We start from the raw sequence: 57,671 nt of genomic DNA on the forward strand, positions 1-57,671 counted from the left end.
GCCGCCGGTGCCGGCCAGAACGGCGGCGCCCTCGCTGCCGGCGGTGCCTTCGGCGGCGGTGCCCCGGGCGGCGGCCGGCTCGGTGCCGGCCAGGGCCCCCGGGCCGCGCTGCCCGGGCGCGACGGCGACGGTGGCCGTCCGGCAGGTCAGGGCGGAGCGCGCGGACCGCAGGGTCCGGGCAACTCGATGTTCGAGCAGGGTCCGCCCGCGCAGGGCCGTCCCGCTCCCGCCGGTTCCGCGTTCGGCCAGGCGCCTGCCCCGCAGGGGCTGCAGGCCGCGGGCTCCGGCGCAGGGCAGGACGCCTTCGGTGGCGGCCGGGGCCGGCCGCAGCAGGGCGGCAACGCAGAGCAGGGCAAGGGCCGTCGGCCGCAGCTGCCGCCGCGCGGCGGTGGCCCGCGGGCCGAACTGCCCGGCGGCGACCCGCAGCCGCGCGTGCCGAGCTGGAGCGACGAGAACGCCCAGCCGCAGGTGCCGCGCGCTTCCCTGGACACCCCCCGCGGTCACGAGGAGCCGGACGTCTCCCGCACGTCGGCCCTGCCGCGCGTCGACGACCGCCAGGGCCCCGGCTCGACGGCGGAGATGCCGGCCGTGCCGCGCGGTGAGGACCGCCAGGGTCCGGCCGACTTCGGCAACCCGCAGCACCAGAACCAGAACCAGTACGACCAGAGCTCGGGCCAGTTCGTCCGGCCGGACGTCTTCGGCTCCGCCGGCGGCCGCCGTGACGCGTCCGCCGCGACGGGCCAGTTCCCGGCACCGCAGCAGGCCCCGCAGTCGTACGACAACGGCTCGACGGGTCAGTACCCGGCGCCGCAGGCTCCGCAGTCCTACGACAACGGCTCGACCGGGCAGTACCCGGCGCCCCGCCAGGACACGACCGGCCAGTATCCCGCGCAGCGGCAGAACAACGGCTCCGGCCGTCCGCCGCTGCCCGGTCCGGCCACCCCGGCCGACCCGGCGGGCACGGGCCAGTACGAGCGTCCGCAGGTCAACGGCGGCCGGGGCGGCTCCGACTTCGGTGCCCCGCGTCCGCCGGCCCCGCAGCAGCGGCCCGCGCGGCAGGAGCCCGAGGCGCTGCCGCCGGCGACCGGCCCGGGCGACGGGCGTACGCCGCTGTACGACACGCTCGAGACCAACTGGTTCCACGGGCAGCAGGAACAGCAGCAGCCGCAGGGCAACGGGTCGGCTCCGGCCGCTCCGCAGCAGCCGCAGAGCCCGGCCGGGCCGCAGCGGTCCGCCCCCGCCGGCTGGCGCACCTCGCCCAACGACGACCTCGTCCGCCAGGCCGAGCGCGTCCGTCAGCCCGCCGCAGGCGGGGTCACCACCTCCGGCCTGCCTCGCCGGGTGCCCCGGGCGAACCTCGTCCCGGGCACGGCTCAGCAGCAACCGCACCAGAGCGGTCCGCAGGTCTCGCGCGCCCCCGATGACGTGCGCGGCCGGCTGACCAATCTCCGTCGAGGTATCGCACAGGGTCGTCAGGCCGGTTCCACCCAGACCGGCAGCTTCCCACGGCCCACTCACCAGCAGGAGCGTTAGTTGAGTCCGATGAGCCAGGCGGCACAGAATCTCAACTGGTTGATCACCAACTTCGTGGACAACACCCCCGGGGTGTCCCACACCGTCGTCGTGTCCGCCGACGGCCTCCTCCTGGCGATGTCGGAGGGCTTCCCGCGCGACCGCGCGGACCAGCTCGCGGCCGTCGCCTCGGGGCTGACGTCCCTGACGGCGGGCGCCTCGCGCATCTTCGAGGGCGGCGACGTGGCACAGACGGTCGTGGAGATGGAGCGGGGATTCCTCTTCCTCATGTCCGTCTCCGACGGCTCGTCCCTCGCCGTGCTCGCACACCCGGAGTGCGACATCGGCCTCGTGGGCTACGAGATGGCGCTCCTGGTCGACCGCGCGGGCGCGGTGCTGACCCCCGACCTGCGAGCCGAGCTCCAAGGCAGTCTGCTCCACTGATCGGCCCCGGCACCACCCGTCTCACCACATCACCGTCCGGCCGCCACACACCCCACACAGGCCTCGTCAGACGGCTTGATCTGACCGACTTGCTGTCCCGCCCGGAGGACCCATGACCCCGCCCACCGCCTCTCATGATCCGTACGCGGAGCCGTACGAGGACGAGGGCGACCAGCCGCTGGTACGGCCGTACGCCATGACCGGCGGCCGGACCCGGCCGCGCTATCAGCTCGCCATCGAGGCACTGATCAGTACGACCGCGGACCCCGCCGCGCTCATGGGTCTGCTCCCGGAGCACCAGCGGATCTGCCACCTGTGCCGTGAGGTCAAGTCGGTGGCAGAGGTCTCCGCCCTGCTCAACATGCCGCTGGGTGTGGCGCGCATCCTGGTCGCGGACCTCGCCGAGGCCGGTCTCGTCGCGATCCACCAGCCGGGCGGCGACGAGGCCACCGGTGCGCCGGACGTGACACTGCTCGAAAGGGTGCTCAGTGGACTTCGCAAGCTCTGACGCGGGTCGTTCCACCACCTCCGCGAAGATCGTGGTGGCGGGCGGCTTCGGCGTGGGCAAGACCACGTTTGTCGGCGCCGTCTCGGAGATCAACCCGCTGCGCACCGAGGCCGTCATGACCTCGGCCAGCGCGGGGATCGACGACCTGACCCACACCGGGGACAAGACCACCACCACGGTGGCCATGGACTTCGGCCGTATCACCCTGGACCAGGACCTGATCCTGTACCTGTTCGGTACGCCAGGTCAGGACCGCTTCTGGTTCATGTGGGACGACCTGGTGCGCGGCGCCATCGGCGCGGTGGTGCTCGTGGACACCCGGCGCCTGGCGGACTGCTTCCCGGCGGTCGACTACTTCGAGAACAGCGGCCTGCCGTTCGTCATCGCCCTCAACGGCTTCGACGGCCAGCAGCCCTACACCCCGGACGAGGTGCGCGAGGCGCTCCAGATCGGTCCGGACACTCCGATCATCACCACCGACGCCCGGCATCGGGCCGATGCGAAGAGTGCCCTGATCACGCTGGTGGAGCACGCGCTGATGGCCCGGCTGAGGTAGCACCAATTCTGAGGCGTTGTACGGCAGTTGTCGTAGATACACCGGTGCCGACTGTGTCCTTTGACACGGTCGGCCAAGGTGTTCATAACGTTTCGGCAGAGAACTGGGGTGGTACGGCCACGCGTCGCGCACATCCGGTCTCGCTGTGCGCACAATCGCCCCGCCTTTTGGCGGGGCTCGCTCTTTATGACCGTTTTATCTGGGGCTTACACCCCCCTGAATCCCTGCCCTCGACTGTTTGGAAGAGCGCAGGTCGTCGTGCTGGAATGCCTGAACTGCCCAATAGTCAATGACGTACTCGTCCGTCGAGGACGTGATTGGGCTCTGAGACACTGCGGCACATGGTTGGTGCCGACCGCCGAGAGGTTGTTGGTCGAGTGAGGCGAAGCAAGAACAGTCCCGAGCCGTCGGCCCGGGGCAACTTCACCCCGCCGCCGCGCACAGCGGCGCCCGCCCCCGTGCCCGGTCCGGAGCCGACGGCCACGTCCGAGCGCAGCGGCGGACGTCTCTCCCCGCGCAACTGGCGCGTGGCGACCAGGCTGAACGCGATCCTGCTCATACCCGTGCTGGTCGGCCTCGTCATGGGCGGCTTCCAGGTCAAGAGCTCGATCGACACCTGGCAGGAGGCCGAGGACGCCGAGAACACCGCGCGTCTGGTCCGCGCCTCGCTGCTGTACGCCAACGCCCTCTACAACGAGCGTGACGCCTCGGCGGCGCCCCTGCTGAAGGGCAGCGCCCAGACCGCCCAGGACAAGGCGACGGTCACCCAGGTCCGCAAGGCCACCGACCAGGCCGCCGACGCCTTCGACGCCGCCGCCCAGAACATGCCGGCCAAGCCCGGCCTGGAGCGCCGGCTGAAGCTGTTCCGCGAGGCCGAGCCGAAGCTGCAGACGCTGCGCCAGGTCGCCTACACCTCCAAGCTCAAGGGCGTCCAGACCGAAGAGGGCTACGTCGAGGTGGCCCACCCGCTGACCGAGTTCGCCAACGAGCTCGGCCTCGGCACCGGCAACATCACCAGCTACGGCCGGACCGTGTACGCCATCGAGCTCACCAAGGCGGCCCTGTCGCTGCAGCGCTCGATCGGCATGCACATCCTGGTCAAGCCGGGCCCCGACGACGGCAACCTGGCCAGCCAGCGCATCGCCCTGTCGTCGTACGCCTACCTCGAGCGCATCGCCATGCAGGAGTACATCGGCGGTGGCACCGAGCAGGACGCGGCCAAGCTGGAGGAGGCCGAGGCCAAGCTCAAGACCGACGGCGCCGCGATGGCCCGCGAGGCCAAGGCCAAGAACCCGGACTACGTGGCCCCGCCGGCCAACCCGACGACGATGGTCTCCGCCGTCGCGACGCTGCAGAGCACGGACCCGAGCGCCCGCGCCGCCCTCGCCGAGAAGGGCGTCACCGCCGAGAACTGGTGGGCGGTCAACACGCTCAAGTTCAACGCGTACGAGAAGATCGAGACCGACATGGCCGACAAGGCCGTGAGCGAGGCCTCGGACATCGCCGACGGCGCCCAGCGCGACGCCTACATCACCGGTGCCGCGGTCGTGGTCGCCCTGCTCCTGGCCTTCATCCTGGCCGGCGCGGTCGCCCGCCAGATGAGCCGCTCGATGCGCCAGCTGCGCAACGCCGCCTTCGGCATCGCCGAGCAGCGCCTGCCGATGCTGGTCGACCAGCTCTCGCGCACCGACCCGGGCCGCGTCGACACCCGTGTCCAGGCCATCCCGATCACCACCACGGACGAGATCGGCGAAGTCGCCCGCGCCTTCGACCAGGTCCACCGCGAGGCGGTGCGGCTCGCCGCCGAGCAGGCCCTGCTGCGGGGCAACATCAACGCGATCTTCACCAACCTGTCGCGCCGCAACCAGTCGCTGATCGAGGGCCAGCTGACCCTGATCACCGACCTGGAGAACAACGAGGCCGACCCGGACCAGCTGGAGAACCTCTTCCGGCTGGACCACCTCGCGACCCGTATGCGCCGCAACGGCGAGAACCTCCTCGTCCTCGCCGGTGAGGAGCCCGGCCGCCGCTGGGACCAGCCGGTGCCGCTCATCGACGTGCTGCGCGCCGCCTCCTCCGAGGTGGAGCAGTACGAGCGCATCGAGCTGTCGGGCGTGCCGGAGGCCGAGATCCACGGCCGGGCCGTGACCGACCTCGTGCACCTGCTCGCCGAGCTGCTGGAGAACGCCACCACGTTCTCCTCGCCGCAGACCAAGGTCCGCGTCACCGCGACCCGTCTGCCCGACGGCCGCGTGATGATCGAGATCCACGACAAGGGCATCGGCCTGACCGCCGAGGACTTCGCGGACATCAACCACAAGCTGGCCAACCCGCCGACCGTGGACGCCGCGATCTCGCAGCGCATGGGCCTGTTCGTGGTCGGCCGGCTGTCCGACCGGCACGGCATCCGCGTCCAGCTGCGCCCCTCGGGCGAGCAGGCCGGCACCACCTCGCTGGTCATGCTGCCCGACGCCATCACGCACGGCGGTGGCGGCGAGCAGCACGTGGACCGCGACGAGTTCACCGTCTCGCAGATCATCCCGGAGCAGAACTTCGGCGGCGGCGAGAACTTCGGCCAGCCGATGCGCACGGCCGCGGAGCTCGGCTTCGACGACAGCCGCTACTCCGACGTCCCCGACGACATACGCGAGCTGGACCCCGTCGGCCGCTCCCTGATGCGCGAGGAGCGCAGGGCGGCCCTGGAGGCCCAGTCGCACGGCGAGCAGCCCGCGCTGCCCGAGCGGAACGCCCAGGAGCAGGCCGAGACGCCCGCCTACCAGGACGAGTTCAACGGGCAGCAGGGTTACGGCCAGAACTACGACACCGGCCAGACCGGCTACCCGGAGCAGCCCTCCTCCTACGACGGCCGGCAGGCCTACGAGGAGCAGCAGGCGGCGTACGAGGAGCAGCGGCAGACGGCGTACGAGGAACAGCAGCGGCCGGCGTACGACGAGCAGTACTACGCGCCGAACGGCGGCCTGCCGCAGAACGACACCTTCTCGCCGAACGGCGGCTACCCGGACCCCGCCTATGCGGAGCCGGCCCAGGAGGAGTCCGCGGGGCAGGGCGCGGGAGTGCCCGACAGCTTCCCGGCGTTCGAGCAGCGGCGCTACCAGGACGACTGGCCGCAGCAGGACGGCTACCAGAACGGCTACCCGAACCAGTACCCTGCTGAGGCCCGGGAAACGGAATCCGCGCAGGCCGCTGACGCGAGTGAGCAGGACCGCGTAGGCTTCGACCGTCCGGGACCGGCCCCCTCCGCCGCCCACGCGCTGACCGACGCCGGCCTTCCCCGCCGCGGAGCCACCGCCGGCGGTGCGAACGGCACGGGCGGCGCACGGCACGTGAGCCAGGAGCCGCCGGCCTCCACGCAGGAGAGCAACGGCGACGGCGACTGGCGCTCGGCCAACGACGAGCGGTGGCAGCAGGCCTCGCAGCTCCGGAAGCCCAAGGCGGGCGGGGTCACCTCCTCCGGCCTGCCGAGGCGGGTCCCCAAGGCCAACCTGATCGAGGGGTCCGCCGAGAGCACTCCCCAGGGAGGCCCACAGGTCTCCCGCGCCCCGGAGGACGTCCGGGGCAGGCTGAGCAACCTGCGCCGGGGCGTCCAACGCGGACGCAGCGCAGGCAGTGAAACGAACGGCCAGGGCTTCGGTCCTGACAGCACCTACAACCAGGAGCGTTAGTGTGAGCCCGATGAGCCAGGCGGCACAGAACCTGAACTGGTTGATCACCAACTTCGTGGACAACACCCCGGGGGTGTCCCACACGGTGGTGGTCTCCGCCGACGGACTCCTTCTGGCGATGTCCGAAGGCTTCCCCCGCGACCGCGCCGACCAGCTCGCGGCCGTCGCCTCCGGTCTGACGTCTCTGACGGCAGGCGCGTCCCGGATCTTCGAGGGCGGCAGCGTCAATCAGACGGTTGTGGAGATGGAGCGGGGATTCCTCTTCATCATGTCCATCTCCGACGGATCGTCCCTCGCGGTTCTCGCACACCCCGAGGCGGACATCGGCCTCATCGGGTACGAGATGGCCCTGCTGGTGGACCGAGCCGGTACGGTCCTGACCCCGGACCTTCGTGCGGAGCTCCAGGGGAGCCTGCTCAACTAATCGACGGACGGTGCGTTTTGGCGTCCCGTGGCCGTAAGGTTTCGGGACGCGGCTCCACAGCGATGGTGCCAGGCACAGTCGGAGGAGGAGAAAGTGGCAACACCCCCAGGCGGTTCGTCGGGCAACTGGTCGTACGGCCCTGCCCAGGGTCAGGGCGACGGTGGTCAGAACCCGAACCGTTACAACTTTCCCTCCGCACCGAGCCACCGGCAGCCGTACGCGCCACAGGGCCCCGGCCCGTCGCCGTACGACCAGCCTCCGGCCCCGCGCATCCAGCCCGTGCAGCCGCAGCGCCGCACCCCCGAGCCGGCGCCCGCCGGGGCGTCGAACAATCCGTTGGTGCGTCCGTACGCCATGACCGGTGGCCGGACCCGCCCGCGTTACCAGCTCGCCATCGAGGCGCTGGTGCACACCACCGCGCAGCCGCACCAGATGCAGGGCCAGCTGCCCGAGCATCAGCGGATCTGCAACCTCTGCCGGGAGATCAAGTCGGTCGCCGAGATCTCGGCGCTCCTCACGATCCCTCTCGGCGTGGCCAGGATCCTCGTCGCCGACTTGGCGGAGGCGGGACTGGTCGCCATCCATCAGCCCGGCGGCGACGAGAACGCCGGCGGCCAGCCAGACGTGACACTGCTCGAAAGGGTGCTCAGTGGACTTCGCAAGCTCTAGCGGAGGGCCTTCCCGCTCCACCACGTCCGCGAAGATCGTGGTGGCTGGCGGCTTCGGCGTGGGCAAGACCACGTTCGTCGGCGCCGTCTCGGAGATCAATCCGCTGCGCACAGAGGCCGTCATGACGTCCGCTTCGGCGGGGATCGACGACCTGACCCACACCGGGGACAAGACCACCACCACGGTGGCCATGGACTTCGGCCGTATCACGCTGGACCAGGACCTGATCCTGTACCTGTTCGGTACGCCCGGTCAGGACCGCTTCTGGTTCATGTGGGACGACCTGGTGCGCGGCGCCATCGGCGCGATCGTGCTGGTCGACACGAGGAGGCTCGCCGACTGCTTCCCCGCCGTCGACTACTTCGAGAACAGCGGCCTGCCGTTCGTCATCGCCCTCAACGGCTTCGACGGCCAGCAGCCCTACACCCCGGACGAGGTGCGCGAGGCGCTCCAGATCGGTCCGGACACCCCGATCATCACGACGGACGCGCGGCACCGGGCCGATGCGAAGTCGGCGTTGATCACGCTGGTGGAGCATGCGCTGATGGCGCGTCTGCGCTGATACGGACTGTGGGACAGCCCCTGGCGGCCTCTGGGCTGCCGGGGGCTGTCGCGTTGCCGGGTGCGGTTCGGTGGGGGCTTGCCGCGCAGTTCCCCGCGCCCCCAAAAAAGCAGGCCCCTCTGTGAGGGACCTGCTTTTGGTTCTGTGCTCAGCGCCAGCTGTGGGGGGCGCGGAAGCCGGGCTCGCGTTCCAGGCGGCGCCAGCCTGCCTTGACGCGGCCTCGGTGGGTCGGGGTCGGGTCCGTGGGGCGGGCGGCGGCGCGGGCCAGGAGGAGGGCCGTGATGGCGGCCACTTCCTCGGGCTCGGCGTGGCCCTTCTCGACGCGGATGTCAGGCGTGTCCATGGGTGTCAGTCTCCGTGAGAGAGAGGTCCGCGGGGTTGCCGCGGCGGGTCCGCCGGGTTACTGCGGCGGGTTGCCGTGCTTGCGGGACGGCAGGTCCGCGTGCTTGGTCTGGAGCATGGCGAGGGACTTGACGAGGACCTCGCGGGTCTCGGCGGGGTCGATGACGTCGTCGACCAGGCCGCGCTCGGCCGCGTAGTAGGGGTGCATGAGCTCGGACTTGTACTCCTTGACCATGCGCGAGCGCATGGCCTCGGGGTCCTCGGCGTCGGCGATCTGGCGGCGGAAGATGACGTTGGCGGCGCCTTCCGCGCCCATGACCGCGATCTCGTTGGTCGGCCAGGCGTACGTGAGGTCGGCACCGATGGACTGGCTGTCCATGACGATGTACGCACCTCCGTAGGCCTTGCGCAGGATCAGCGAGATCCTCGGCACGGTCGCGTTGCAGTAGGCGTACAGCAGCTTCGCGCCGTGGCGGATGATGCCACCGTGCTCCTGGTCGACGCCCGGGAGGAAGCCGGGGACGTCCAGAAGGGTGATGATCGGGATGTTGAAGGCGTCGCACATCTGGACGAAGCGGGCCGCCTTCTCGGAGGCCTCGATGTCCAGGACGCCCGCCAGGACCTGCGGCTGGTTGGCGATGATGCCGACGACCTGGCCGTCCATCCGGCCCAGGGCGCAGATGATGTTGCGGGCCCAGCGCTCGTGGACCTCCAGGTAGTCGCCGTCGTCGACGATCTCCTCGATGACCTTGGTCATGTCGTAGGGCCGGTTGCCGTCCGCCGGGACCAGGTCCAGCAGGACGTCCGAGCGGCGGTCGACCGGGTCGGAGGCCTCGGCGCGGGGCGGGTTCTCGCGGTTGTTCTGCGGGAGCAGCGAGAGCAGGTAGCGGACCTCGGCGATGCAGGTCTCTTCGTCGTCGTAGGCGAAGTGGCACACGCCGGAGGTCTCGGCGTGGACGTCGGCGCCGCCCAGGCCGTTCTGGGTGATCTCCTCGCCGGTGACGGCCTTGACCACGTCCGGGCCGGTGATGAACATCTGCGAGGTCTCGCGGACCATGAACACGAAGTCCGTCAGGGCCGGGCTGTAGGCGGCGCCGCCCGCGCACGGGCCGAGCATGACCGAGATCTGCGGGATCACGCCCGAGGCCTTGGTGTTGCGCTGGAAGATGCCGCCGTAGCCCGCCAGGGCCGAGACGCCTTCCTGGATGCGGGCGCCGGCGCCGTCGTTGAGGGAGACCAGCGGGGCACCGGCCGCGATGGCCATGTCCATGATCTTGTGGATCTTCGTGGCGTGGGCCTCGCCCAGCGCGCCGCCGAAGATGCGGAAGTCGTGGGCGTAGACGAAGACCGTGCGGCCTTCCACCGTGCCCCAGCCGGTGATCACACCGTCGGTGTACGGCTTCTTGGTCTCCAGGCCGAAGCCCGTGGCCCGGTGCCGGCGCAGCTGCTCGACCTCGCGGAAGGAGTCCGGGTCGAGGAGAAGTTCGATGCGCTCGCGCGCGGTCAGCTTGCCCTTGGCGTGCTGCGCCTCGGTCGCCTTCTCGCTCGGTCCGGCCACCGCCTGCGCACGGATCTCGTGCAGTTCGGCCACGCGTCCACGCGCGTCGGTCGGCTCACCCGGCGCCTCATCCAAAACGGTCATGTAGTGACCTTACGAAGCCAACCAAGAAAAGCGGGCCGTCGACTCCTCACAGTCTCCGGCGTGTTTTCCTGGTAGCACTGAACAGAACCATGCCGGGGTGCAGCCCTTTCGACTGCTCAGGGGGCGTTCGCCTTGTAGGGGTCACACAAGCGGCTCAGTCGAGGATCACGTCACATCGATGGCTTGCGCAGGCCGTCCCGGGGGTGACGCGCAGCCGCAGCCGGCGGCCCGTGGCGAGGATGTCGACGGTCTCGTCCGTGTGGACGACCCCGCGCACGGGGCGGTCCCAGGTGATCTCCAGCGGTTCACCCGTGCGGGGCGGTTCGCTCACGCAGAGGGTAGCGGTACGGCCCCGGCGGACGGTCAGCACGCTCGCGCCGGCGGAGGCGGTGAGGGGGCCTACTGTGCCCGCTTGCCAGAAGTTCGCGGCCGTCAGACCGAGGGAGGGCACGTCGACCGCCTGCCGGCCGGGGTCGTTGGCGAGGACCGTCAGCCACCGGCGGTCGGCGGCGCGGCGCGCGACCGCGTGCGGGGAGGCGCCGGGCATCAGGACGTAGGCGTAGCGGGCATCGGCCGGGTCGGTGCCGTGGTCGAGCCAGAGGGTCTGCCAGCGGCGGGTGCGGCGCTCGGTGGTGGAGCCGGTGTTGATGTCGGACCAGGCGCCGGTGCGGTCCTCGCGCAGCGTCCGCGGCTCGCCGCCGTCGAGCAGCACCCAGCCTCCGTGGTCCTCCAGGTGGGCCCAGCCCGGGCCACGGACGAAGCGCTGGGTGCCGTGGGCACCGAGGTTGCGGTTGTCGACGACCGTCTCGACCGGGACCCCGTCGGTGCAGGTGATGCCGGCGCCCAGGCAGATCACCGCGTCCGCGGCGCAGAACCAGGACTTGCGGGCCTCGAGGGTGGAGCCGAGGCCCTTGAGGTGCTGGCCGAGCGCCGCGTAGGTGCCGTCGGTGGTGCCGCCGACCCAGCGGGCGTCCGGGCGGGCCGTGCCCCACTCGCCGCCCTCCCGGTCGGCCAGCCGCCGGGTGGAGACGGTGGTGCCGGGCAGCCGGTACCAGTCGACGGTCGGCCAGTACCAGTCCGTGTACTGGTCGCTCGCGCCGGACCACCAGCTGACCATGCCCGCGCCGGTGTGCCAGCCGCGCGGGTTCTCGCCGTTGCCGCACTCGTAGTGGGCGATGCGGTCGCTGGCCATGGCGATGTTCACGGTGAAGCCGGGGCGGCGGTGGACGGCGCGGTCCATGGCGGCGAAGAGGTGGTGGCCGGTCGGTTCGGGGGCGGCGGGTACGGGCGCGGCGGCGATGGCGTGCAGCCGGGCGAGGGTGGCGACGCCGAACTGGGGCGCCGTCAGGAGTGGTGTCACCGTGTCGCGTTCGATCCAGCCCTTGATGCGTGCGTGCCAGCAGTCCCGTTCCGCCGGGCTCGCGGCGTCCGCGAGGAGGGCGATGGCCGCGATGAGCTGGTGGCCGTGGAAGTGGTCGCTGCGCAGGATGCGTCGGTCGTCGCCGGTGAGGTGGCCGCGGCTGATGGCACGGCCGTTGACGCTGTCCATGACGAGTCCGTCGTGGATGAGCGGTGCGTAGGCCCGTTCGACGCTGTCGAGGACGGTCTGCCGGTTCGGGTCGGTGACCTCCCAGTCGGAGCCGGCGAGCAGGGCGAAGAGTCTGGCCAGGCCGTCGAGCATGACCTGCCCGTAGGTGCCCGAGTAGGCGACCCATGTGTGCTGCACGAAGGACCCGTCGGCGTGGAGGCCGTCGCCCGTCGTGACGTACGGGAAGACCGGGGAGAGCGCGTCGCGGGCGAGGGCGATCCGGTCCGGGGCGCGGCCGAGGATGCCGCGCAGGGCGACGGAGCGGCACAGGTCGACACGGTTGGCGCCGGTGGAGGTGCCGGAGTAGTCGCCGAGGGCGGAATCGGGGACGAAGTGGTCGACGGCGGCGCAGGCGGCCGCGATCCGGGCGTCGCCCAGCCGGTCGTGGAGGGCGGCCGTGATGTCCATGAGCAGGCGGGGGCTGCCGATCTGCCACTCCCACCAGTTGCCGTAGCGGGTGGTGCCGGGGTGGTAGACGGTGACGGAGAGGTGGTCGAGGCCGCGCAGGATGCCGGCGAGGAGGTCCGGGTCGCCGGTCGAGCCGGTGCCCTGCTGGACGTAGGCCTGGGTCATGGTCCACAGGCGGTTGTAGCTGCGGGTGATGCCGGCTGGCGGGTCGAAGGGGTGCCCGGGCCAGAGGGAGTCAACCGCAGGGGCCAGCTGGGCGAGCAGTTCCCGGGCGAGGGCGCCGGTGGACGCGAGCCGGGAGGCGTACGGCTCCGCCTGCGGGTCGTAGCCCGTGCCGAGGGCGATGCCGAGCCAGCGCCCGCGCAGGGTGTCGTACGGGTCGCCGGGAGCTTCCGCGACCCGGGCCGTGGGCGTGGCGCCCCCGGTCGCCGCGAGTGCCACGGCGGCCAGCAGCAGGGCACGGCGCCGGCTCGGGCCGGCGGCCGTGCCGGTACGACGGAGGGACACACGCCGCTGTGCAGTCATGCCCCTGCCCTACCACGGGAGGCCGCTCACCTGAACGGAGGATCCGGCCGCAGTGCCCGGGATGGCGGAACGAGGAGACGGCTCCGGTCCGGTGGGGTGCTCGGGCTCGTACCGCAGGGTGACCGGAACGCCTCCCAGCTCGTCGATCAGTGGACCGCCGCGTCCGTGCGCCACGGGCGCGGGACCCTCAGCCGAAGCGGTCCCGCAGGCGGCGGTAGAGACCCGGGCCCAGCGCGCGGGCGCGGGACTCGGCCGGCGGCGCCACGTGCGCCTCGTCCCGGTGGCGGCGGACCGCGTCGAAGATCGTGGCGGCGACCTCGCCGGGGGTGAGGAGGCCGGCCCGGTGGGTGCGGGACGCCGTGTCGACGGGTCCGGGGACGACGAAGGTCACGCCGACGCCCGTGCCGCGCAGTTCCTCGCGGAGCGCCCCGGCGAAGGCGGCGAGGCCGGCCTGGGCGGCGCGGTACACCGCTTCCTCCCCGGCGCCCGCGCGCGCGCCGAGCAGCACCACCCGGCCCCGACCGGCCGCGATCATCGTCGGCAGGACCTCGCGCACGAGGTGGAGCGTGGCGTTGAGGTCCAGGGTCAGCACGCGGTCGATGTCGGTGTGCGGCATGGCGGCGAAGGGGCCCGTCCAGCGGATCCCCGCCCCGGCGACCAGGACGTCGACCCGGCCGGTCGTGTGCAGCGCGGACCGGGCCAGCAGGCGCGGACCGTCCGGGGCGGCGAGGTCGGCGGGCAGCACGACGGCCGACGTGCCGGCGGCGGTCCGCTCCAGGCGGTACCGGTCGCGTCCGTTGAGCAGGAGCTGCCAGCCGTCCATGGCGAAGCGCCGGGCCGTGGCCGCCCCGATGCCCGAGGAGGCGCCGGTGACCAGGGCCACGCGCCGGTCGAGACGCCGTTCCGGCCCGTAGACGCGCGTGCGGGCGGGCACGGGGGCGCCGGCACGGCGTGGGGTGTGGGCCGGTGGGTCGTGGGCCGGGCCGGAGCCGGTGAGTGTCACGAGTCGTCTCCCCTGCGCTGTGCCTCGTCTGTCTCCCTACCGTCCTTTGCTACGGAACCTCCTCCCGCGGTGCACCGCCACCGCACCCCCTCGCCCCGGTGGTCCCGCTCAACGGCCGGCGGGCCCCACCGCCCAGGTGAACCGCGGGTCGCGGCGTCGTGCACCCGATCGGCGCGGAACCACCCGTCCGGGGACGGCCGGTGCCGCCAGGCGGCGGTACGGACACCCCGGGCAGCGGGCCGCGGAAACCCGATGCCGACACACCCGCCGAAGATGTTGAAGATTGAACGGAATAGGCCTACGGTGGATCCCGTTGAGTAGTTCAACATTCAACATCAGGCCCAGGAGGCACCCCATGAGCATCTTCAGCCGCACCGACACCGAGACCGCGACCTTCACGGGCACCGCCGTGACCCCGGAGCTCGCCGCCCTGACCGGCGACTACACGATCGACCCCGCGCACTCGACGATCGGGTTCGTCGCCCGCCACGCCATGGTCACGAACGTCAAGGGCAGCTTCCAGGACTTCACCGGCACGCTCCACCTCGACGGCGCGGACCCCTCGCGCTCCACGGCCTCGCTGGACGTCGTGATGGACAGCATCGAGACGGGCAACGCCGACCGCGACAGGCACCTCAAGAGCGCGGACTTCTTCAAGGCGGACGAGTTCCCGACCATGACGTTCCGCTCCACCAAGGCTGAGGCGCTCGGCGGTGACGACTACCGGATCACCGGCGATCTGACGATCCTCGGCACCACCCGCCCCCTGACGATCGACCTGGAGTTCAACGGCGCCGCGAAGGACCCCTTCGGCAACGAGCGCGTCGGCTTCGAGGGCAAGGCGCAGATCCTGCGCTCCGAGTGGGGCCTGACCTGGAACGCCGCGCTGGAGACCGGTGGCGTGCTGGTCTCCGACAAGATCAAGCTCAGCTTCGACATCTCGGCGATCCGCAACGCGTGAACCGGCGGCACCGGCCCGGCGAACCCCCGCCGGGCCGGCCTGGCCGGATCTCGCCCCTTGTGCGAGAACCGTCGGCGTTCCCATAATCCAGCAGCAGAATTTTGACCAGTCCATGCCAGCACATGGACGTTCTTTTTTGCTGTGGCGCTGTCATGTACTCGTCAAATGATGCTTCGGTTGCACGTCTCCCCGGTCAACCCCCCACGGAAGGCATCACGTTGAAGAGACTCCTCATGGCTCTCAAGAGATGCGCGGCCCTCGGGGCCGCCGCCCTCGCGATCGCCAGCCTCCAGCCCGTCTCCGCCGCGCAGGCCGCCCCCTCGCCCGTCGTGGGCGGAACCCGGGCCGCGCAGGGCGAGTTCCCGTTCATGGTCCGGCTCTCGATGGGCTGCGGCGGCGCGCTCTACACCCAGCAGATCGTGCTCACGGCCGCGCACTGCGTGGGCAGCTCCGGCAACAACACGAGCATCACCGCCACGGCGGGCGTCGTCGACCTGCAGTCCACCAGCGGCCGCGTCCAGGTCCGCTCCACCAAGGTGCTGCGCGCCCCCGGCTACAACGGCACGGGCAAGGACTGGGCGCTCATCAAGCTCGCCCAGCCCATCAACCTGCCGACCCTGAAGATCGCCACCACCACGCAGTACAACACCGGTGACTTCACCGTCGCCGGCTGGGGCGCGAACCGCGAGGGCGGCGCCCAGCAGCGCTACCTGCTGAAGGCGACCGTGCCGTTCGTCAGCGACGCCGCCTGCAAGGCCTACGGCGGTCTGTACAGCGGCCTCGTCGCGAACGAGGAGATCTGCGCCGGCTTCGACGCGGGCGGCGTCGACACCTGTCAGGGCGACTCCGGCGGCCCGATGTTCCGCAAGGACAACGCCGGCTCCTGGATCCAGGTCGGCATCGTCAGCTGGGGCGAGGGCTGCGCCCGGCCCGAGGCGCCCGGCGTCTACACGGAGGTCTCGACCTTCGCCTCCGCCATCGCCTCGGCGGCGTCCACGCTCTGACCAGCAGTTCACGAGGCCCGGCGCCGGGGCGGCGCCGGGCCGTCGGTGTGTGTGGGAGGCGCCGGGGAGTCCGGTGTGCGAAGAGGGCTGGGGCGCGGCGTCCCGGCGCGGAGGTGGTGCGGGGCCGAGCGACGGATCGGTCGGGATACGGCGTGGCCGGAAGGGGTCGGGCGACGGCATGGCCGGACCGCGGTGGGCGACGGCGTAGCCGGACCGTGGCGGGCGGCGTAGCCGGACCGTGGCGGGCGGCGGCGCGGCCGGACGACTGCACGTGGCGGCGTAGCCGGACCACCGCGCGCGGCGGCGTAGCCGGACGACTGCGCGTGGCGGCATAGCCGGACCACCGCGCGTGGCGGCGTAGCCGGACCACCGCGGCGGGCGACGGCGTGGCCGGACCGCCGGCGCCGACGGCGTGGCCGGACCGGCGCCGGTGGCGGAGCTGCGGCGGGGTGTCGGCGACGTTGCGGAGGGGGCTCAGGGGGGCGGCTCGGCCCGGGACTCCAAGTCTGCCATGGCCGCCGCCACTCTGGCCTGCCGGAGGCTCGCCGTCCTGGCGCGGAGCACGCCGAGCATCGTCAGGTAGCGGTCCGTGCGGCCGAGCGCCTGGAAGGCCGCCGCGGCCCGGGGGTTGCGCTCCAGTGCCGCCGCCAGGTCGTCGGGGACCCCGGCCTCCTTCTGCGACGCGTACGCCGCGTCCCACCGTCCGTCCGCCCGCGCGGCCGCCACCTCCGCGAGCCCGCCCGGACGCATCCGGCCCTCGGCGGTCAGTTCGCCGACCCGGCGGACGTTGACCATGGACCAGAGGCTGCCGGGCCGCCGCGGGGTGATCCGCTGGAGGTAGCGCGAGGCGTCGAGTGCCTTGCGCTGCCCGGTGATCCAGCCGTGGCACAGCGCCACGTCGTTGACGTCGGCGGCGCTGACGGAGGGGATGCCCGATCCCTTCTTCGCGACCTCCACCCACAACCCGGGGTGCGGAGCCGGATGGGCGGTCAGCCAGGAGTCCAGCTCGGCCACGGTCGCGAAGGCGAGGGGGCCGGTGTCGTCGGAGGCGTTCATGGCACCACCGTAGGCAGGCAGTAGGACGGGTGCCGGCCGCTACGCGAGCAGGGCGCGGGCCTGTTCGCGGGCGGAGGCGGCGGCGTCGGGGAAGATGCCGAGGCCGTGCGCGACCAGGGCGCCCTCGTGGAGCAGCATCAGCGTCCGGGCCAGTGCGCCGGCCCGGTCCGGGGCGATGTCCTCGGCGAGCCGGGTGAACAGGTCGAGCATCCACCGCTTCTGGCCTGTGATGACCGGGTGGGCCGGATGGGCCGGGTCGCTGATCTCCGCGTGGGCGTTGACCATGCTGCACCCCTTGGGGCTGAGGTCCGCGGCCCAGGCGCCCGTGGCGTCGAAGACGGCCAGGACCCGTGCGCGGGGATCGGGTCCGGCCGCGTCCAGGTGCCGGGCGAGGAACTCACGCCAGCGCTCGTCCCGGTCGGCCAGGTACTCCACGACGATCTGCTCCTTGGAGCCGAACCGGTCGTAGAGGGTCTTCTTCGTCACCCCGGCCTCGGCGGCGATGAGGTCGACCCCGACGGCATGGATGCCGCGCTCGTAGAACAGCCGGGCGGCGGCGTCGAGGGCGCGGCGGGCGGCGGGGGTCATCACGATCCGGTGCGGGGTCTCGGCAGGGGTACCCATGGCAGTCGAGTATACCGATCTGTATAGTGGACTGGGAACGGGTATACCGATCTGTATAGTGGTTGTGATGTCGTGAACATCCTCCTGTCCCTCGCCTTCGTCCTGTGCTGGAGTTCCGGCTTCATCGGCGCCAAGCTCGGCGCGGGCAGCGCGTCCGCGCCGACCATCCTGATGTGGCGCTTCCTGCCGCTGGCCGTCGTCCTCGTGGCCGTCGCCGTCCTGCTGCGCCCGGCCTGGCGGGGGCTCACCGCCCGGGACGTCACCCGGCAGGCCGTGATCGGCGTGCTGTCGCAGAGCGGCTACCTGCTCAGCGTCTACTACGCGATCCAGCTCGGCGTCTCCAGCGGCACCACCGCCCTGATCGACGGGGTGCAGCCGCTGGTCGCCGGAGCCCTGGCGGGGCCACTGCTCGGGCAGTACGTCTCGGGCCGGCAGTGGGCGGGCCTCGCCCTGGGGCTGAGCGGTGTCGCCGTGGTCACCCTGGCCGACGCGGCCTCCGGCACCGGCGTGGCCTGGTGGGCGTACGCCATCCCGCTGCTCGGCATGCTGTCCCTGGTCGCGGCGACGTTCCTGGAGAGCCGGTCCCGCTCGCGGGTCGCGCCCTCGGTGTCGCTGACCGTCCACTGCGCCACCAGCGCCGTCCTCTTCAGCGTGCTCGCGCTGGGCGCCGGGGCCGCCACGCCGCCCGCCGAGCCCGGGTTCTGGATCGCGGTGGCCTGGCTGGTGGGACTGTCCACATTCGGCGGGTACGGGCTGTACTGGCTCATCCTCAAGCGCTCCGGGGTCACCAAGGTCAACACCCTGATGTTCCTCATGGCGCCGGTGACGGCCGTCTGGGGGGCGCTGATGTTCGGGGAGCCGTTCGGCGTCCAGACCACACTCGGGCTGGCCGTCTGCCTCACGGCCGTCGTCGTGGTGCACCGCGGCGGCGGACGCGGGGACCAGGCCGTGACCGCGAGCGGGGGCGAACCGTCGGAGCACCGGCCGGCCCGCTCCCCCGGCCGCGCCTAGCCCGCCGCGCCTTCCGGCCCCGGGATCGACGCGGTGTCAGAAGCCGCCGCCGAAGTCCCCTCCCCCGCCGAAGTCGCCGCCCCCGAAGCCTCCTCCGAAGTCACCGCCGAAGTCGCCGGAGCTGAAGTCGGCACCCGAGACGTCGCCGCCCTCGTAGCCGCCGAAGTCGCCGTAGCCGGAGCCGTAGTCGGCCCCGTAGGCCGGGGCGGCCATCATGCTGCCGAGCATGGTGCCCACCAGCAGGCCGGGCAGCAGCCCGCCGCCGAAGTAGCCACCGGCCCAGGGGCCGTAGGCCGGGCCGGCCTCCCAGTAGGGGCGGCGGCCGTCAGCGGTGTCGACCTCGCGGATCACCGGGTCGCGGCCCTCGGCGAGCCGCGTCCGGTCGGCCGCGCAGACCGGCACCTCACGCGCGGCGCCACCCGGCGGCGTCCAGCTCGCGTCGGTGACCGACGGGCCGTGCCGCGGGTCGAAGAAGCAGGGCGGGCGGCGCTCCGGCAGCGGCTCGCCCGCACGGCGCGCGGCGAGTCGCGCCAGGGAGAACCGGCCGTCCTCCACGGCCTCGGTGACGGCCTTCACGTCCTCCGGCCGCACCGCCGCGGCCATCAGGGACTTGGCCTGCTCGTAGGCGTCCAGCGCGCGTTCGTAGTCGCCGCGCATGGCGTCGTCGGCGCCGGGTTCCCCGGGGTGGAAGTCGAGGCGGTCGAGCTCCTCGCCGAACGCGGTGATGTCCTCGTCGACGACCACCCGCAGCTTCTCCAGCGCGGCCCGCTGCTCCTCCTCGTGGCGGCGCCGGTTGCGCCGCACCACGGCGTAGGCGCCCGCACCGCCGGCCGCGACCAGGGCACCGACCGTGATCAGCCCGCCGACCGGCACGTCGCCGCGCGAGCCGTCGCTCCAGCTGCTCGGGGCGGTGCCGCCCACGTTGCGCAGGGCGTCGTCGACGAAGTCGTTCAGCTGGGCCTTGGCGTCGCCCGCGCCGCGCACGGCCGTGACCAGGTTGGACACCGACTGGCGGCTCATCACGGAGCTGTCCGCGCGGGCGTCGAACCGGTCACCGAGGCGGATGCCGTACAGGCCGGTCACGCCGGTCTCGGTGCGCAGGTTCCGGAAGAGGTCCTGGGTGGGGTACCCGGCGGGGAGGACGGCCACGAAGACGGGCTTGTCCGCGTCCCGGATCTTGTCGGCGAGCGCCTGCGCGTCCGACTCCGCCAGCTGGCCGGCGGCGGCCGGATCGACGTACACGGGGTTCTCGCGCAGTTCCCGGGCGACCTCCGTCAGGTCGGTGGCCGCGTGCGCACCGGGCGCACCGGCCAGCAGTACCGCCAGTACGGCGGCGACCGGCACGATCAGCAGGCGTACGACAGTGCGCACCAGTGCGGCCCTCATATGTTCGAAGCTACCTGAACCGGTACAGAAACGGATATCCGTGAGGGCAGGGATTTCGGGAGGCGGCTGCGCCTACGATGCCTCCTGGCCCACCGCCGTGGGCCGGTCCGGCCGGTCCGGCCGAGCGGTCGCAGCAGAAGGGGCGGGAAGAGGGGCATGTTCGGAAGACGCAGAGCCGCGGACATGACGGTGTCCGCACTCGCCGAGCTGGACCGGTCGCGGACGCGGGCCGACCTGTTGTGGGAGCTGTTCCGGCACGCCGAGGCCGAGGTGACGTCGGCGATCGACTGGTACCTGGCCCGGCGCCAGGGCCCGGCGATGTGGTCGCGGTCGCTGCGGGCGCTGGCCGCGCTGCTCGGCGTCGCCGGCACGATCACGCCGCTGGTGCACGCCGCCGCGCCCACGGCCGTGCAGCCCGAGTGGGGCTTCGTGTTCCTGGCCGGCGGGGCGGGCTGCGTCCTGTTCGACCGGATCTTCGGCTTCTCCGCGTCCTGGACCCGCTACATCCGCACCCAGCTGGCGCTGCAGCAGCTTCTGAAGAGGGCGCAGTCCGACTGGGCGCAGGCGTACCTGCGCACCACCGACTCCCCCAGCGACAAGGAGCAGGCCGCGCTGCTCGCGGTGATCGAGCGGCTGCGCACGGACGCGCAGCGGATCATCGAGGACGAGGGCACGGCGTGGGTCGGCTACCTGGCCGACGGCGTCGAGGAACTCACCCGCTCCACGTCCCACGCCGAAGGCCGGCGTCCGCACGCGGCGGGCCTCTTCCGCCTCGACCGCACCCCGGGCCGGGACAGGAACGGCGACCTCCCCGGCCCCCGCTCCCGCGACACGGCGATGTGAGGTCCGCGGGTCCCGGCCCGGGCAGCCGGGACCCGCGGCCCGCCCGCGGCTACTGCGCCGGCTCGACTCCCGCGCGCAGCAGGCCGTACGTGTACGCGTCCTCCAGGGCCTGCCAGCTCGCGGCGATGACGTTGTCGGCGACGCCCACCGTCGACCACTCGCCCGAGCCGTCGGAGGTGGAGATCAGCACCCGGGTCGTCGAGTTGGTGCCGTGCTTGCCTTCGAGGATGCGGACCTTGTAGTCCACCAGCTCCAGCTTGGCGAGCTGCGGGTAGATCTTCTCCAGCCCGACGCGCAGGGCCCGGTCCAGTGCGTTGACCGGGCCGTTGCCCTCGGCCGTGGCGACGATGCGCTCGCCCTTGGCCCACAGCTTGACGGTCGCCTCGTTCGCGTGGGACCCGTCGGGCCGGTCCTCGACGATGGCCCGCCAGGACTCGACCTCGAAGTAGCGCGGCGGCTTGCCCTGCACCTCGGTGCGCAGCAGGATCTCGAAGCTCGCGTCGGCGGCCTCGTAGGTGTAGCCCCTGAGTTCGCGCTCCTTGACCCGCTCGACGACCCGGCCGACCAGCTCGCGGTCGTCGCCGAGGTCGATGCCGAGTTCCTTGCCCTTGAGCTCGATGGAGGCGCGCCCGGCCATGTCGGAGACCAGCATCCGCATGGTGTTGCCGACCTGCTCGGGGTCGATGTGCTGGTACAGGTCCGGGTCGACCTTGATGGCCGAGGCGTGCAGTCCCGCCTTGTGGGCGAAGGCGGACAGGCCCACGTACGGCTGGTGCGTGGAGGGCGTGAGGTTGACGACCTCGGCGATGGCGTGCGAGATGCGGGTCATCTCGCACAGGTGCCCCTCGGGCAGGACCCGCTTGCCGTACTTCAGTTCCAGGGCCGCCACGACCGGGAAGAGGTTGGCGTTGCCGACGCGCTCGCCGTAGCCGTTGGCCGTGCACTGCACGTGCGTGGCGCCCGCGTCGACCGCCGCGAGGGTGTTGGCCACCGCGCAGCCCGTGTCGTCCTGGGCGTGGATGCCGAGCCGGGCGCCGGTGTCGGCCAGGACCGTGGCGACGACCGCCTGGATCTGCGCCGGGAGCATGCCGCCGTTGGTGTCGCACAGGACCACGACGTCCGCGCCGGCCTCGGAGGCCGTGCGGACGACCGACTTCGCGTACTCCGGGTTGGCGCGGTAGCCGTCGAAGAAGTGCTCGCAGTCCACGAAGACCCGGCGGCCCTGCTCCTTCAGGAAGGAGACCGTGTCGCGGACCATCTCCAGGTTCTCGTCGAGGGTCGTGCGCAGGGCGAGTTCGACATGGCGGTCGTGCGACTTGGCGACCAGGGTGATCACCGGGGCGCCGGACTCCAGCAGGGCCCTGACCTGAGGGTCCTCCGCGGCCCTTGCGCCGGCGCGGCGGGTGGAGCCGAACGCGACCAGCTGAGCGTGACGGAAGCGGATCTCCTCCCGGGCGCGGGCGAAGAACTCGGTGTCCCGGGGGTTCGCGCCGGGCCAGCCGCCCTCGATGAAGCCCACGCCGAAGTCGTCCAGGTGCCGTGCGATGGCGAGCTTGTCCGCGACGGTGAGGTTGATGCCCTCCCGCTGCGCGCCGTCGCGCAGGGTGGTGTCGAAGACGTGGAACGAATCGTCGAGCTCGCTGGTAGCGGTCATGGTGTCAAGGCTCCTGAGGATGGGATCTCGGTCGTACCGGAATGACCGGCTCCACCGCCCTCACATACTCCCTCGCGCTCTCGCCTCCGGCTGCGGGTGGGCCAGAAATGCGAAAAACCTCTCGCGGGTGCGAGAGGTCTGCGCGCGGGTCGAGGACGACGGTGTCCGCCCGTACCTGGTCGTACGTGACGGTCACTGCGGACCGGCGCGCCTGCTGCCAATAATCATGGCGAACGAGAGCACGGGGGCAGTCTGGCACAACCCCCGCGCCCCGCTCACGGTTGTCTCAGGATGCGGTCGGTCACTTCAGGTGACGGACGTAGACGTGCGAGGTGTCGTACGTGTCGCCGGGCACGAGGTCGGGTGAGGCACTGGCGAAGGCGACCGTGCGTCCGTGCCGGTCGAGGACGGGCGGGGACACGCTCTGGTCGTTGGGACCGCCCCGGGCGTCCGCGCTGACGAGGGTCGTGCGCCCGGTGCGCAGGTCGCGGACGTAGGCGCGGTGGGTGTGGCCGGTGTCGCCCGGGTCGGCCGAGACGAAGGCCAGGTACCGGTTGTGGGCGCTGAGCTGCCCGAAGGCGGTGAAGGCGGCCGGGCCGGCGTCGATCCGGCGCAGCTCGCCGGTCCGCAGCTCGCGGACGAAGACGTTGTGGCCCTGGTTGGTGTCCCCGGGCGTGAGCTGCGTGTCGAGGGAGCCGAAGACGGCGTACCGTCCGTCGGCGCTGATCCGCGGGAACTCGGTCTGCCCGTCGGAGGTCCGGCCGTCCGGGGCCCGGTCGGCCTGGATCAGCTCGCCGCTCGGCACGTCCCGGACCCAGGCGTCGCTCCAGTCGCCCGAGGCGGGGTGCGGCACGAGGAACCGGTAGGCGACGCGCCGGCCGTCGGCGCTGATGGACGGGTTCGTGGCGGCGGTCTTGCGGTCCCCCGCGGCGGGGACCTGGCTGACGCGGACGGCCTCGCCGCTGGTGCGGTCGACGCGGTAGACGCGGCCCCAGCGGTCCTCGCCCTCCGGGAGTCCGGACTGCTGGGCGACGAACGCGACGTAGCGGCCGTCGGCGCTGAGGGCCGGCTGCCGGCCGGTGTCGTAGCCGGGGGCGACGGTGTCCTCGATGCGCTGCAGGGCGCCGGCCTGCAGGTCCTCGACCCAGACGTGACTGCGGCCGTCGGCGGGATCGGTGGCGCTGAAGGCCAGGTGCCGGCCGTCGCCGCTGAGCGCGACGTCGTCGACGGAGCCCTCGACCGCGCGGCCGGCCATCCTGGTCGTGCCGGTCCGCAGGTCGCGGACGAAGGCGTCGGCGGTGCCGTCGGTGTCGCCGGCGACGAGGTTGCCGGCGCTGGAGACGAAGGCCAGATGACGGCCGTCGGCGCTCAGACCGGGGCCGCCGGAGGGGCCGTTGCCCTCGGTGCCGTCCGGGGCGAGGCTCGCCTTCTCGGTCCGCGGCGGCGCGGGTGCGGCGGTCGCGGGCAGTGCGGCGGCGCCGAGCGTGACGGCCAGGGCCACGCCGAGCGCGACGGACGTGGCCCTCCTGGTGCTGGTCATGTGCTGTTCCCCCTGTGTTCCCCGTGGACGCTGCTCCCCCGGCCCCGCGCCGAGGGCTCCCCAGAGCCAACAGCACACTCGGTCACGGGTCAATCCGTCGTAATGAGTACGACCCGGGCGTGCGTTCAGGCGTCCGCGAGGAGGCCGTCGGCGAGGAACTCGCGCACGTGGCCGAGGACTTGGGCCCGGTCAGTGCCGCGCAGGCCGATCGCCACATGGATGGACAGGCCGTCCAGCAGGGCGCGCAGCCGGGCGGCGAAGCGGTCCGGGTCGACGCGGCGGAACTCGCCGCGCGAGATGCCCTCGGCAAGCAGGGCGACCAGGTCGCGGTGCCAGGCGCCCTCGATGGCGGCCTGCCGGTCACGGGCGTTCTCGTCGGCGCCCTGCGAGCGGTTCCAGACCTCCAGCCACAGGGTCCAGTGCGGGTCGCGGTGGCCGTCGGGGACGTACAGGTCGACGTAGGCGTCGAGCCGCTCGCGTGCCGGGGCGGCCCGGGTCAGCAGCAGGGCACGCTCGGCCCCGAGCCGGCCCTCGCTCCACTCCAGGGTGCGCAGCAGCAGTTCGTCCTTGGAGCCGAAGTAGTAGAGCAGATGACCGCTGCTCATCCCGACCTCGCGGCCGAGCGCGGCCATGGTGAGCTTCTCCAGCCCACGCTCGGCGATCATCGCCATGGCGGCGGCGAGCACGTCCTCACGGGGCGGAGCCGGGGTACGACGACGGGGCGCGGCAGCGGAACTCACGGGTTCGCCACCGCGCAGGGCACCGCCGGGGTCCTTCCCACCGGGTGGGGCACCACCAGGATCGCGTGAACCGCACAGGGCGCCGCCGGGATCGCGCCCGCACGGGGACCCGGGCCCTGCGTCGCGTGGTGCCCGGATCGCGGTTTGTGCGTCGCGGGCCGGCCCGCGCGGGTGGGTCGCGCGGGGGCCGGGTGTTCGTGCGGGGCCGCGTCGGGGGCTGTCCGGGGGCCCGGCGGCTTGGTGCGGTCGTGGTCGCGGGACGCGCGGCGCAGCGTTTCGTTCACCCGTACGTTCTACCTGACGGCCGTCCTCGGCTGCTGCTGCGTGATGCAGTGGATGCCCCCGCCGCCGGCGAAGATCGTCCGGGCGTCGACCAGGGTCACGGTCCGCTCGGGGAAGAGGCGGCGGAAGATGCCCGCGGCGATCTCGTCGCGCGGGTCGTCGAAGCCGCACAGCACCACGCCGCCGTTGCAGAGGTAGTGGTTGATGTACGAGTAGTCGGCCCAGTGGCCGTCGGCCTCCAGCACGGTCGGGGCGGGGACCTCCACGACCTCCAGACGCCGGCCGCGCGCGTCCGTCTGCGCCTTCAGCAGACCGATGACCTCCCGGGTCACCTCGTGGTCGGGGTGGGCGGGGTCCGGCTGGGAGTGCGCCACCACGACGCCCGGGCGGGCGAACGCCGCGACGATGTCGACGTGGCCGAGGGTGCCGAAGCCGTGGGGAGGGTAGTCGCCGGTCAGGCCGCGCGGCAGCCAGATCGCCTTGCGCGTGCCGAGCTGCGCGTGGATCTCGGCCTCGGCCTGCTCCCGGGTCCACCCGGGGTTGCGCTCGGGGCCGAGCTGGACCGTCTCGGTGAGCAGGACCGTGCCCTCGCCGTCGACGTGGATCGCCCCGCCCTCGTTGACCAGCGCAGAGGCGTACGTCCGGGCACCGGCGAGGTCCGCGACGTACCCGGCGATCTTCGCGTCGTGGTCCCAGCGGGCCCACTCCTGGGCGCCCCAGCCGTTGAACGTCCAGTCGACGGCGGCCAGTTCACCGCGTCCGTCGATGAGGAAGGTCGGGCCGATGTCACGCATCCAGGCGTCGTCGAGGTCCCGTTCGACGGTGTCGACGTCCGGCCCGAGCAGGGCCGCGGCCTCGGCGGCCTGTCCCGGACCGCACACCACCGTCACCGGCTCGAAGCGGCGCACCGCGCGGGCGACCGACGCCCAGGCCGCGCGGGCGGCGGCGAGTTCGCCGGGGTCGTCGAAGGTGGGGTTGGGGGACGGCCAGGCCATCCAGGTGCGCTCGTGCGGAGCCCATTCGGCGGGCATGCGGAAGCCGTCGGCGGCTGCGGGCATCGTTGACCTCAGAGGAAGTAGAGACGGTTGAGGGAGACGGACTCGGCCGGCCGGGAGCGCAGCGGCTCGCCGTCGAGGGTGACCAGACCGGTGCGCTGGTCGACGTCCACGGACCCGGTGCGGGAGTTGAGGCGCAGGTCGGCGGGGCCGATGCCGCGCGTGCCGCGCACCGCGACCCTGCGCCGGCGGGTGGGCAGCAGGTCGTGCCCCTGGTCGACGGCGGCCTGCGCGACGAAGGCCACCGAGATCTCGGCCGGCGTCGCCCCGTGCGCACCGAACTGCGGTCCCAGCACGAGGGGTTCGCAGGTGTCGGTCGCCGCGTTCGGGTCGCCGGTCACGCCGTAGGCCGGGAAGCCGGCCTTGAGCACGAGCTGCGGCTTGGCGCCGAAGTACTCCGGGCGCCACAGCACGATGTCGGCGAGCTTGCCCACCTCCAGCGACCCGACCTCGTGCGCCAGGCCGTGGGCGATGGCCGGGTTGATGGTCAGCTTGGCGATGTAGCGCAGGACGCGCTCGTTGTCGTGGCCGACGCCGGGGTCGCCGAGCTCGGCCTTCATCTTCCCGGCCATGGCGAAGGTGCGGCGGACCGTCTCGCCGGCGCGGCCCATGCCCTGCGCGTCCGAGGAGGTGATGCCGATGGCGCCCAGGTCGTGCAGGACGTCCTCGGCGCCCATGGTCCCGGCGCGGATGCGGTCGCGGGCCATGGCGGCGTCGCCGGGCAGGTCGGTCTTGAGGTCGTGGACGGAGACGATCATGCCGTAGTGCTCGGCGACGGCGTCCCGGCCGAAGGGCAGGGTCGGGTTGGTGGAGGAGCCGATGACGTTCGGGACGCCCGCCATCTTCAGGACGTTGGGGACGTGCCCGCCGCCGCAGCCCTCGATGTGGAAGGCGTGGATGGTCCGGCCCTCCAGCACGCACAGGGTGTCCTCCACGGAGAGGCACTCGTTCAGGCCGTCGCTGTGCAGGGCGACCTGGACGTCGTGCTCCTCGGCGACGCGCAGGGCGGTGTCCAGGGCGCGGGTGTGGGCGCCCATGTCCTCGTGCACCTTGAAGCCCGAGGCGCCGCCCTCGGCGAGGGCCTCCACCAGGGGTGCCTCGTGCGAGGAGGAACCCCGGCCGAGGAAGCCGATGTTGACGGGCCAGGCGTCGAAGGCGCCGAACGCGTGCCGCAGCGCCCAGGGGGAGTTGACGCCCACACCCCACACGGGCCCGAACTCCTGCCCGATGATCGTGGTCACGCCGGAGGCGAGCGAGGCCTCCATGATGCGCGGCGACAGCAGGTGGACGTGGGTGTCGACGGCTCCGGCGGTGGCGATGAGCCCCTCACCGGAGACGATCGAGGTGCCCGTGCCGACGACGACGTCGACCCCGTCGAGCGTGTCGGGGTTCCCGGCCCGCCCGATCGCGTGGATGCGGCCCTCACGGATGCCGAGGGAGACCTTGCGGATGCCCTGTGCGGCGTCGATCACCACGACGTTGCTGATCACGACGTCACAGGTGTCCCGGACGGCGGCGGCCTTGAGGTGCAGTCCGTCGCGGGCGGTCTTGCCGAACCCGGCGAGGAACTCGTCCCCGTGCCGCTGGGAGTCCGACTCGACGCGGACGGTCAGCCCGGAGTCGCCGAGGCGGACGCGGTCCCCGGCGCGGGGGCCGTGGGTGGCGGCGTACTCGTACGGGGTGAGCCGGCGGGCCTGTGCCGGGTGTCCTCCTGGGCGGCTCATCGCCCGACCTCCTGCTCGGGTGTGTCCGGTACGCCGAGATAGCCGCAGGCGGCGGCGCGGCGCAGTGCCTCCTCGCGGGCGCCCGGGGCGTCCAGCGGTCCGTCGACCAGCCCGGCGAAGCCGATCGCGATCCGGTCGCCGCCGATCGGCACCAGCCCGACCTCGGCGCTCTGTCCCGGTCCGAACCGCACCGAGGACCCGGCGGGCACGGCGAGCCGCATGCCGTAGGCCCGCTCGCGGGCGAAGTCCAGGCGCGGGTTGGCCTCGAAGAAGTGGAAGTGGGAGGTGACGGAGACCGGCACAGTGGCGGTGTTCAGCACCGTCAGCCGCACCTGCGGCTCCGGCTCGGCGTGCTCCGGCCCGGGCAGCAGCGCGCCCGGCGCCTCGGGTCCGCTGCCGCCGCCGATGGGGTCGGAGACGACCGCGAGCCGCGAGCCGTCGTCGAAGACCGCCTCGACGTGGACCTCGGTGACGACGTCGGCCACACCGGGCAGCACGTCGTCGGGCCCCAGGACGGACCGGGCGGCCTCGACGGCCTCCGCGAGCCGTCGGCCGTCCCGGGCGGCCTCGCACACCGTGTCGGCGATGAGCGCGGTCGCCTCGGGGACGTTCAGCCTGAGCCCTCTGGCCCTGCGGGCGCGGGCCAGCTCGGCGGCGCCGAAGAGCAGCAGCCGGTCGCGTTCGGTCGGGGTCAGCCGCATGTCACTCCCTCCGTTTAGAGCATCACTCTAAACATGAAATTCCTGTCACCGGAAGGTTGACGGAGGACCATCGTGCACATCACATTGAACGTCGTTCTAACCGAGGGAGACCAGCATGCCGATCGAACAGCGCGGAGTCGACACCATCCCCGAGGAGGAACGCACCAGCGGGCCACGCGACCTCGTCTCGATCCTGCTGGGCTCCAACCTCTGCCTGGGCGTGATCGTCTTCGGCTGGCTGCCGCCGTCCTTCGGTCTCGACTGGTGGTCGTCGGTCGGCGCCGTGCTGGCGGGCACGGTGGTGGGCGTGGTGTTCACCGCCCCGCTGGCGCTGGTCTCCCTGCGCACCGGCACCAACCTCTCGACGTCCTCCGGCGCCCAGTTCGGGGTCCGGGGCCGCCTGGTCGGTTCGGTGGTCGGGCTGCTGCTGGCCCTCGGCTACACCGCGCTGACCGTGTGGATCGGCGGGGACGTGATGGTGGGCGTACTGGGCCGGCTGGCCGGGCTGCCGCAGGGCGACACGGCCTACGCGCTCGTCTACGGGCTGCTCGCCGCGGCCACCGTCGCGGGCGCGGTCCACGGCTACCGGGTGCTGCTCGCGATGTCCCGCGCCCTGGCGTTCGGCATGACGGCCCTGCTGGCGCTCGGGGTGATCGCCTACGCCCCCGGCTTCACGACGGCCGCGCTGCCGGAGGCCGGCGGCTACCTGCTGGGCGGGTTCTGGCCGACGTGGCTGCTCGCGGCCGTGGCGGCCGGACTGTCCGGCCCGGTCGCCTTCATCACCCTGCTCGGCGACTACACCCGCTACATCTCACCGGCCCGCCACTCCTCGCGCCGGGTGCTGCACGCGACCTGGCTGGGGCTGATGCTGGGGCTGCTGGTGCCGCAGCTGTTCGGCACGTTCACGGCCTACGCGGCCCGGGCCGCCCTCGACTACGCGGGCCCGCTGGTCGACGCGGCCCCCGGCTGGTACCTGGTCCCGCTGCTGCTCGCGGCCTCGGCGGGCTCGGTCGGCAACGCGGGTCTGATGCTGTACTCGATGGGCCTGGACCTGGACGCGATCCTGCCGCGCGCCTCCCGGGCGCGGGCGACGTACACGGTCGCGGTGGTGGCCACGGCCGCCGTCTTCGCCGGGCACTACCACTCGACCGCGCAGGACGCGATGACGTCGTTCGTGCTGCTCCTGACGGCGATCGGCACGCCGTGGGCGGTCATCACCCTCATCGGCTTCGCCCGCTGCGGCGGGGTCTACGACGCGGACGCCCTCCAGGTCTTCAACCGCCGCGCGCGGGGCGGCGTCTACTGGTACCGCGGCGGCTGGCACGTCCCGGCGACCCTCTCCTGGGCGGCCGGCGCGACGGTGGGCGTCCTGGCGGTGTCCCTGCCGACGTACCAGGGCCCGCTGCTGGCCCTGACGGGCGGGGTGGACGTGAGCTTCCTGCTGTCGGGCCTGGTGGGAGGGGCGGCGTACCTGCTGTCGACCCCGGGGTCCGGGTCGGCGGGAAGGGACCGTCGGGTGGACGGAACGCCCGCACACGGGGCCGACACGGAGGACGCGCCGCACGCGACGCGGTGATGCATCGCGAGGGCGGCGGCCGGGGCCGAAGGCCAAAGGACCCGGTCGGAGGCCGAGAGCCGGGTGTCCGCGAGGCGGGTCCGGCTTCCTGTCCGGCCGATTCGGGTGGTGGGTGGGTGAAGACCGGGAGGCCGGCGGTCCGGGGGCGGAGCCCCCGGGGCCAGGAGGGCGCCTAGCCCAGCTGGTGCATCCAGCCGTGCTTGTCCTCGGCCGTGCCCCGCTGGATGTCCAGCAGCGCCTGCCGCAGCCTCAGCGTGACCTCGCCCGGCTCTCCCCCGCTCTGCTTCCACTCGGCCCCGGCCCGCTTCACCGTCCCGACCGGCGTGATGACCGCGGCCGTACCGCAGGCGAACACCTCGGTCAGCGACCCGTTCTCCGAGTCCCGCTGCCACTGGTCGGCCGAGATCCGGCCCTCCTCGGCCTCGTACCCGAGGTCACGGGCGACGGTGAGCAGGGAGTCGCGCGTGACACCTTCCAGGATCGAACCGGTCAGGGACGGCGTGACGATCTTGTTCCCGTACACGAAGTACAGGTTCATGCCGCCGAGCTCCTCGACCCAGGTGTGCTCCACCGCGTCGAGGTAGCAGACCTGGTCGCAGCCCTTCGTCGCGGCCTCGGCCTGCGCCAGCAGGGACGCCGCGTAGTTGCCGCCGGTCTTCGCGTCGCCCATGCCGCCGGGGACCGCGCGGACCCGGTCCTCGGAGACCCAGATGGAGACCGGCTTCACCCCGCCCGGGAAGTAGGCGCCGGCCGGCGAGGCGATCACCAGGAACAGGTACTCGTTGGCCGGCTTCACGCCCAGCCCGACCTCGGTCGCGATCATGAACGGGCGCAGGTACAGGGACTCCTCGCCGCCGTGGGCCGGCACCCACGCCTTGTCCTGCGCGACCAGCGCGTCGCACGCCTCGATGAACGTCTCCACGGGCAGCTCGGGCATCGCGAGGCGGCGCGCGGAGCGCTGGAACCGCTCGGCGTTCTTCTCCGGACGGAACGTGGCGACCGAGCCGTCGGGGCGGCGGTAGGCCTTCAGGCCCTCGAAGATCTCCTGCGCGTAGTGCAGGACCGTGGTGGCCGGGTCGAGGGAGATCGGCGCGTACGGCACGAGCTGGCCGTCGTGCCAGCCGCGGCCCTCCGTCCACTTGATCGTCACCATGTGGTCGGTGAAGTGGCGGCCGAACCCGGGGTTGGCCAGGATCGCCTCCCGCTCGGCGGCGGAGAGCGGGTTGGCGGAGGGCTTGAGCTCGATCGTGGGCGTCGTCATGGGTTGATGTCCTTCACCGGTTGTAGTGACGGGCCGCGCTCGGTACCGCGCTGATGGTGACCAGTGCTAGGACGTCCGAGCATTCCCTCATTCCGCGGCCTTGCGTTCGATTATCGCCCGGGGGCGGCGGCGGAAGGAACGGGGTGAATCCGGCCCGGTGGTCGATGGTGGCACCCGGCGGGAACACACGGAAGCCGCCGGACGCGGATGCGACCCGGCGGCTTGCGGAAAGCGGCGGCGGGTCAGCCGGCTACGCGTACGGCGAGGGCGTCGCCGATCTCCGAGGTGGAACGCGCGGGCTTGCCGGCCCGCTCGCCGAGGTCGGCGGCGACCGCCTCGTCGATGCGGGCGGCCTCGGCCTCCAGGCCGAGGTGGCGCAGCAGCAGGGCGACGGACAGCACGGTGGCGGTCGGGTCGGCCTTGCCCTGGCCGGCGATGTCCGGGGCCGAGCCGTGCACGGGCTCGAACATCGAGGGGAACTCGCCGGACGGGTTGATGTTGCCGCTGGCGGCGACGCCGATGCCGCCGGAGACGGCCGCGGCGAGGTCGGTGACGATGTCGCCGAAGAGGTTGTCCGTGACGATCACGTCGAAGCGCTCGGGCTGCGTGACCAGGAAGATGGTCGCCGCGTCCACGTGCATGTACTCGGTGGTGACCTCGGGGTACTCCTCGGCCACCTTGTTGAAGATGTTCGTCCACAGGTGGCCGGCGAAGGTCAGCACGTTGTTCTTGTGGATCAGCGCCAGCTTCTTGCGGGGGCGGGCCTGGGCGCGGGCGAAGGCGTCCCGGACCACGCGCTCGACACCGAAGGCCGTGTTCACGGAGACCTCGGTGGCGACCTCGTGCTCGGTGCCCTTGCGGATCGTGCCGCCGTTGCCGGTGTACGGGCCCTCGGTGCCCTCGCGGACCACGACGAAGTCGATGGCCGGCTCACCCTTGAGGGGCGTCTCCACGCCCGGCAGGAGCTTGGACGGGCGCAGGTTGACGTGGTGGTCGAAGGCGAAGCGGAGCTTGAGCAGGAAGCCGCGCTCCAGGACGCCGGACGGCACGGAGGGGTCGCCGATCGCGCCGAGCAGGATGGCGTCGTGCTGCTTCAGGGCGTCGAGGTCGGCGTCGGTGAGGGTCTCACCGGTGGCGTGGTAGCGCCGGGCGCCGAAGTCGTACTCCTTGGTCTCCAGCTTCACATCCTGCGGAAGGACGGCGGAGAGGACCTTCAGGCCTTCGGCCACGACCTCCTGGCCGATGCCGTCACCGGGGATCACTGCGAGATTGATGCTGCGAGACATGCGGGCACCCTACTCCTCGTCCCATGGGATGACACGAGGTGTCCGAGATGCGGACACCCGCCCGGGTGACCGCACGCGGCCGTCGACCGCCGTTCACCCGTATGTGTTGCGGCCGTTGGCCTCCGCTGGGAAGTTCACTGGCCATGGAGATCCCCCACTTCGGCATCCCGCCCGAGCTCGCCCGCCGGATGAGCATGGCGGAGCAGCACGAGTACCTGCGCACGCGCCTGTCGCGGCGGCGCACGCTGGTGACCGCGGGCGCGGTGGCGAGCGGACTGCTGACCGGCTGCGGCTCGGGCTCGGACGCCGGCCGCGGCGGCCCCACGGCGGCGACGCGGAGCCCCGCGCCCGGCACGTCCGCGACGCCCGGGTCCTTCGTCACGCCCTTCGGCCGTCATCTCGCCTTCGGCGCCGACCCGAAGACGCAGATGCGGATCTCCTGGCAGGTGCCGCTCGCGGTGCGGAAGCCGTACGTCCGGGTGGGCCTGCGCCCCGACGACCTCGGCCGCAGGGTCGAGGCCGAGCTGCGCGACCTGCGCACCCCGGAGCTGAAGGGCGTCCGGCCTGCGGTCGAGCAGTACTACCTGCACGCGGCGCTGGACGGCCTGCGCCCGGGCACGACGTACTACTACGGCGTCGGCCACGAGGGCTTCGACCCCGCCTCGCCGCGGCACCGGTCGACCGTCACGTCCTTCCGCACGGCGCCGGCGAGTCCGCCCGAGCGGTTCGTGTTCACCGCGTTCGGCGACCAGGGCGTCGGTGAGGAGGCGGCGCTCAACGACCGTACGCTGCTGCGGCGCCGGCCCGCCTTCCACCTCCACGCGGGCGACATCTGCTACGCCGACCCGACCGGCAAGGGCAAGGAGTCGGACGTGTTCGACGCGGGCCAGTGGGACCGGTTCCTGAAGCAGACCGAACCGGTGGCCAGGTCGGTGCCGTGGATGGTGACGACCGGCAACCACGACATGGAGGCCTGGTACTCCCCCGACGGCTACGGCGGCCAACTCGCCCGTTTCTCCCTGCCGGAGAGCGGCTTCGACCCGCGCACGGCCCCGGGCGTCTACTCCTTCACGTACGGCAACGTCGGCGTGGTCGCGCTCGACGCCAACGACGTGTCGTACGAGATCCCCGCCAACTACGGCTACACGGAGGGGAGGCAGACGCGGTGGCTGGACCGCACGCTCGGCGAGCTGCGGTCCGCGAAGGACGTCGACTTCATCGTCGTCTTCTTCCACCACTGCGCGTACTCGACGTCCACGCACGCCTCCGACGGCGGGGTGCGCGCCGCGTGGCTGCCGCTGTTCGCCCGGCACGAGGTCGACCTGGTCGTCAACGGCCACAACCACGTCTACGAGCGGACCGACGCCATCCGCGGCGGCGAGGTGGGCAGGCCGGTACCCGTCGGCGGCACGACCGATCCGCGGCGGGACGGCATCGTCTACGTCACCGCGGGCGGCGGCGGCAAGGAGCTGTACGGCTTCCCGGGCGGGGTGAAGGAGAGCTACGAGGGCAACACCGCCGACCACGAGGCGGTGGACTCGTTCCACTGGACCAGGTCGCGGGAGACGCGGGCGGAGTCGGTGCAGTGGTCACGGGTGCGCTACCGCGGCTTCTCGTTCCTCTCGGTGGAGGCGGTGAGCGGTGCCGCGCCGAGGCTGGAGGTGTCTGCGCTCACCTCGCGCGGTGAACGGATCGACCATTTCGAGGTGCGGCGCGGGGCGTGAGGCCCCGCACCGCACCCCGTCGGGCGCGGCTCCCGGTCGGGGTGGTGCGGCTGTGGTGCGGCTCAGTGGCCGGTGGATCCGCCGTTGTCCCTGCGGTCGAGGGCGCGCTGCAGCGCGGCGGCGGCGTTCTTCCGGTCGGACTCGGTCGTACGGGAAACGTGACGGACTCGGCGGCGGACGGTCGTCTCGGCCATGGGACATCGACTCCTTCGACAGCACGGAGTGCAAGGGGAGGGTGGTTTCGAGACGCCGGAAGGGGCGGGGAGCGGTGCCGCAGGGATTGCCTGCACGGGGCCCGGCTCACGACCGCCATTCGCTTGGTCGAGCGAGACGTTCGGCTCCTACAAACCTAAGGGAGGCCGGAGCGTCTGTCTCCACAATTACTCGGACTTCCTACTATCTGAGACGGTGGACCGGGTCACACCCCGCTGACCTGCGGATCCTCAGAGCACATCCCCGTCGCGCCAGTCGAAGAGGAGTTCCTCCCCGGGGTCGGCCGCGAGAGCGGGCCACAGGTAGGTGCTGCCCTCCTCGTCCGGCAGGCGGACGTCGCCGTCCGGGCCGAGCGCGTGGATCCGCCCGGGCCAGGCGCGCCAGCCGCGGGCCGTGTACAGCGCCGCGCCGTCGTCGCTCGCGGACAGCGCACCGACGTCGTAGGCGCGTACGACGATCTCCTCCAGGGCGCCCATGACCGCGCCGCCGAGCCCGCGCCGCCGCACGTCACGGCGGACGGCGACGCCCTCGACGTAGCCGACGCGCAGCCAGCGCCGCCGGTAGCGCACGCGGCGCATGACCACCGCCCCGTGCGCCGCGAGCCCGTGCCCGTCGTGCACCAGGGCGTGCATGCCGCCGAGGGTGTGGTCCCAGTCGTCGTCGCCGAAGTCGCCGTCGAACGCGTCGTGCAGCAGGCCGCGTACGGCGGAGAGTTCCGCGGGGGTGAGCCGGGCGGTGTGGGCGGTGCGCACGTCGGTGGTCATCGCCCCAGTATGCGGACGGGCCGGGTGGCTGCCGACCGGTTCGCCGCGCACGATGGAAGGGTCCGGCCCGGGAGGGAGGCCCGATGACCACGGCGGAGCCGCGCGCGCAGGTGATCACCCAGCACCGCTTCGGCGGACCGGAGGTCCTGGAGGTCGAGGAACGGCCGCGGCCCGCGCCCGGACCCGGGGAAGTCCTGCTGCGGGTACACGCGAGCGCGGTCGACCCGGCGGACCGCCTGGCCCGGTCCGGTGCCGCCCCGCTGTTCGGGGAGCCGCCGTTCACGCCGGGGCGGGACGTGTCCGGGGAGATCGAGGAGGTGGGGGCGGGGGTCACGCGGTTCGGGCCCGGGGACGAGGTGTTCGGCCGGATCGACGGCGGCGGGCACGCCACGCACGTGACCGCGCCGGCCGGCCACTTCGCCGCCAAGCCCGCCGGGCTCGACCACGTGCACGCGGCCGCCGCCCCGACCCCGGTGCTCACCGCCTGGCGCGCCCTGATCGACCTGGCCCGCGCCGGCCCGGACAGCAGGGTGCTGATCCGCGCGGCGGCCGGCGGGACGGGGCACGTCGCGGTGCAACTGGCCGCAGCCGAGGGCGCGTACGTCGTCGGCGTCGCCCGCGCCGAGGACGACGGCTTCGTGCGCGACCTGGGCGCCGGCGAGGTCGTCGACGAGTCGGCCGGCGAGCTCGCCGAGGCCGTCCACGGCATCGACGCGGTCCTCGATCCGGTCGGCGGCGACCACGCGCCGGGCGTCCTCGGCACGCTGCGCCCGGACGGCATCCTGCTCTCCACCGTCCCGGCCGACCTGGGGCTCGCCCCCGAGGAGGTGGAGGCCCGGGGCCTGCGCTTCACCCTGGTCCCCGACGCCCCGTCGGGCGAGCTGCTGGAGCGGGCCGTCCCGCTGCTGGCCGACCGGCGCGTGCGGGTCCACGTGTCGGCGACCTTGCCGCTGTCGGAGGCCGCGGCGGCCCATGAACGGGCCGAGGAGGGCCCCCGGGGCGGGATCGTCCTGGTGCCGCACCCCTGAGCTCCGGGCCCCCGGGTCCCGGGTTCCGGCGCCGGGTATGCCGACGGGCCGGGTCGCCGACCCGGCCCGTCGGTGTGCAACGGGGCTCAGCCCATGTGCGGGTAGGTGTAGTCCGTCGGCGGGACCAGCGTCTCCTTGATGGCGCGGGTCAGGGTCCAGCGCATCAGGTTCTGCGGGGCGCCGGCCTTGTCGTTGGTGCCGGAGGCGCGGCCGCCGCCGAAGGGCTGCTGGCCGACGACGGCGCCGGTGGACTTGTCGTTGATGTAGAAGTTGCCGGCGGCGTAGCGGAGCTTGTTCGCCGTGTACGCGGCGGCCGCACGGTCGTTGGCGATGACCGAGCCGGTGAGGGCGTAGTCGGAGACGGCCTCCATCTGGGTCAGCATCGCGTCGTACTGGTCGTCCTCGTAGACGTGCACCGCGAGGATCGGGCCGAAGTACTCGGTGCGGAACACCTCGTTGTCCGGGTCGGTGCACTCGATGACGGTCGGGCGGACGAAGTAGCCCTCGGAGTCGTCGTAGGTGCCGCCCGCGACGATCGTGCAGGAGGCGTCCTCCCTGGCGCGGTCGATGGCGGCCTTGTTCTTGGCGAAGGCACGCTCGTCGATGACGGCGCCGATGAAGTTCGACAGATCGGTGACGTCACCCATCCTGATGCCGTCGACCTCGGCCGCGAACTCCTCCTTGAAGCCGGAGTTCCAGATCGAGGCGGGGATGTACGCACGGGAGGTGGCGCTGCACTTCTGGCCCTGGTACTCGAAGGCACCGCGGGTCAGGGCGGTCTTGAGGATCGCCGGGTCGGCCGAGGGGTGGGCGACGAGGAAGTCCTTGCCGCCGGTCTCGCCGACCAGGCGCGGGTAGGTGCGGTACTTCTCGATGTTGTTGCCGACCGTCTTCCACAGGTACTGGAAGGTCTTGGTCGAGCCGGTGAAGTGGATGCCGGCGAGGTCGCGGTGCTCGAGGGCGACCTTGGAGACCTCGATGCCGTCGCCGGTGACGAGGTTGATGACACCCTTGGGCAGGCCGGCCTCCTCCAGCAGCTGCATCAGCAGCACCGCGGCGTGGGTCTGCGTCGGGGACGGCTTCCACACGACGACGTTGCCCATCAGGGCGGGGGCCGTCGGCAGGTTGCCCGCGATGGCGGTGAAGTTGAAGGGCGTGATCGCGTAGACGAAGCCCTCCAGCGGGCGGTGGTCCAGACGGTTCCACACGCCCGGGGCGTTGGCCGGGGGCTGCTCGGCCAGCAGCTTGCGGGCGTAGGAGACGTTGAAGCGCCAGAAGTCGACCAGCTCGCAGGGCGTGTCGATCTCGGCCTGCTGGGCGGTCTTGGACTGGCCGAGCATGGTGGAGGCGGCGAGCGTCTCGCGCCAGGGGCCGGCCAGCAGCTCGGCGGCGCGCAGGATGATCGCCGCGCGGTCGTCGAACGACATGGCACGCCAGGCGGGCGCGGCGGCCAGGGCCGCGTCGATGGCGTCCTGGGCGTCGGCCTGCGTGGCGTTGCGGTACGTGCCGAGCACGGCCTTGTGGTTGTGCGGCTGGACGACCTGGAAGGCCTCGCCGCCGCCCATCCGCTTCTCGCCGCCGATGGTGCAGGGCAGGTCGATCGGGTTGTCGGCCAGCTCCTTCAGCTTGGCCTCCAGCCGGGCCCGCTCGGGCGAGCCGGGGGCGTAGCCGTGCACCGGCTCGTTGACGGGGGTGGGGACCTGGGTCACAGCGTCCATGTTTTCCGTAACTCCTTAACTGAGCGGTGGTTCGGTCTCAGCCCTGGGCAGGCTGTCAGCCCTTGGTGAGCATCGAGCGGGCGAAGAAGCGCAGGTTGGCCGGCTTCTCCGCGAGGCGCCTCATGAAGTAGCCGTACCAGTCGGTGCCGTACGCGGTGTAGACGCGCATCCGGTGGCCCTCGGCGGCCAGCCGCAGGTGCTCCTCGGCGCGGATGCCGTAGAGCATCTGGAACTCGTAGTCGCCGGGCTTGCGTCCGGCGCGGTGGGCCAGCTCCTGGGCGATCGCGATGAGGCGCGGGTCGTGGGAGCCGATCATCGGGTACCCCTCGCCCTCCATCAGCGTCCGCAGGATCCGCACGTACGCCCGGTCGATCTCGTGCTTGTCCTGGTACGCGACCGAGGCGGGCTCCTTGTACGCGCCCTTGACCAGGCGGACCCGGCTGCCGCTCGCGGCGAGGCGGCGGGCGTCGTCCTCGGTGCGGAAGAGGTAGGCCTGGATGACGCAGCCGGTCTGCGGGAAGTCCTTCCGCAGCTCCTCGTGGATGGCGAACATCGAGTCGAGGGTGGTGTGGTCCTCGGCGTCGAGCGTGACCGTGGTGCCGATCTCGGCGGCGGCCTCGACGACCGGGCGGACGTTCTTCAGGGCCAGCTCGTGGCCGCCCTCGAGGGCTTGCCCGAACATCGACAGCTTCACCGACATCTCGGCGCGGGTGCCGAGCTCCAGCGGCTTGAGGCGGTCGATCAGCTCCAGGTAGGCGTCCCGGGCGGCGGCGGCCTGCGCCGGGTTGGTGATGTCCTCGCCGACGACGTCCATTGTGAGTTCCAGGCCCTGCCCGGAGAGGTCCCGGATGACGGGGACGATGTCGTCGACGTCCTCACCCGGGATGAAACGGTCGACGACCTGCTTGGTCACCGGAGCCGCCGAGATCAGACGTCGCATCCGGTCGCTGCGAGACGCGGCGAGAATCACGGGACCCAGCACGGGGCACCTCCAGAGCACAAGCAACGTGAGGGCCGTATCCCAGGCGGATGATGCCTCGGGTACGGCACGGAGAACCACCGTGAAACCTAAGGATCCCTCCGATCGTCGGCCATCGACAGCTGTCACGCATTCGTGCCGCAGATCTCAGACAGATGTATGAAGGCGCCTCTGCGGTGGGGGACAATGCCCGGGTGACGCCGGAACACAGGGGTGACTACCAGGAGCTGGTCGACGAGATCTCGGAGCTGCTCGGCGCGCCCGCGACGCTGGAGAACCGCGATTTCGAGCTGATCGCCTTCGGGGCGTACGACAGCGAGGGCGACCTCGATCCGTCGGCCCTGGACCCGGTGCGCACCCGCTCGATCCTCACCCGCCGCTCCACCGCGGCGGTCCGGGCCTGGTTCGAGGGCTTCGGCATCACCCGCGCGACGGGCCCGGTGCGCATCCCGCCCACCCCGGAGGCCGGCGTCTACCGAGGCCGGATCTGTCTGCCCGTCCGCCACCGGGGCGTGGTCCACGGCTACGTCTGGCTGCTGGACGACGATCCCGGCCCGAGCGAGCGGCAGCTGTCGGCCGCCATGGCGGTGACGGCCCGGATCGGTGCCCTGCTCGCCGACGAGGCCCAGCACGGCGCCGACCTCAGCCGCGAACTGCGCGCGGTCCTCACCGCGGAGCGGGACTGGCAGCGGGACATGGCCGTCGCCGAGCTGCGCACGGCTCTCGGTCCCCGGGCCGACGCCCCGCACACCGTCGTGTGCGTCGCGCCCTGGCCCTCGGCCGACCCCGACGACGCGCCGTCGGTCCGCACGATGCCGGGCGCGGCGGCGCTGTGCACGCTGCCGTGGGGCGCGACGGACCAGTGTGTGGCGGTCCTGGTCCGGCTGCGCTCGGCGGACGTCCTGACCCCGGCGACGACGGCGGCGAACCGCCTGCTGGAACGCGCCCGCGGCACGACCGCCCCGGGCACCCCCGGGCACCCCGCCGGCGGCGGCGCGGGGGGTGGGACGACGGGTTCCGGGGCGGCTTCCGGCGCACGCGGGGCGGGCGGGCCGGTCACCGGGCCAGGCACGCCGGTCGCCGGGGCAGGCACGCCGGTCACCGGGGCAGGCACGCCGGTCACCGGGGCAGGCGGGCCGGTCACCGGGGCAGGCAGGCCGGTCACCGGGGCAGGCAGGCCGGTCGCCGGGATGGGCAGGCCGGTCGCCGGGATGGGCGGAACCGTCGCCGGGGTCGCCACGGCCGGGGCCGGGCTCGCCGGGCTGGGGGCCGCCTGGCGGGAGGCGTCCGCGGCGGCCCGTGCCGCGCTCGCGGAACCCCGGCTGGGGCCGGTCGCCGAGTGGGCGGCGATCGGGCCGTTCCGGCTGCTCACCGCGCTGCCCGCGGAGGTGGCCCGCGACCCCGCCGTACAGACGCTTCTCGTCCCCGCCCACCGGGAACTGGCCCGTACCGCCGAGGTCTACCTCGACTGCGCCGGGCAGGCCGCCCGGGCCGCGGCCGAGCTGGGCATCCACCGCCAGACCCTCTACTACCGCCTGTCCCGCATCGAGAAGCTCACCGGGCTCGACCTGGACGACGGCGAGGACCGGCTGCTGCTGCACATGGCGCTGAAGGGAGCCCGGCTCTCCACCGGTGGGGCCACTGGGCCGTCCGGGTGAGACCCCTCGCCCGGACGGGCGGTTTGCGGGACCGGCCCGTGCCGTCGCACCCTCCGCGCGGACACGGTTCTCCCGGTGTGCCATCGGCTGGGAGGAGCTGACGTGCGGAACCGACGTGCCTGGTCCGCCACCCGAACGGCGGTGGCCGGGCTGGCCTGCGGAGTGCTGGCCCTCGCGCTGCCGGCCCCCCACGCGAGCGCCCGGCCCGGCGTTGAGGACCCGGACACCCGCCGGGCCGGGCGGAGCGCCGCCGTCGTGCTCGACTGGATGCGCACGGCGGACGCCGTCATCGACGCCGAGGCCCGCCCGGGCCCGGCCGAGACCTTCGTCTGGCAGGCGTACGTCTCCACCGCCGTCTACAACGCGGTCGTCGGCGTGGAGGGCCGCTTCGCGCCCTACAAGTGGGATGCGCGGGCCCCGCGTACGGCCTCCTCGGCGGCGGCCGCCGCCGCGGCGGCGCACCGGATGCTGCGCCACCACTTCCCCGCCGCCGCGTCCCGGCTGGACGCCGCCCTGGCCGGCAGCCTCGCGACGATCCCCGACGGCAGGGCCGAGGACGAGGGCGTGGCGTTCGGCCGGCGCGCCGCCGCCCACGTCATCGAGCTGCGCCGCGACGACGGCCGCGGCGCGCCGGTCTCCTTCACGGCCCGGCCGCGTCCCGGTGTCTGGCGGCCCACCCCGCCCGGTCACGAGCCGTTCGCCGCCGCCTGGCTCGGCAGGATGCGGCCCCTGCTGCTGGACTCCCCCCACCGGTTCCGCCCCGGCCCCCCGCCCCCGCTCAGCTCGGCCCGCTACGCCCGGGACCTGCACGAACTGGCGGTCTACGGAGGGCGGACCGGCTCGCACCGCACCCCGCGGCAGACGGACACCGCCCGGTTCTTCGTCGCCCTGGACCTCCAGGGGGCCCTGGGCGACCACGCCACCCGCCACGGCTTCGGCATCGCCGAGACGGCCCGCCTGTACGCGGCGGCCAACACGGCCCAGGCGGACGCCGTCATCGCGGCCTGGGACGCCAAGCTCCACTACGGCACCTGGCGGCCCGTCACCGCCCTGCGCGAGGCGGACACCGACGGCAACCCGGCGACCCGGCCGGTCCGCGACTGGGAGCCGCTGCTCACCACCCCGGCGCACCCCGACTACCTCAGCGGCCACGCCACCATGGGCGGCGCGCTGATGCGCATGCTGACCGGAATCCTCGGCACCTCCCGCGTCGACCTGCGCATCCGCTCGGCCACCACCGGCACGACCCGCCACTACCGCCACGCCCGTGACTACGAGCGGGACGTCAGCGACGCCCGGGTCTGGGGCGGCATCCACACCCGGACGGCCGACGAGGTGGGCATCACCACCGGCCACCGGCTGGCCGACTGGGCGCTGCGGACGTACTTCCGCCCGGTCGGCTGACCTCCGTACCCGGGCACACCGGTCCGCGCGGGCGGCGGATCATGCCCGGCCGGCCGCCTCGATGACCTGGCGCAGCCCCTCGGCGAGCTGGCCGGCCTCGGGCGCGCTCTTCGGGTCGAAGGTCCACTGGGCCATCAGGCCCATCATCAGCGTCAGGTAGAAGTACCCGAGGGTGTCCACCTGTTCCTCCGGCACGTCGTCCTCGTGCCCGCCGTGGAAGAGGGTGACGATGCCGCGCGCCCCCTCCCGCTGGGCCCGCGCGAGATGTTCCCGCACCTCCGGCAGCTGGTCCCCCATGGCCACGATCTCCATGCTGAGCCGCCACAGCGAGCCCGGTTCCCGCATGGTGGCGATGATGTTGGCCCACACCTCGGCGAACCGTTCCGGCGAGCCCGGCGCGCCCCGCAGTTCGCCCCCGCCCTCGAAGGCCGCCGACATCCCCTCCACCATCTCGATGTAGGCCTGCGCGAGCAGCGCGTCCTTCGAACCGTAGTGGTAGCCGATGGACGCCAGGTTGGTCCCCGACTCCTTGACGATGTCGCGCGCGGTGGTGCGCAGGAAGCCCTTGGCCAGCAGGCAGCGCTGGGCGCCTTCCAGCAGATCCTCACGGTGTCCCATGGTCCGCCACCCTACTCCCGCATCCAGACAGCCGTCTCATACAGACGTACTATACAACCGTCTAAGACGCTCGTACAGTCCTGCCCATGACGACGAACCCGCCCCCTGACGCCCTCGCCGGCCGCCGCGAGTGGACCGCGCTGGGCGTGCTGATGCTCCCGCTGCTGCTGGTCTCCATGGACGTCTCCGTCCTGTACTTCGCGGTCCCGGAGATCAGCGCCGACCTGGCGCCCTCCGGCACCCAGCAGCTGTGGATCTTCGACATCTACGCCTTCGTCCTGGCCGGCCTGCTGATGACGATGGGCGCGGTCGGCGACCGGATCGGCCGCCGCAGGCTCCTGCTGATCGGCGCGGCAGCCTTCGGAGCCGCCTCCCTGGCGGCGGCGTACGCGCACAGCGCCGAGGCCCTGATCGCCGCCCGCGCGGTGCTCGGCATCGGCGGCGCCACCCTGATGCCGTCCACCCTGGCGCTGGTGCGCACGATGTTCACCGACCCCGCGCAGCGCGCGAAGGCGATCGCCCTGTGGTCCGGCGTGATGACCGGCGGCGTCGCGCTCGGCTCGGTGCTGAGCGGCGTGCTCGTCGAGTGGTTCTGGTGGGGTTCGGTCTTCCTGGTCAACCTGCCCGCCATGGCCCTGCTGCTGGTCCTCGGCCCGCTGCTGCTCCCCGAGTCGCGCGACCCCGCCCCGGGCCGCTTCGACCTGTGGAGCGTGCCGCTGTCGATGGCGTCGGTGCTCCCGGTGATCTACGGCCTGAAGGAGATCACCACCGAGGGCTGGAACGTCCGGTACGTCGTCTCGGTCACCGTCGGTCTGCTCTTCGCGGCCCTCTTCGTGCACCGCCAGCGCACCTCGGCCTCCCCCATGATCCCGCCGGCCCTCTTCCGCGGCCGGGGCTTCGGCCCCGCCGTCGTGCTGAACCTGCTCTCGCTGTTCGCGATGATGGGCTCGGCGTTCTTCACCACCCAGTACATCCAGTCGGTGCTCGGCAAGAGCGCCCTGGAAGCCTCGCTGTGGGCGCTGCTCCCGTCCGTGCCGATCGGTCTGGCGGCCCCGGTCGCCGCCCAGGTGGTGCGCAAGGGGGTGTCCCGTGTCGCGGTCGTCACGGCCGGCTTCCTGATCTCGGCCGCCGGTTACGCCCTGCTGGCCCTGGCCGGGCCGGAGTCCATGGCGGTGGTGCTGACCGCGTGCGGCGTGCTGGCCTTCGGCATCGTGATGGTGACGACCCAGATCATGGACCTGGCCATGGGCGCGGCTCCGGTGGAGCGGGCGGCCACGGCCTCGTCCCTGATGGAGACCGGCGCGGAGTTCGGCGGCGCCCTGGGCATGGCGGTCCTGGGCTCGATCGGCACGGCGGTCTACCGGCACGAGATGCCCGGCACCGCCCCGGCCCCCGCCCACGAGACACTCGGCGGTGCGCTGGCCGTGGCCGGGCGACTGCCGGGGCGCGCGGGGGACGCCCTGGCGGCGACGGCCCGGGAGGCCTTCACCAGCGGGATGAACGCGGCGGCCCTCGCGGGCGCGGCGGTACTGCTGGGCGCGGCGGTGTTCGCGGCGCTGACGCTCCGGCGGATCCCCGGCTTCCAGGGCCCGGACACACAGAACGCCGGACCGGCTGAGCGACTCAGCCGGTCCGGCGTCTGAAGGACGAACGGCGCCCCGGGGGCACGGCCCCGGGAGGGTCAGGCCAGGTTCACCGAACGGGCGGACGTGGCACCGATCTCCGCGGCCACCTCGGCCAGCACCGACGGGGTCACCGTGTCGTCGACGGTGAGGACGGCCAGCGCCTCGCCGCCGGCGACGGCGCGCGAGACCTGCATACCGGCGATGTTGATGCCCGCCTCGCCCAGGATGCGGCCGACCGTGCCGACGACACCCGGCCGGTCCTCGTAGCGCAGCACCGCCATGTGGTCGGCGAGCGCGAGGTCCACGTCGTAGTCCCCGACGGCGACGATCTTCTGGAGGTGCTTCGGGCCGGCCAGCGTGCCGGAGACCGACACCTCCTCGCCGTCGGCGAGGGTGCCGCGCACCGTGACGACGTTGCGGTGCTCGGTCGCCTCGGAGCTGGTGGTCAGCCGCACCTCGACACCGCGCTCCTGCGCGAACAGCGGGGCGTTGACGTACGACACCGTCTCGTCGACGACGTCCTCGAAGACACCCTTGAGGGCGGACAGCTCCAGCACCTTCACGTCGTGCTGGGTGATCTCACCGTAGACCTCGACGTCGAGGCGGACCGCGACCTCGCCGGCGAGCGCGGTGAAGATCCGGCCCAGGCGCTCGGCCAGCGGCAGCCCCGGCTTGACGTCCTCGGCGATGACACCGCCCTGCACGTTCACCGCGTCCGGCACGAGCTCGCCGGCCAGGGCGAGACGCACCGAGCGGGCGACGGCGATACCGGCCTTCTCCTGCGCCTCGTCCGTGGAGGCGCCGAGGTGCGGGGTGGCGACGACCTGGTCGAACTCGAACAGCGGGGAGTCCGTGCAGGGCTCCTTCGCGTAGACGTCGAGACCGGCGCCGGCGACCCGGCCCTCCTTCAGCGCCGAGTACAGCGCCTCCTCGTCGACGATCCCGCCGCGCGCTGCGTTGACGATGCGCACGCTGGGCTTGACCTTGCGCAGCGCCTCGTCGCCGATCAGGCCGAGGGTCTCGGGCGTCTTGGGGAGGTGGACGGTGATGAAGTCGGAGACCTCCAGCAGCTCGTCCAGCGACAGCACCTTCACGCCCATCTGCGCGGCCCGGGCGGGCTGCACGTACGGGTCGTAGGCGACGACCTTCATGCCGAAGGCGGACATGCGCTGGGCGACGAGCGCGCCGATGCGCCCGAGGCCCACGACGCCGAGGGTCTTCTCGGCCAGCTCGACACCGGTGTACTTGCTGCGCTTCCACTCGCCGTTCTTCAGCGCGGCGTTGGCCTGCGGGATGTTGCGGGCGGTGGCGAGGAGGAGACCGCAGGCCAGCTCGGCGGCGGTCACGATGTTCGAGGTGGGGGCGTTGACGACCATCACGCCGGCCTTGGTGGCGGCGGAGACGTCCACGTTGTCCAGGCCGACGCCGGCTCGTGCGACGACCTTGAGCTTCTTCGCGGCGGCGATCGCCTCGGCGTCGACCTTGGTGGCCGAACGGATCAGGATCGCGTCCACGTCGGCGATGGCGGGGAGCAGTTCGGCTCGGTCCGCGCCATTGCAGTGCCGGATCTCGAAGTCCGGGCCCAGTGCGTCGACGGTGGCGGGCGACAGCTCTTCAGCGATGAGTACGACGGGTTTCGAGCTCACGTGAGTCCTCACAAGTCCAGTGCTGCGGACGGCCGTCCCGACGGCCGCAGGCGGTGGAGGGGTGCTTGCCGCGTGGAAGACGCACGACGCTGTGGGCCTGACGCGTATATATGCAGCAGTGTAGTGGTGCGGCAGGGGGCGTCCCGCGCGTTGGCGGAAGGATCACCCGGACGGGAAGGGGCCCGGCCGCGGCGTCGGTGCCGTGGCCGGGCCCCGGGGGCTCACGCCTCCTCGTCGACCCAGCTCATGAGCTTGCGCAGCTCCTTGCCGGTGGTCTCCAGCAGGTGCTCGGAGTCCTGCTTCTTGTACTCGTTGTACTTCTTCAGACCGCCGTGGTACTCGTCCATCCAGTTCCTGGCGAACGTGCCGTCCTGGATCTCGGCGAGGACCTTCTTCATCTCGGCCTTGGTGGCGTCCGTGATGATGCGCGGGCCGGTGACGTAGTCGCCCCACTCGGCGGTCTCGGAGATCGACCAGCGCATCTTCTCCAGGCCGCCCTCGTACATGAGGTCCACGATCAGCTTCAGCTCGTGCAGGCACTCGAAGTAGGCGATCTCCGGCTGGTAGCCGGCCTCGGTCAGCGTCTCGAAGCCCGCCTTGACCAGCGCCGCGGTGCCACCGCACAGGACGGCCTGCTCACCGAACAGGTCGGTCTCGGTCTCCTCGGTGAAGGTCGTCTTGATGACGCCGGCACGGGTGCCGCCGATGCCCTTGGCGTAGGACAGGGCCAGCGCGAAGCCGTTGCCCGTGGCGTCCTGCTCGACGGCGGCGATGCACGGGACGCCGCGGCCCTCCTCGTACTGGCGGCGGACCAGGTGGCCCGGGCCCTTCGGGGCGACCATGCAGACGTCCACGCCGGCCGGGGGCTTGATGAAGCCGTAGCGGATGTTCAGGCCGTGGCCGAAGAACAGGGCGTCCCCGTCGTTCAGGTTCGGGGCGATGTGCTCCTCGTAGACCTGGGCCTGGATCGGGTCCGGGACGAGGATCATGATGACGTCGGCCTCGGCGGCGGCCTCCGACGGGCTCACCACGCGCAGGCCCTGCTCCTCGGCCTTGGCCTTGGACTTGGAGCCCTCGTGCAGACCGACGCGGACGTCGACACCCGAGTCGCGCAGCGACAGCGCGTGGGCGTGGCCCTGGCTGCCGTACCCGATGACCGCGACCTTGCGGCCCTGGATGATGGACAGGTCGGCGTCGGCGTCGTAGAACAGCTCGGCCACTTTGGGTTCTCTCCTCGGGAGTGCAGGTGTTGCGTCCCACCGTATGACGGGGGGCGGAAGGGAAGTCTGAGGGTCTCGGAATACGGGCGGCCGACGGCGCGCCGACCGCCCGCTCTCCGTCTTACGCCGACCGGTCCAGGGCGCGCAGCGACCGGTCCGTGATGGAACGGGCGCCGCGGCCGATCGCGATCGTGCCGGACTGGACGAGCTCCTTGATGCCGTACGGCTCCAGCATCTTGAGCATCGCGGAGAGCTTCTCGCCGGACCCGGTCGCCTCGATGGTGACGGCCTCCGGGGAGACGTCGACGGTCTTGGCGCGGAACAGCTGGACGATCTCGACGATCTGGGAGCGCGTCTCGTTGTCGGCGCGCACCTTCACCAGGACGAGCTCGCGCTGGACGGCCTGCGACGGCTCCAGTTCGACGATCTTCAGCACGTTGACGAGCTTGTTGAGCTGCTTGGTGACCTGCTCCAGCGGCAGGTCCTCCACGCCGACGACGATGGTGATGCGGGAGATGTCGGGGTGCTCGGTGACACCGACGGCGAGGGAGTCGATGTTGAAGCCGCGGCGGGAGAAGAGGGCGGCGATCCGGGCCAGGATGCCGGGGGTGTTCTCCACCAGGACGGAGAGCGTGTGCTTGGACATGATCTGCTTCCTCTGCTTGAGTCCGACGGCTCTCAGTCGTCTTCGTTGTCGCCGAAGTCGGGGCGGACGTCCCGGGCGGCCATGATCTCGTCGTTGGAGGTGCCGGCGGCGACCATCGGCCAGACCATGGCGTCCTCGTGGACGATGAAGTCGACGACGACGGGACGGTCGTTGATGGCGTTCGCCTCCTCGATCACCTTGTCGAGGTCGTCCGGGGACTCGCAGCGGATGGCGTGGCAGCCCATGGCCTCCGACAGCTTCACGAAGTCCGGGACGCGGGTGCCGCGGGCCTCCGGGTTCACGTCGTCCGGGCCGGAGTGCAGGACGGTGTTGGAGTACCGCTGGTTGTAGAAGAGGGTCTGCCACTGGCGGACCATCCCGAGGGCGCCGTTGTTGATGACCGCGACCTTGATCGGGATGTTGTTCAGGGCGCAGGTGGTGAGCTCCTGGTTGGTCATCTGGAAGCAGCCGTCGCCGTCGATGGCCCAGACGGCCCGCTCGGGGGCGCCGGCCTTGGCGCCCATGGCGGCCGGGACGGCGTAGCCCATCGTTCCGGCGCCGCCGGAGTTGAGCCAGGTGCCGGGCTTGTCGTACTCGATGAAGTGGGCGGCCCACATCTGGTGCTGGCCGACGCCCGCCGCGAAGATCGTTCCCTCGGGGGCGAGCTGCCCGATGCGCTGGATGACCGCTTGCGGGGAGAGCGAGCCGTCGCCGGGCTGGTCGTAGCCGAGCGGGTAGGTCTCGCGCCAGCGGTTCAGGTCGTTCCACCACATGCTGTAGTCGCCCTGGTGGCCCTCGCCGTGCTCCTTCTGCACGGCCTGGATCAGGTCGGCGATGACCTCGCGGGCGTCGCCGACGATCGGCACGTCGGCGGCGCGGTTCTTGCCGATCTCCGCCGGGTCGATGTCCGCGTGGACGATCTTGGCGAACGGGGCGAAGCTGTCCAGCTTGCCGGTGACGCGGTCGTCGAAGCGGGCGCCGAGGGCGACGATCAGGTCGGCCTTCTGCAGGGCGGTGACGGCGGCGACGGAGCCGTGCATGCCGGGCATGCCCAGGTGCTGCGGGTGCTGGTCGGGGAACGCGCCGAGCGCCATCAGGGTGGTGGTGACGGGCGCGCCGGTCAGCTCGGCGAGGACCTTCAGCTCGGCGGTGGCCCGGGCCTTGAGCACACCGCCGCCGACGTACAGCACGGGCCGGCGGGCCTGGGTGATCAGCTTGGCGGCCTCGCGGATCTGCTTGGCGTGCGGCTTGGTCACCGGGCGGTAGCCGGGCAGGTCCATGGTGGGCGGCCAGGAGAAGGTCGTCTTCGCCTGGAGGGCGTCCTTGGCGATGTCGACCAGGACCGGGCCGGGGCGGCCGGTGGAGGCGATGTGGAACGCCTGGGCGATGATCCGCGGGATGTCCTCGGCCTTGGTGACGAGGAAGTTGTGCTTGGTGATCGGCATGGTGATGCCGACGATGTCCGCCTCCTGGAAGGCGTCCGTGCCGATGGCCTTGGACGCCACCTGGCCGGTGATCGCGACCAGCGGCACGGAGTCCATGTGCGCGTCGGCGATCGGGGTGACCAGGTTGGTGGCGCCGGGGCCCGAAGTGGCCATGCACACGCCGACCTTGCCGGTGGCCTGCGCGTAGCCGGTGGCGGCGTGTCCGGCGCCCTGCTCGTGGCGGACCAGGACGTGGCGCACCCTGGTGGAGTCCATCAGCGGGTCGTAGGCCGGGAGGATCGCACCGCCGGGAATGCCGAATACCGTGTCGGCGCCGACCTCCTCGAGAGAGCGGATGAGGGACTGCGCGCCCGTCACCTGCTCGGGGGCGGAGTGTCCTCCGGATCGGGGCCGGGGCTGCGGGTGGTGGGCCCCGGTGGCCTGCTCGGTCATCGGCATTCTCTTCTCAGATGCTGAGGGTTTTTGCGAGATTCGTGCGGTTTTCGGCTGCTGCACGGAAGGTGCCTGTGCAACAAAAAACCCCTCGTGCCGTAAGGCAAGCGAGGGGAGCGCGCCGGGTGGGGTCGCTGAGCGGTCGAGGCTCAGCGTCAGCCGACGCGCTTTCCAAGTACGAGAATTCGGGTGCGCATGGCACAGACCCTCCCCCCGGCACGCACTCACTGTCAAGTGGGTGGGACGGGAGTCTCATTATGTGAACGGAGGGCCGTGCCGCCTCCGATGACGGCGGACACGTTCGCGCTGTACACCCGCTGCGCGCCGCCCGCCAGCGCCGGTTCGGCCGGTGCGTGCGGCACCGCGTACCGGCCGCCCGCGAGCGCCCGGCGCAGCCGGTACTCGTCCAGCGGTCCGGAGAAGGCCATGCCCTGCCCGTGGGTGCAGCCCATCGCCCGCAGGGCGACCACCTGCTCGGGCAGATCGACCCCTTCGGCCACGGACTGCAGGCCGAGGTCGCCGGCGATGCGCAGCAGCCCGCCGGTGATCTTGTGCAGCCGGGCGGACTCGACGACGCCCTCGACCAGACCGCGGTCGAGCTTGAGGATGTCGACGGGCAGCCTCCGGAGCGCCGTGATCGCCGCACAGCCGCTGCCGAAGCCGTCGAGCGCGATCCGTACGCCGACCCGCCGCAGGGCGCCCAGACGCCGCTCCAGCTCGTCCAGCGGGACCCTCGGGTCCGCGTCGGACAGCTCGATGACCAGCGAGCCGGAGGGCAGGCCGTGCCGGGTGAGCAGCGCCTCGATCGTGCCGAGCGGCATGGACTTGTCCAGCAGCCGGCGGGCGCTCATCCGGACGACGACTGGTACGGACAGCCCGGTCGCGTGCCGTTCGGCGGCCTGCTCGACGGCCTCCTCGATCATCCAGCGGCCCAGCTCGGCGGTCTTGTCGCTGTCCTCCGCCACGCGCAGGAACTCCGCCGGGGTGAAGAGCACCCCCTGGGAGGAGCGCCAGCGCGCCTGCGCGGACACCGACGTGATCCGGCCGTCCTCCAGACAGACCACCGGCTGGTGCAGCAGGGCGAACTCGCCGTCGTGCAGCGCGGCGCGCAGCCGGGTGGCCAGCTCCGCCTTGCGGACGACGTCCTGCTGCATCTGCGGCTTGTACAGCTCGACGCGGCCCTTGCCGCCGGCCTTGGCCCGGTACATCGCCAGGTCCGCGTTGCGCAGCAGCTCGCCCGCGCCGAGGCCCGGTTCCGCGAAGGCCACGCCGATGGAGGCGTTGACACGGACATCGTTGCCGTCGATGAGGTAGGGCTGGGACAGCGTCGTCCTGAGGCGGTCGGCGAGCTCCAGGATGTGCCGTTCCCTGGCCTGACGGTCGCGGGTGTTGTCGCCGACGATCAGGGCCGCGAACTCGTCCCCGCCGAGCCGTGCCGCGGTGTCGCCCTGGCGGACCGAGTCCTGCAGTCTGCGGGCGGCCTGGACGAGCAGCTCGTCCCCGGCCTGGTGCCCGATGGTGTCGTTGACGGCCTTGAAGCCGTCGAGGTCGATGAAGAGCACGGCCGTGTTGCGCAGGGCCACGCCCCGGTCGGAAGCGCGGCGGCCGGACAGCGCGTGCTGGACGCGCCGGGTGAACAGGGCGCGGTTGGGCAGGTCGGTGAGCGGGTCGTGCTCGGCGTTGTGCTGCAACTGGGCCTGCAGCCGGACCCGTTCGGTCACGTCTCTGCTGTTGAAGATGAGGCCGCCGTGATGGCGGTTGACGGTCGACTCGACGTTCAGCCAGCCTCCGTCACCGGACCGGAAGCGGCACTCGATGCGCGTGGTGGGTTCCTCGACGGGGTTGGCGGCGAGGAATCTGCGCACCTCGTGCACGACGCAGCCGAGGTCCTCGGGGTGGATGAGATGGGCCAGTTCCGTCCCCACGAGTTCCTCCGCCGGGCGGCCGTAGACGCCGGCGGCGGCCGGGGAGACGTACCTCAGGACACCGGTGGGGGCGGCGATCATGATGACGTCGCTGGAGCCCTGGACCAGGGAGCGGAAGTGGTTCTCCTTCTGGGCCAGTTCCTGGGTGAGGGTGATGTTGTCGAGGAGCATGATGCCCTGGCGCACCACCAGCGCGAGCACGACCGTGCCCCCGGTCAGCAGGACCACGCGGTCCACGCTGCGGCCGTTGAGGACGTTGTAGAGGATCCCCAGGGTGCACACGGCGGCCGCCAGGTACGGCGTGAGCGCGGCGAGGGAGCCGGCGATGGGCCGGGCGGCCGGGTAACGGCTGTGCTCCCCTCCGGGCAGGACCGGGGTGGGGTGGGGTCCGCTGCGCTGCCCGGGCACGTGCTCGTGCACGACGCGGGTGTGCCCCGCTCCGCCGTGCCGGTCCGGGCCGTGCCGGTCGCCGTCCCCCGCGCGGGGCGCGGCCCACGGGGCGTAGGCCAGGAGCAGCGAGCCCGCGAACCAGCCCGCGTCGAGCAACTGGCCCGAGCGGTAGTCGTGGTGCATCAGCGGCGAGGTGAACAGGGCGTCGCACATCACGGTCAGCGCGAGGGCGCCGATGGCGGTGTTGACCGCGGAGCGGTTGACCGCGGAGCGCCGGAAGTGCAGCGCGAGCACCATGCTGACCAGAGCGATGTCCAGCAGCGGGTAGGCCAGCGACAGCGCCGTGTGCGCCACGTCGGGGCCTTCGGACTTGGCGGCCTGGGCGAGGGCGAGGCTCCAGGCCAGGGTGAGCAGCGAGCCGCCGATCAGCCAGGCGTCGAGCCCCAGGCAGACCCAGCCGGCCTTGGTCACCGGCCGCTTGGCGAGGACCAGCAGCCCGACGATCGCGGGCGGCGCGAAGCACAGGAAGAACAGGTCGGCGTAGCTGGGGCTGGGCACGGGCAGGCCCAGGACCACCTCGTACCAGCCCCAGACGAGGTTGCCCAGGGAGGCCATCGCCGAGGAGAGGCCGAACAGCAGCCAGGCGGATCGAAAGCGGGTGCGGCGGCTGCGGGCGTAGAGGAAGCACGACACGGAGGCGGTGGCCGCCGCGGCGCTGAGCCCGAAGTCGCCCATGATCAGGGCCGTCTGGCGCGAGCCCCAGCCGAACGTGGCTCCCAGAGCGTATCCGGCGCAGGCAAGGGCCAGGGCGAGTTGGAGGGCCAGACCCGGCCGGCGGCCGCGGGCCGGCATGCGGGGCAGCAGCGCGCTCTGGGGGGCCGGAGACTGGGCCCGCAGCGCTCCGTCCAGCGTGGAGGTCGGGGGCGCGCTCACCGGACCCTCCCGGTCCGCGTCGCTCCCGGGTCCCGCGGGCGCCGGTGGACCGGCTGGGCCTGCCTCCTGCGGCTGCCGGGCCTGCGGCGGTGATGGCTGTGGTCGGTGTGGTGGTCGCTGTGATGGGCGCGGTGGCCGCCGTGATCGGCGTACCGGTCGCGTCTGCCCGCGGCCGTCCGCCAGGGTCGCCGCCGGCAGCCCCGCCCCGTCGGATCGCTCGTCCATAGGCCGTGCATCGCCTGTCGCCCCCCTCACAGTCCTGAAGTGTCCGTCCCCGGCGCCGATCGTGCCCGGCGCAGCCCCTGTCGGGACGATACACCAGTCTCGTCACTCAGGGACATAGGTTCTCTACTCTCCGTGACGATCAACAGATATATGAGTACCCGCCGCGCCCGGAGGATTGCGGACGGTACTCGAAGTCGGTCAGCCGGTGGGTGCACCCGTCGTCAGGATCACGTTGCGGAGCGGCTCCCGGTTCACATGACGGCGCAGCTGGTCCACCAGGAGCCGCTTGGCGCGCGGCAGGAACGCGGAGGTGGGACCGCCGGCATGAGGGCTGATCAGTACCCCCGGCGCACGCCACAGGGGGTGTGCGCGCGGCAGGGGCTCGGGGTCGGTGACGTCCAGGGCGGCGGTGAGGCGGCCGCTCTCCAGTTCGGCGAGCAGGGCCTTGGTGTCCACCACGGGCCCCCGGGCCACGTTGACCAGCAGCGCACCGTCCTTCATCCGGCACAGGAAGTCGGCTCCGGCCAGGCCACGGGTGGTTTCCGTGAGCGGCGTGGACAAGATCACGACGTCCGCTTCGGGCAGCAGCGCGGGCAGTTCGGTGAGCGGATGCACCGGCCCGCGCGCCGTGGTGCGCTCGGAGCGCGCGACGCGCGCCACCCGCGCCGGCTCGAACGGAACGAGCCGGTCCTCGATGGCGGAACCGATCGATCCGTATCCGACGATGAGCACGTTCTTGTCGGCGAGCGCGGGCCGGAAGCCGCCGAGCCACTCCCCCCGCTCCTGGGCGCGCACGAAATCGGGGATCCCGCGCAGCGAGGAGAGGATCAGCGCGAGGGTGAGCTCGGCCGTGCTGGCCTCGTGGACACCGCGCGCGTTGCACAGCCGCACGCCCGGACGCAGCCGCCCCAGGCCCGGCTCGACGTGGTCGATCCCCGCGGAGAGGGTCTGGACGACCTCGACGCGGCTCATCCGCGCCAGGGGGCGTACGCACAGCGGACTGGGCTTCATATAGGGGACGACGTAGAAGGCACAGTCGGCCGGGTCTGCGGGGAAGTCCTCCGCGCCGTTCCAGAAGCGGTACTCCGGCCCCTCGGGGAGTCCCTCGATCTCGTCCGGCGGGATGGGCAGCCACACGTCAGCAGTCATGCTCCGGAGGCTATGTCAGGAGCGCGCCACGGCAGAGGTTAGGTTGGGGTGGCCGGAACAGGGAGGGTCACGACCAGGTGGAGCGCAGGACGATCGGCGCGGGCGCACTCGCGGTGGGGGCCGTCGGACTCGGGTGCATGCCGATGAGCTGGGCCTACAGCACCTCGCGGCAGCGCGGCGAGGAGTCGCTCAGGGCGGTGCACCGGGCGCTGGACCTGGGCGCGTCCCTGCTGGACACGGCCGACATGTACGGCCCCTTCACCAACGAGCTGCTGGTGGGGCGGGCGTTGAAGGAGCGGCGCTCGGACGCCTTCGTGTCGACGAAGGTCGGGCTGCTCGTGGGCGACCAGCACATCGTCGCCAACGGCCGCCCCGGGTACGTGAAACGGGCGTGCGACGCCTCGCTGCGGCGGCTGCAGACGGACGTCATCGATCTCTACCAGCTGCACCGGGCCGACCCCGAGGTGCCCGTCGAGGAGACCTGGGGCGCGATGGCGGAGCTCGTCCAGGCCGGGAAGGTACGGGCGTTGGGGCTGTGCGCGGTGGGCGCCCGGTCCTCGCGCCGGGGCGGCAGCGGGCCGCACGACGCGACGATCCGGCAACTGGAGCGGGTGCAGCAGGTCTTCCCGGTGAGCGCGGTGGAGGCGGAGCTGTCGGTGTGGTCGCCGGAGGCGCTGGAGACCCTGCTGCCGTGGTGCGCGACCCGGGGCGTCGGCTTCCTCGCCGCGATGCCGCTGGGCAACGGCTTCCTGACCGGGCGGCTGCGGCCCGGCGCGGGCTTCGAGGCGGACGACCCGCGCGCCCGGCACCCCCGTTTCACGGCCGAGATGATGGCCGCGAACCAGCCGATCGTCGCGGGCCTGCGCCGGGTGGCCCGCCGGCACGGCGGTGGCGTCTCGCCCGGGCAGGTCGCCCTGGCGTGGGTGCTCGCCCAGGGCCGGCACGTGATCCCGGTCCCGGGGACGAAGCAGGAGCGCTGGGTCACCGAGAACGCGGCCGCCGCGGGCTTGCGGCTGGAACCCGAGGACCTCTGGGAGATCGCCGAGCTGCCCCCGGCCCAGGGCTCGTGGGACTGAGCGGACCGGGCCGCCGGGGCCTGCGCCGGGCCCCGGGCGTAAGGGGCAAACCCCCTGTTCACGGTTGGACGTTCCGTGATCGGGAACCTGGGAGGCGCGAGCGGTGTATGACAGGGAGAACCCCGCCGCGTCGAAGGGACCATGATCGTGCAACGTCGAGCCGTCCCGGCCGTGTTGGCCACCGCAGCGCTCCTGCTGACCGCCGGCTGTTCCTCCGACGACGGAGGGCCCGCCGGCGCGAGCGCCTCCCCGAGCCGCACGGCACCCGGCTCGTCCGCGCCGCCGCGCCAGGCCGGCGAGGAGACACCCCCCGCGAAGGGCTCGGTCACGGTGGTCCGCACCGTCGCCGAGGGCCTGGAGTCCCCCTGGGGCCTCGCCCCGCTGCCGGGCGGCGGCCTGCTCGTCTCCTCCCGCGACGAGGGGACGATCGTCCGGGTCGACGAGAAGACCGGCAGGAAGACCGAGCTCGGCGAGGTGCCCGGGGTCGCGGCGGAGGGCGAGGGCGGCCTCCTCGGGATCGCCCTCTCCCCCGACTTCGCCTCCGACCACATGGTCTACGCGTACTTCACCTCGGCCGGCGACAACCGCGTCGTCCGGATGCTCTACGACGCCGGCAAGCCCGCCGGCGAGCAGCTCGGCGCGCCCGACACCGTCTTCAGGGGCATCCCCAAGGGCTTCATCCACAACGGCGGCCGGATCGCCTTCGGCCCGGACAGGATGCTGTACGTCGGCACGGGCGAGAGCGGCGACACCGGGCTGTCCCAGGACCGGGACTCCACGGGCGGCAAGATCCTGCGGCTGACCCCGGAGGGCGAGCCGGCCCCGGGCAACCCGTTCTCCGGCTCGCCGGTGTACTCGTACGGCCACCGCAATGTGCAGGGTCTGGCCTGGGACGCCAAGCAGCGGCTGTTCGCCTCGGAGTTCGGGCAGGACACCTGGGACGAGCTCAACGCGATCAAGCCGGGCGACAACTACGGCTGGCCCGAGGCGGAGGGCGAGTCCGACGACGCGCAGTTCCGCAACCCCGTGGACCAGTGGACCACGGCCGAGGCCTCCCCCAGCGGCATCGCCTACGCCGAGGGCTCGGTCTGGATGGCGGGCCTGCGCGGCAAGCGGCTGTGGCGCATCCCGCTGAACGGCACGGCGGCCTCGGCCGAGCCGCAGGCGTTCCTGGAGGGCGAGTACGGCCGGCTGCGCACGGTCGTCCCGGCGGGCGGCGACCGGCTGTGGCTGGTGACCAGCAACACGGACGGCCGGGGCGTCCCGAAGGACGGCGACGACCGGATCCTGGAGCTGCGGGTGAAGTAGGCGGGGGACGGCGAGGGCTCCGGTGCTAGGGCCTGTCGTTTGGATCACGGCGCAGGGCATCGGCAGCACCTGTCGAACGCCGGTGAGCGGGGCCTGGTGCGTGCAGCTGCAAGGCGGAGGAGGGAGTCGATGCGGAGCATCGGCGAGTGACGACAACGCGGCAGATGTGCGTGCCAGGCCCCGCGTCTGCGCCGTGATCCAAACGACAGGGCCTAGTCCTCCCCGGCGTCCTCGGATTCCGCCGACGGGCGGACGACGACCTTGCCGGACGCCAGGTCTATCGGCCCGCGTCCGGGATCGTTGTCGCCGACGTCCTCGCGGGTCAGCTCCAGGCGGTTCTGCTCGTCACGGGTGTGCTTGCGGCCGGGTGCGAACAGTTCCTCGAACATGTTGAACACGGAGCCTCCCTCGGCTCTGACACCCCCGACGTCTCTTACAGCGTAGACCTCAGCCCGCCGGCCGGGACGTGAGCGATTCGGCCGGGAACAGACCCAGCCGGTGCGCCACCGCGGCCGCCTCGCCCCGGCCCGAGACGCCGAGCTTCGCGAGGATGTTGGAGACGTGGACGCTCGCGGTCTTCGGGGAGATGAACAGCTCCTGCGCGATCCGGCGGTTGGTGTGGCCGGCGGCCACCAGGCGCAGCACGTCCCGTTCCCGGCTGGTCAGGCCGAGGGCCTCGGCGGGGTCGGCGGCGGCCCGGTCCGGTGCGGGGACGGGGGCGAGGACGAGACGGGCACGCCGGGCCAGGGTGCCGGCGGCGTCGGCGAGGGGCCGGGCGCCCAGGTGGCGGCCGACGGTGTGGGCGAGGCGGAGCAGTTCCGTGGCCCGGTCGCGCTCGTCCTCGCCTCCGCCCGTGAGCAGGGCCTCGGCCAGGCGCAGGCGCACGCGGGCGAGGTCGTAGGGGCGGCCCAGGGGTTCGAAGGCGGTGACCACGTCCGACCAGGCCTCCGTGGCACAGCGGCCGGCGGCGCGGTG

At 72.5% G+C, this 57,671-nt stretch carries 47 protein-coding genes and 1 pseudogene (1 of these 48 running past the window's edge); 20 read left to right on the forward strand and 28 right to left on the reverse strand.

All coding sequences use genetic code 11. The annotated features are described in order from the left end of the window. The 8 genes and pseudogenes from CHR28_RS26555 to CHR28_RS26590 all read left to right on the forward strand — a co-directional run. Positions 1 to 1,533: pseudogene (locus tag CHR28_RS26555) on the forward strand (nitrate- and nitrite sensing domain-containing protein); the annotation flags it as partial. Positions 1,534 to 1,542: 9 nt separating this feature from the next. After that, positions 1,543 to 1,956, forward strand: a complete 414-nt coding sequence (locus CHR28_RS26560; RefSeq protein ID WP_005479910.1) for a roadblock/LC7 domain-containing protein — start codon at positions 1,543 to 1,545, stop codon at positions 1,954 to 1,956. Between the two features lie 112 nt (positions 1,957 to 2,068). Then, positions 2,069 to 2,464, forward strand: coding sequence for a DUF742 domain-containing protein (locus tag CHR28_RS26565; protein WP_031121441.1), 396 nt, complete (start codon positions 2,069 to 2,071; stop codon positions 2,462 to 2,464). Beyond that, complete coding sequence (locus CHR28_RS26570; protein WP_020271455.1) at positions 2,445 to 3,020, forward strand: GTP-binding protein; 576 nt, start codon at positions 2,445 to 2,447, stop codon at positions 3,018 to 3,020. Before CHR28_RS26565 ends, CHR28_RS26570 begins: the two co-directional genes overlap by 20 nt. 377 nt (positions 3,021 to 3,397) lie before the next feature. Next, a complete protein-coding gene (locus CHR28_RS26575) occupies positions 3,398 to 6,703 on the forward strand; it encodes a sensor histidine kinase (protein WP_179272568.1) in 3,306 nt (1,101 codons plus the stop codon). 10 nt (positions 6,704 to 6,713) lie between these two features. Further along, positions 6,714 to 7,127: a roadblock/LC7 domain-containing protein gene (locus tag CHR28_RS26580; protein ID WP_004983065.1), complete on the forward strand. Its 414-nt coding sequence runs from the start codon at positions 6,714 to 6,716 to the stop codon at positions 7,125 to 7,127. Positions 7,128 to 7,220: 93 nt separating this feature from the next. Then, positions 7,221 to 7,796, forward strand: coding sequence for a DUF742 domain-containing protein (locus CHR28_RS26585; RefSeq protein ID WP_094056228.1), 576 nt, complete (start codon positions 7,221 to 7,223; stop codon positions 7,794 to 7,796). Next, entirely contained in the window at positions 7,777 to 8,358 is a 582-nt protein-coding gene (locus CHR28_RS26590) for a GTP-binding protein (RefSeq protein WP_014675207.1), read from the forward strand. Before CHR28_RS26585 ends, CHR28_RS26590 begins: the two co-directional genes overlap by 20 nt. A gap of 148 nt (positions 8,359 to 8,506) precedes the next feature. Here the strand turns inward: CHR28_RS26590 and CHR28_RS26595 are convergent, their stop codons facing one another. The 4 genes from CHR28_RS26595 to CHR28_RS26610 all read right to left on the reverse strand — a co-directional run bounded on the left by CHR28_RS26595 (position 8,507) and on the right by CHR28_RS26610 (position 13,866). After that, positions 8,507 to 8,701: an acyl-CoA carboxylase epsilon subunit gene (locus CHR28_RS26595; protein ID WP_094056229.1), complete on the reverse strand. Its 195-nt coding sequence runs from the start codon at positions 8,699 to 8,701 to the stop codon at positions 8,507 to 8,509. 57 nt (positions 8,702 to 8,758) lie between these two features. Further along, on the reverse strand, positions 8,759 to 10,342 hold the full coding sequence (locus tag CHR28_RS26600) for an acyl-CoA carboxylase subunit beta (RefSeq protein ID WP_094056230.1): 1,584 nt from the start codon (positions 10,340 to 10,342) through the stop codon (positions 8,759 to 8,761). A gap of 154 nt (positions 10,343 to 10,496) precedes the next feature. Further along, positions 10,497 to 12,845 (reverse strand): polysaccharide lyase 8 family protein, encoded by a 2,349-nt coding sequence (locus tag CHR28_RS26605; protein ID WP_256984422.1) that lies wholly within the window; start codon positions 12,843 to 12,845, stop codon positions 10,497 to 10,499. A gap of 205 nt (positions 12,846 to 13,050) precedes the next feature. Then, the gene (locus CHR28_RS26610) at positions 13,051 to 13,866 is read right to left on the reverse strand and encodes an SDR family NAD(P)-dependent oxidoreductase (RefSeq protein ID WP_094056232.1); all 816 of its coding nucleotides are present in this window, start codon (positions 13,864 to 13,866) and stop codon (positions 13,051 to 13,053) included. Between the two features lie 355 nt (positions 13,867 to 14,221). Here CHR28_RS26610 and CHR28_RS26615 point away from each other — a divergent pair, with 355 nt between their 5' ends. Further along, positions 14,222 to 14,827 (forward strand): YceI family protein, encoded by a 606-nt coding sequence (locus CHR28_RS26615; RefSeq protein ID WP_094056233.1) that lies wholly within the window; start codon positions 14,222 to 14,224, stop codon positions 14,825 to 14,827. Between the two features lie 218 nt (positions 14,828 to 15,045). Then, a complete protein-coding gene (locus tag CHR28_RS26620; RefSeq protein WP_094056234.1) occupies positions 15,046 to 15,831 on the forward strand; it encodes a S1 family peptidase in 786 nt (261 codons plus the stop codon). A gap of 474 nt (positions 15,832 to 16,305) precedes the next feature. On the opposite strand, the gene CHR28_RS26625 is transcribed toward CHR28_RS26620, so the two are convergent. After that, positions 16,306 to 16,887, reverse strand: coding sequence for a YdeI/OmpD-associated family protein (locus tag CHR28_RS26625; RefSeq protein ID WP_094056235.1), 582 nt, complete (start codon positions 16,885 to 16,887; stop codon positions 16,306 to 16,308). 39 nt (positions 16,888 to 16,926) lie between these two features. Further along, positions 16,927 to 17,511, reverse strand: a complete 585-nt coding sequence (locus CHR28_RS26630; RefSeq protein WP_094056236.1) for a TetR/AcrR family transcriptional regulator — start codon at positions 17,509 to 17,511, stop codon at positions 16,927 to 16,929. Between the two features lie 72 nt (positions 17,512 to 17,583). On the opposite strand from CHR28_RS26630, the gene CHR28_RS26635 reads away from it, so the two are divergent. Further along, positions 17,584 to 18,522 carry a DMT family transporter gene (locus tag CHR28_RS26635; protein WP_094056237.1) on the forward strand — a complete coding sequence of 313 codons (939 nt, stop codon included), beginning with the start codon at positions 17,584 to 17,586 and terminating at the stop codon, positions 18,520 to 18,522. Between the two features lie 36 nt (positions 18,523 to 18,558). Here CHR28_RS26635 and CHR28_RS26640 read toward each other — a convergent pair whose 3' ends face one another. Further along, positions 18,559 to 19,908, reverse strand: coding sequence for a hypothetical protein (locus CHR28_RS26640; protein ID WP_094056238.1), 1,350 nt, complete (start codon positions 19,906 to 19,908; stop codon positions 18,559 to 18,561). Positions 19,909 to 20,091: 183 nt separating this feature from the next. On the opposite strand from CHR28_RS26640, the gene CHR28_RS26645 reads away from it, so the two are divergent. Beyond that, the gene (locus CHR28_RS26645) at positions 20,092 to 20,751 is read left to right on the forward strand and encodes an SLATT domain-containing protein (protein ID WP_094056239.1); all 660 of its coding nucleotides are present in this window, start codon (positions 20,092 to 20,094) and stop codon (positions 20,749 to 20,751) included. 49 nt (positions 20,752 to 20,800) lie between these two features. On the opposite strand, the gene cimA is transcribed toward CHR28_RS26645, so the two are convergent. From cimA to ureA, 6 genes are all read right to left on the reverse strand, one after another. After that, positions 20,801 to 22,405 (reverse strand): citramalate synthase, encoded by a 1,605-nt coding sequence (gene cimA, locus CHR28_RS26650; RefSeq protein ID WP_094056240.1) that lies wholly within the window; start codon positions 22,403 to 22,405, stop codon positions 20,801 to 20,803. Between the two features lie 301 nt (positions 22,406 to 22,706). Further along, the gene (locus CHR28_RS26660; protein WP_094056242.1) at positions 22,707 to 23,945 is read right to left on the reverse strand and encodes a PD40 domain-containing protein; all 1,239 of its coding nucleotides are present in this window, start codon (positions 23,943 to 23,945) and stop codon (positions 22,707 to 22,709) included. A gap of 125 nt (positions 23,946 to 24,070) precedes the next feature. After that, on the reverse strand, positions 24,071 to 24,616 hold the full coding sequence (locus CHR28_RS26665) for a TetR/AcrR family transcriptional regulator (protein WP_094056314.1): 546 nt from the start codon (positions 24,614 to 24,616) through the stop codon (positions 24,071 to 24,073). Positions 24,617 to 24,978: 362 nt separating this feature from the next. After that, entirely contained in the window at positions 24,979 to 26,025 is a 1,047-nt protein-coding gene (locus CHR28_RS26670) for an agmatine deiminase family protein (RefSeq protein WP_094056243.1), read from the reverse strand. Between the two features lie 8 nt (positions 26,026 to 26,033). Further along, a complete protein-coding gene (locus tag CHR28_RS26675; RefSeq protein WP_094056244.1) occupies positions 26,034 to 27,746 on the reverse strand; it encodes an urease subunit alpha in 1,713 nt (570 codons plus the stop codon). Then, positions 27,743 to 28,447, reverse strand: coding sequence for an urease subunit gamma (gene ureA, locus CHR28_RS26680; RefSeq protein WP_094056245.1), 705 nt, complete (start codon positions 28,445 to 28,447; stop codon positions 27,743 to 27,745). The genes CHR28_RS26675 and ureA overlap by 4 nt, the downstream gene beginning before the upstream one ends. A gap of 115 nt (positions 28,448 to 28,562) precedes the next feature. Between ureA and CHR28_RS26685 the strand changes: the two genes are divergently transcribed. Beyond that, a complete protein-coding gene (locus CHR28_RS26685) occupies positions 28,563 to 30,023 on the forward strand; it encodes a cytosine permease (RefSeq protein ID WP_256984423.1) in 1,461 nt (486 codons plus the stop codon). Positions 30,024 to 30,195: 172 nt separating this feature from the next. Here the strand turns inward: CHR28_RS26685 and CHR28_RS26690 are convergent, their stop codons facing one another. Both CHR28_RS26690 and CHR28_RS26695 read right to left on the reverse strand, forming a co-directional pair. Then, on the reverse strand, positions 30,196 to 31,284 hold the full coding sequence (locus CHR28_RS26690) for a branched-chain amino acid aminotransferase (protein ID WP_094056246.1): 1,089 nt from the start codon (positions 31,282 to 31,284) through the stop codon (positions 30,196 to 30,198). Positions 31,285 to 31,526: 242 nt separating this feature from the next. Next, positions 31,527 to 32,570 (reverse strand): 3-isopropylmalate dehydrogenase, encoded by a 1,044-nt coding sequence (locus CHR28_RS26695; protein ID WP_094056247.1) that lies wholly within the window; start codon positions 32,568 to 32,570, stop codon positions 31,527 to 31,529. 143 nt (positions 32,571 to 32,713) lie between these two features. On the opposite strand from CHR28_RS26695, the gene CHR28_RS26700 reads away from it, so the two are divergent. Then, entirely contained in the window at positions 32,714 to 34,294 is a 1,581-nt protein-coding gene (locus CHR28_RS26700) for a purple acid phosphatase family protein (protein WP_094056248.1), read from the forward strand. 62 nt (positions 34,295 to 34,356) lie between these two features. Here CHR28_RS26700 and CHR28_RS38545 read toward each other — a convergent pair whose 3' ends face one another. Together CHR28_RS38545 and CHR28_RS26710 are read right to left on the reverse strand one after the other, a co-directional pair. After that, on the reverse strand, positions 34,357 to 34,488 hold the full coding sequence (locus CHR28_RS38545; RefSeq protein WP_005479955.1) for a hypothetical protein: 132 nt from the start codon (positions 34,486 to 34,488) through the stop codon (positions 34,357 to 34,359). A gap of 249 nt (positions 34,489 to 34,737) precedes the next feature. Beyond that, positions 34,738 to 35,271, reverse strand: a complete 534-nt coding sequence (locus tag CHR28_RS26710; RefSeq protein WP_094056249.1) for a GNAT family N-acetyltransferase — start codon at positions 35,269 to 35,271, stop codon at positions 34,738 to 34,740. A gap of 83 nt (positions 35,272 to 35,354) precedes the next feature. Here CHR28_RS26710 and CHR28_RS26715 point away from each other — a divergent pair, with 83 nt between their 5' ends. Next, positions 35,355 to 36,299, forward strand: coding sequence for a quinone oxidoreductase family protein (locus tag CHR28_RS26715; protein WP_094056250.1), 945 nt, complete (start codon positions 35,355 to 35,357; stop codon positions 36,297 to 36,299). Positions 36,300 to 36,385: 86 nt separating this feature from the next. Here the strand turns inward: CHR28_RS26715 and pruA are convergent, their stop codons facing one another. Both pruA and CHR28_RS26725 read right to left on the reverse strand, forming a co-directional pair. Next, the gene (gene pruA, locus CHR28_RS26720; protein WP_094056251.1) at positions 36,386 to 38,017 is read right to left on the reverse strand and encodes an L-glutamate gamma-semialdehyde dehydrogenase; all 1,632 of its coding nucleotides are present in this window, start codon (positions 38,015 to 38,017) and stop codon (positions 36,386 to 36,388) included. A 55-nt stretch (positions 38,018 to 38,072) separates the two neighbouring features. Beyond that, positions 38,073 to 38,999 carry a proline dehydrogenase family protein gene (locus CHR28_RS26725; protein WP_094056252.1) on the reverse strand — a complete coding sequence of 309 codons (927 nt, stop codon included), beginning with the start codon at positions 38,997 to 38,999 and terminating at the stop codon, positions 38,073 to 38,075. A gap of 191 nt (positions 39,000 to 39,190) precedes the next feature. Between CHR28_RS26725 and CHR28_RS26730 the strand changes: the two genes are divergently transcribed. Both CHR28_RS26730 and CHR28_RS26735 read left to right on the forward strand, forming a co-directional pair. Then, a complete protein-coding gene (locus CHR28_RS26730; RefSeq protein ID WP_441351043.1) occupies positions 39,191 to 40,654 on the forward strand; it encodes a helix-turn-helix domain-containing protein in 1,464 nt (487 codons plus the stop codon). 102 nt (positions 40,655 to 40,756) lie between these two features. Then, entirely contained in the window at positions 40,757 to 42,058 is a 1,302-nt protein-coding gene (locus CHR28_RS26735) for a vanadium-dependent haloperoxidase (RefSeq protein ID WP_256984426.1), read from the forward strand. Between the two features lie 39 nt (positions 42,059 to 42,097). On the opposite strand, the gene CHR28_RS26740 is transcribed toward CHR28_RS26735, so the two are convergent. Further along, positions 42,098 to 42,676 (reverse strand): TetR/AcrR family transcriptional regulator, encoded by a 579-nt coding sequence (locus CHR28_RS26740; RefSeq protein WP_094056254.1) that lies wholly within the window; start codon positions 42,674 to 42,676, stop codon positions 42,098 to 42,100. Between the two features lie 86 nt (positions 42,677 to 42,762). Between CHR28_RS26740 and CHR28_RS26745 the strand changes: the two genes are divergently transcribed. Continuing rightward, positions 42,763 to 44,319, forward strand: a complete 1,557-nt coding sequence (locus tag CHR28_RS26745; RefSeq protein WP_094056255.1) for an MFS transporter — start codon at positions 42,763 to 42,765, stop codon at positions 44,317 to 44,319. A 38-nt stretch (positions 44,320 to 44,357) separates the two neighbouring features. Here CHR28_RS26745 and serA read toward each other — a convergent pair whose 3' ends face one another. The 6 genes from serA to CHR28_RS26775 all read right to left on the reverse strand — a co-directional run bounded on the left by serA (position 44,358) and on the right by CHR28_RS26775 (position 54,312). Next, complete coding sequence (serA, locus tag CHR28_RS26750; RefSeq protein WP_094056256.1) at positions 44,358 to 45,947, reverse strand: phosphoglycerate dehydrogenase; 1,590 nt, start codon at positions 45,945 to 45,947, stop codon at positions 44,358 to 44,360. 221 nt (positions 45,948 to 46,168) lie between these two features. Further along, entirely contained in the window at positions 46,169 to 47,167 is a 999-nt protein-coding gene (ilvC, locus tag CHR28_RS26755) for a ketol-acid reductoisomerase (protein ID WP_094056257.1), read from the reverse strand. A 121-nt stretch (positions 47,168 to 47,288) separates the two neighbouring features. Continuing rightward, positions 47,289 to 47,813 (reverse strand): acetolactate synthase small subunit, encoded by a 525-nt coding sequence (gene ilvN, locus CHR28_RS26760; protein ID WP_010048631.1) that lies wholly within the window; start codon positions 47,811 to 47,813, stop codon positions 47,289 to 47,291. A gap of 32 nt (positions 47,814 to 47,845) precedes the next feature. Beyond that, positions 47,846 to 49,690 (reverse strand): acetolactate synthase large subunit, encoded by a 1,845-nt coding sequence (locus CHR28_RS26765; RefSeq protein ID WP_179272569.1) that lies wholly within the window; start codon positions 49,688 to 49,690, stop codon positions 47,846 to 47,848. 230 nt (positions 49,691 to 49,920) lie between these two features. Further along, positions 49,921 to 52,938 (reverse strand): putative bifunctional diguanylate cyclase/phosphodiesterase, encoded by a 3,018-nt coding sequence (locus CHR28_RS26770; protein WP_179272570.1) that lies wholly within the window; start codon positions 52,936 to 52,938, stop codon positions 49,921 to 49,923. Positions 52,939 to 53,361: 423 nt separating this feature from the next. Next, positions 53,362 to 54,312: a 2-hydroxyacid dehydrogenase gene (locus CHR28_RS26775; protein ID WP_094056260.1), complete on the reverse strand. Its 951-nt coding sequence runs from the start codon at positions 54,310 to 54,312 to the stop codon at positions 53,362 to 53,364. A 77-nt stretch (positions 54,313 to 54,389) separates the two neighbouring features. Here CHR28_RS26775 and CHR28_RS26780 point away from each other — a divergent pair, with 77 nt between their 5' ends. Both CHR28_RS26780 and CHR28_RS26785 read left to right on the forward strand, forming a co-directional pair. Further along, positions 54,390 to 55,388 (forward strand): aldo/keto reductase, encoded by a 999-nt coding sequence (locus CHR28_RS26780; RefSeq protein ID WP_094056261.1) that lies wholly within the window; start codon positions 54,390 to 54,392, stop codon positions 55,386 to 55,388. 141 nt (positions 55,389 to 55,529) lie between these two features. Further along, entirely contained in the window at positions 55,530 to 56,696 is a 1,167-nt protein-coding gene (locus tag CHR28_RS26785) for a PQQ-dependent sugar dehydrogenase (RefSeq protein ID WP_094056262.1), read from the forward strand. A gap of 212 nt (positions 56,697 to 56,908) precedes the next feature. Here the strand turns inward: CHR28_RS26785 and CHR28_RS26790 are convergent, their stop codons facing one another. Together CHR28_RS26790 and CHR28_RS26795 are read right to left on the reverse strand one after the other, a co-directional pair. Continuing rightward, positions 56,909 to 57,094, reverse strand: coding sequence for a DUF6191 domain-containing protein (locus CHR28_RS26790; RefSeq protein WP_094056263.1), 186 nt, complete (start codon positions 57,092 to 57,094; stop codon positions 56,909 to 56,911). Positions 57,095 to 57,143: 49 nt separating this feature from the next. Then, positions 57,144 to 57,671, reverse strand: the end of a protein-coding gene (locus tag CHR28_RS26795) for a helix-turn-helix transcriptional regulator (RefSeq protein ID WP_179272576.1). It continues 2,586 nt past the right edge of the window; only the last 528 of its 3,114 coding nucleotides appear in the window; the start codon falls outside the window, past its right edge; its stop codon occupies positions 57,144 to 57,146.

Source organism: Streptomyces sp. XY006 (genome assembly GCF_002237655.1).
GTDB classification, from domain to species: domain Bacteria; phylum Actinomycetota; class Actinomycetes; order Streptomycetales; family Streptomycetaceae; genus Streptomyces; species Streptomyces levis.

Bases quoted from the DNA above. Each gene is read 5' to 3' on its own strand.
- CHR28_RS26560 (WP_005479910.1), top strand. From the start codon at position 1,543: ATGAGCCAGGCGGCACAGAATCTCAACTGGTTGATCACCAACTTCGTG.
- CHR28_RS26565 (WP_031121441.1), top strand. From the start codon at position 2,069: ATGACCCCGCCCACCGCCTCTCATGATCCGTACGCGGAGCCGTACGAG.
- CHR28_RS26580 (WP_004983065.1), top strand. From the start codon at position 6,714: ATGAGCCAGGCGGCACAGAACCTGAACTGGTTGATCACCAACTTCGTG.
- CHR28_RS26595 (WP_094056229.1), bottom strand. From the start codon at position 8,701: ATGGACACGCCTGACATCCGCGTCGAGAAGGGCCACGCCGAGCCCGAG.
- CHR28_RS26600 (WP_094056230.1), bottom strand. From the start codon at position 10,342: ATGACCGTTTTGGATGAGGCGCCGGGTGAGCCGACCGACGCGCGTGGA.
- CHR28_RS26615 (WP_094056233.1), top strand. From the start codon at position 14,222: ATGAGCATCTTCAGCCGCACCGACACCGAGACCGCGACCTTCACGGGC.
- CHR28_RS26625 (WP_094056235.1), bottom strand. From the start codon at position 16,887: ATGAACGCCTCCGACGACACCGGCCCCCTCGCCTTCGCGACCGTGGCC.
- CHR28_RS26630 (WP_094056236.1), bottom strand. From the start codon at position 17,511: ATGGGTACCCCTGCCGAGACCCCGCACCGGATCGTGATGACCCCCGCC.
- CHR28_RS26640 (WP_094056238.1), bottom strand. From the start codon at position 19,908: ATGAGGGCCGCACTGGTGCGCACTGTCGTACGCCTGCTGATCGTGCCG.
- CHR28_RS26645 (WP_094056239.1), top strand. From the start codon at position 20,092: ATGACGGTGTCCGCACTCGCCGAGCTGGACCGGTCGCGGACGCGGGCC.
- cimA (WP_094056240.1), bottom strand. From the start codon at position 22,405: ATGACCGCTACCAGCGAGCTCGACGATTCGTTCCACGTCTTCGACACC.
- CHR28_RS26660 (WP_094056242.1), bottom strand. From the start codon at position 23,945: ATGACCAGCACCAGGAGGGCCACGTCCGTCGCGCTCGGCGTGGCCCTG.
- CHR28_RS26665 (WP_094056314.1), bottom strand. From the start codon at position 24,616: ATGGCGATGATCGCCGAGCGTGGGCTGGAGAAGCTCACCATGGCCGCG.
- CHR28_RS26670 (WP_094056243.1), bottom strand. From the start codon at position 26,025: ATGCCCGCAGCCGCCGACGGCTTCCGCATGCCCGCCGAATGGGCTCCG.
- CHR28_RS26675 (WP_094056244.1), bottom strand. From the start codon at position 27,746: ATGAGCCGCCCAGGAGGACACCCGGCACAGGCCCGCCGGCTCACCCCG.
- ureA (WP_094056245.1), bottom strand. From the start codon at position 28,447: ATGCGGCTGACCCCGACCGAACGCGACCGGCTGCTGCTCTTCGGCGCC.
- CHR28_RS26685 (WP_256984423.1), top strand. From the start codon at position 28,563: ATGCCGATCGAACAGCGCGGAGTCGACACCATCCCCGAGGAGGAACGC.
- CHR28_RS26690 (WP_094056246.1), bottom strand. From the start codon at position 31,284: ATGACGACGCCCACGATCGAGCTCAAGCCCTCCGCCAACCCGCTCTCC.
- CHR28_RS26695 (WP_094056247.1), bottom strand. From the start codon at position 32,570: ATGTCTCGCAGCATCAATCTCGCAGTGATCCCCGGTGACGGCATCGGC.
- CHR28_RS26700 (WP_094056248.1), top strand. From the start codon at position 32,714: ATGGAGATCCCCCACTTCGGCATCCCGCCCGAGCTCGCCCGCCGGATG.
- CHR28_RS38545 (WP_005479955.1), bottom strand. From the start codon at position 34,488: ATGGCCGAGACGACCGTCCGCCGCCGAGTCCGTCACGTTTCCCGTACG.
- CHR28_RS26710 (WP_094056249.1), bottom strand. From the start codon at position 35,271: ATGACCACCGACGTGCGCACCGCCCACACCGCCCGGCTCACCCCCGCG.
- CHR28_RS26715 (WP_094056250.1), top strand. From the start codon at position 35,355: ATGACCACGGCGGAGCCGCGCGCGCAGGTGATCACCCAGCACCGCTTC.
- pruA (WP_094056251.1), bottom strand. From the start codon at position 38,017: ATGGACGCTGTGACCCAGGTCCCCACCCCCGTCAACGAGCCGGTGCAC.
- CHR28_RS26740 (WP_094056254.1), bottom strand. From the start codon at position 42,676: ATGGGACACCGTGAGGATCTGCTGGAAGGCGCCCAGCGCTGCCTGCTG.
- CHR28_RS26745 (WP_094056255.1), top strand. From the start codon at position 42,763: ATGACGACGAACCCGCCCCCTGACGCCCTCGCCGGCCGCCGCGAGTGG.
- ilvN (WP_010048631.1), bottom strand. From the start codon at position 47,813: ATGTCCAAGCACACGCTCTCCGTCCTGGTGGAGAACACCCCCGGCATC.
- CHR28_RS26765 (WP_179272569.1), bottom strand. From the start codon at position 49,690: ATGACCGAGCAGGCCACCGGGGCCCACCACCCGCAGCCCCGGCCCCGA.
- CHR28_RS26775 (WP_094056260.1), bottom strand. From the start codon at position 54,312: ATGACTGCTGACGTGTGGCTGCCCATCCCGCCGGACGAGATCGAGGGA.
- CHR28_RS26785 (WP_094056262.1), top strand. From the start codon at position 55,530: ATGATCGTGCAACGTCGAGCCGTCCCGGCCGTGTTGGCCACCGCAGCG.